The 57,671-nt window shown below is 66.4% G+C and carries 51 protein-coding genes and 4 pseudogenes (2 of these 55 only partly in view); 16 read left to right on the top strand and 39 right to left on the bottom strand.

Going from position 1 to position 57,671, the window contains the following annotated elements; genetic code table 11:
• A protein-coding gene (gene dapA / locus ACW2Q0_RS14020; protein WP_457189992.1) for a 4-hydroxy-tetrahydrodipicolinate synthase crosses the window boundary here: on the bottom strand, nt 1–14 show its start. 895 nt of this gene lie to the left of the window's left edge; 14 of the gene's 909 nt are visible here — the first part of the coding sequence; its start codon is at nt 12–14; its stop codon lies off the left edge, out of view.
• Between the two features lie 147 nt (nt 15–161).
• Between dapA and ACW2Q0_RS14015 the strand changes: the two genes are divergently transcribed.
• Nucleotides 162–611 (top strand): toxin-antitoxin system HicB family antitoxin, encoded by a 450-nt coding sequence (locus ACW2Q0_RS14015; protein WP_457189990.1) that lies wholly within the window; start codon nt 162–164, stop codon nt 609–611.
• 53 nt (nt 612–664) lie between these two features.
• Here the strand turns inward: ACW2Q0_RS14015 and ACW2Q0_RS14010 are convergent, their stop codons facing one another.
• From ACW2Q0_RS14010 to ACW2Q0_RS13990, 5 genes are all read right to left on the bottom strand, one after another.
• Nucleotides 665–1,864, bottom strand: a complete 1,200-nt coding sequence (locus tag ACW2Q0_RS14010; protein ID WP_457190087.1) for a winged helix-turn-helix domain-containing protein — start codon at nt 1,862–1,864, stop codon at nt 665–667.
• Between the two features lie 72 nt (nt 1,865–1,936).
• Nucleotides 1,937–2,416 carry a flavodoxin family protein gene (locus tag ACW2Q0_RS14005; protein ID WP_457189988.1) on the bottom strand — a complete coding sequence of 160 codons (480 nt, stop codon included), beginning with the start codon at nt 2,414–2,416 and terminating at the stop codon, nt 1,937–1,939.
• A gap of 405 nt (nt 2,417–2,821) precedes the next feature.
• Nucleotides 2,822–3,265, bottom strand: a complete 444-nt coding sequence (locus tag ACW2Q0_RS14000) for a hypothetical protein (RefSeq protein ID WP_457190085.1) — start codon at nt 3,263–3,265, stop codon at nt 2,822–2,824.
• Nucleotides 3,266–3,360: 95 nt separating this feature from the next.
• Nucleotides 3,361–4,107, bottom strand: coding sequence for a 4-hydroxy-tetrahydrodipicolinate reductase (dapB, locus tag ACW2Q0_RS13995; protein ID WP_457189986.1), 747 nt, complete (start codon nt 4,105–4,107; stop codon nt 3,361–3,363).
• Nucleotides 4,108–4,231: 124 nt separating this feature from the next.
• Nucleotides 4,232–5,338, bottom strand: a complete 1,107-nt coding sequence (locus ACW2Q0_RS13990) for a zinc-binding dehydrogenase (RefSeq protein WP_457189984.1) — start codon at nt 5,336–5,338, stop codon at nt 4,232–4,234.
• Between the two features lie 216 nt (nt 5,339–5,554).
• On the opposite strand from ACW2Q0_RS13990, the gene ACW2Q0_RS13985 reads away from it, so the two are divergent.
• Nucleotides 5,555–5,953 (top strand): VOC family protein, encoded by a 399-nt coding sequence (locus ACW2Q0_RS13985; protein WP_457189982.1) that lies wholly within the window; start codon nt 5,555–5,557, stop codon nt 5,951–5,953.
• Nucleotides 5,954–6,033: 80 nt separating this feature from the next.
• Here the strand turns inward: ACW2Q0_RS13985 and ACW2Q0_RS13980 are convergent, their stop codons facing one another.
• Both ACW2Q0_RS13980 and ACW2Q0_RS13975 read right to left on the bottom strand, forming a co-directional pair.
• A complete protein-coding gene (locus ACW2Q0_RS13980; RefSeq protein ID WP_457189980.1) occupies nt 6,034–7,434 on the bottom strand; it encodes a pentapeptide repeat-containing protein in 1,401 nt (466 codons plus the stop codon).
• Between the two features lie 256 nt (nt 7,435–7,690).
• Nucleotides 7,691–7,861, bottom strand: a pseudogene (locus ACW2Q0_RS13975) (MFS transporter); the annotation flags it as partial.
• A gap of 107 nt (nt 7,862–7,968) precedes the next feature.
• On the opposite strand from ACW2Q0_RS13975, the gene ACW2Q0_RS13970 reads away from it, so the two are divergent.
• Nucleotides 7,969–8,298, top strand: coding sequence for an ArsR/SmtB family transcription factor (locus tag ACW2Q0_RS13970; RefSeq protein ID WP_457189978.1), 330 nt, complete (start codon nt 7,969–7,971; stop codon nt 8,296–8,298).
• Nucleotides 8,299–8,384: 86 nt separating this feature from the next.
• Here the strand turns inward: ACW2Q0_RS13970 and ACW2Q0_RS13965 are convergent, their stop codons facing one another.
• From ACW2Q0_RS13965 to ACW2Q0_RS13950, 4 genes are all read right to left on the bottom strand, one after another.
• Entirely contained in the window at nt 8,385–9,695 is a 1,311-nt protein-coding gene (locus ACW2Q0_RS13965) for a M16 family metallopeptidase (RefSeq protein ID WP_457189976.1), read from the bottom strand.
• Nucleotides 9,696–9,775: 80 nt separating this feature from the next.
• Entirely contained in the window at nt 9,776–12,049 is a 2,274-nt protein-coding gene (locus tag ACW2Q0_RS13960) for a polyribonucleotide nucleotidyltransferase (protein WP_457189974.1), read from the bottom strand.
• 512 nt (nt 12,050–12,561) lie between these two features.
• Nucleotides 12,562–12,831 carry a 30S ribosomal protein S15 gene (gene rpsO / locus ACW2Q0_RS13955; protein ID WP_062991119.1) on the bottom strand — a complete coding sequence of 90 codons (270 nt, stop codon included), beginning with the start codon at nt 12,829–12,831 and terminating at the stop codon, nt 12,562–12,564.
• A gap of 127 nt (nt 12,832–12,958) precedes the next feature.
• The gene (locus ACW2Q0_RS13950) at nt 12,959–13,927 is read right to left on the bottom strand and encodes a bifunctional riboflavin kinase/FAD synthetase (protein WP_457189972.1); all 969 of its coding nucleotides are present in this window, start codon (nt 13,925–13,927) and stop codon (nt 12,959–12,961) included.
• Between the two features lie 312 nt (nt 13,928–14,239).
• Here ACW2Q0_RS13950 and ACW2Q0_RS13945 point away from each other — a divergent pair, with 312 nt between their 5' ends.
• Nucleotides 14,240–18,445 carry an amino acid adenylation domain-containing protein gene (locus tag ACW2Q0_RS13945; RefSeq protein WP_457189970.1) on the top strand — a complete coding sequence of 1,402 codons (4,206 nt, stop codon included), beginning with the start codon at nt 14,240–14,242 and terminating at the stop codon, nt 18,443–18,445.
• Nucleotides 18,446–18,550: 105 nt separating this feature from the next.
• Nucleotides 18,551–19,327, top strand: coding sequence for a metal-dependent transcriptional regulator (locus ACW2Q0_RS13940; protein ID WP_457189968.1), 777 nt, complete (start codon nt 18,551–18,553; stop codon nt 19,325–19,327).
• Nucleotides 19,328–19,429: 102 nt separating this feature from the next.
• Here ACW2Q0_RS13940 and truB read toward each other — a convergent pair whose 3' ends face one another.
• The 11 genes from truB to rimP all read right to left on the bottom strand — a co-directional run bounded on the left by truB (nt 19,430) and on the right by rimP (nt 31,060).
• A complete protein-coding gene (gene truB, locus ACW2Q0_RS13935; RefSeq protein WP_457189965.1) occupies nt 19,430–20,344 on the bottom strand; it encodes a tRNA pseudouridine(55) synthase TruB in 915 nt (304 codons plus the stop codon).
• On the bottom strand, nt 20,344–21,015 hold the full coding sequence (gene npt, locus ACW2Q0_RS13930; protein WP_457189963.1) for a 4'-phosphopantetheinyl transferase Npt: 672 nt from the start codon (nt 21,013–21,015) through the stop codon (nt 20,344–20,346). The genes truB and npt overlap by 1 nt, the downstream gene beginning before the upstream one ends.
• Before the next feature lie 164 nt (nt 21,016–21,179).
• Complete coding sequence (locus ACW2Q0_RS13925; RefSeq protein ID WP_457190083.1) at nt 21,180–22,121, bottom strand: metallophosphoesterase family protein; 942 nt, start codon at nt 22,119–22,121, stop codon at nt 21,180–21,182.
• A gap of 117 nt (nt 22,122–22,238) precedes the next feature.
• The gene (locus tag ACW2Q0_RS13920) at nt 22,239–23,615 is read right to left on the bottom strand and encodes an MATE family efflux transporter (protein WP_457190081.1); all 1,377 of its coding nucleotides are present in this window, start codon (nt 23,613–23,615) and stop codon (nt 22,239–22,241) included.
• Nucleotides 23,616–23,723: 108 nt separating this feature from the next.
• The gene (locus ACW2Q0_RS13915) at nt 23,724–24,743 is read right to left on the bottom strand and encodes a DHH family phosphoesterase (RefSeq protein WP_457190079.1); all 1,020 of its coding nucleotides are present in this window, start codon (nt 24,741–24,743) and stop codon (nt 23,724–23,726) included.
• Between the two features lie 22 nt (nt 24,744–24,765).
• The gene (gene rbfA / locus ACW2Q0_RS13910; protein ID WP_040693060.1) at nt 24,766–25,209 is read right to left on the bottom strand and encodes a 30S ribosome-binding factor RbfA; all 444 of its coding nucleotides are present in this window, start codon (nt 25,207–25,209) and stop codon (nt 24,766–24,768) included.
• Between the two features lie 137 nt (nt 25,210–25,346).
• Entirely contained in the window at nt 25,347–25,637 is a 291-nt protein-coding gene (locus ACW2Q0_RS13905) for a DUF503 domain-containing protein (protein ID WP_364392408.1), read from the bottom strand.
• Nucleotides 25,638–25,719: 82 nt separating this feature from the next.
• Complete coding sequence (gene infB / locus ACW2Q0_RS13900; protein WP_457189960.1) at nt 25,720–28,782, bottom strand: translation initiation factor IF-2; 3,063 nt, start codon at nt 28,780–28,782, stop codon at nt 25,720–25,722.
• Nucleotides 28,783–28,890: 108 nt separating this feature from the next.
• Nucleotides 28,891–29,223 (bottom strand): YlxR family protein, encoded by a 333-nt coding sequence (locus ACW2Q0_RS13895; protein WP_457189959.1) that lies wholly within the window; start codon nt 29,221–29,223, stop codon nt 28,891–28,893.
• 122 nt (nt 29,224–29,345) lie between these two features.
• On the bottom strand, nt 29,346–30,377 hold the full coding sequence (nusA, locus tag ACW2Q0_RS13890; protein WP_364392403.1) for a transcription termination factor NusA: 1,032 nt from the start codon (nt 30,375–30,377) through the stop codon (nt 29,346–29,348).
• On the bottom strand, nt 30,374–31,060 hold the full coding sequence (gene rimP, locus ACW2Q0_RS13885) for a ribosome maturation factor RimP (protein WP_457189956.1): 687 nt from the start codon (nt 31,058–31,060) through the stop codon (nt 30,374–30,376). The genes nusA and rimP overlap by 4 nt, the downstream gene beginning before the upstream one ends.
• Before the next feature lie 241 nt (nt 31,061–31,301).
• On the opposite strand from rimP, the gene ACW2Q0_RS13880 reads away from it, so the two are divergent.
• Together ACW2Q0_RS13880 and ACW2Q0_RS13875 are read left to right on the top strand one after the other, a co-directional pair.
• Entirely contained in the window at nt 31,302–31,931 is a 630-nt protein-coding gene (locus tag ACW2Q0_RS13880) for a hypothetical protein (RefSeq protein WP_457189954.1), read from the top strand.
• Nucleotides 31,932–32,013: 82 nt separating this feature from the next.
• On the top strand, nt 32,014–32,448 hold the full coding sequence (locus tag ACW2Q0_RS13875) for a ferritin-like domain-containing protein (RefSeq protein ID WP_457189952.1): 435 nt from the start codon (nt 32,014–32,016) through the stop codon (nt 32,446–32,448).
• A 118-nt stretch (nt 32,449–32,566) separates the two neighbouring features.
• Here the strand turns inward: ACW2Q0_RS13875 and ACW2Q0_RS13870 are convergent, their stop codons facing one another.
• Nucleotides 32,567–34,318 carry an acyl-CoA dehydrogenase family protein gene (locus ACW2Q0_RS13870; RefSeq protein ID WP_457189950.1) on the bottom strand — a complete coding sequence of 584 codons (1,752 nt, stop codon included), beginning with the start codon at nt 34,316–34,318 and terminating at the stop codon, nt 32,567–32,569.
• Between the two features lie 163 nt (nt 34,319–34,481).
• A complete protein-coding gene (locus ACW2Q0_RS13865) occupies nt 34,482–36,236 on the bottom strand; it encodes a proline--tRNA ligase (RefSeq protein WP_457189948.1) in 1,755 nt (584 codons plus the stop codon).
• A gap of 204 nt (nt 36,237–36,440) precedes the next feature.
• Between ACW2Q0_RS13865 and yaaA the strand changes: the two genes are divergently transcribed.
• Nucleotides 36,441–37,184, top strand: a complete 744-nt coding sequence (yaaA, locus tag ACW2Q0_RS13860; protein ID WP_457189946.1) for a peroxide stress protein YaaA — start codon at nt 36,441–36,443, stop codon at nt 37,182–37,184.
• A gap of 404 nt (nt 37,185–37,588) precedes the next feature.
• Here yaaA and ACW2Q0_RS13855 read toward each other — a convergent pair whose 3' ends face one another.
• From ACW2Q0_RS13855 to cobA, 3 genes are all read right to left on the bottom strand, one after another.
• On the bottom strand, nt 37,589–39,070 hold the full coding sequence (locus ACW2Q0_RS13855; RefSeq protein WP_457189944.1) for an MFS transporter: 1,482 nt from the start codon (nt 39,068–39,070) through the stop codon (nt 37,589–37,591).
• Between the two features lie 2 nt (nt 39,071–39,072).
• Nucleotides 39,073–40,623 carry an MFS transporter gene (locus tag ACW2Q0_RS13850; RefSeq protein WP_457189942.1) on the bottom strand — a complete coding sequence of 517 codons (1,551 nt, stop codon included), beginning with the start codon at nt 40,621–40,623 and terminating at the stop codon, nt 39,073–39,075.
• 148 nt (nt 40,624–40,771) lie between these two features.
• Nucleotides 40,772–42,031, bottom strand: a complete 1,260-nt coding sequence (cobA, locus tag ACW2Q0_RS13845) for a uroporphyrinogen-III C-methyltransferase (protein WP_457190077.1) — start codon at nt 42,029–42,031, stop codon at nt 40,772–40,774.
• Between the two features lie 352 nt (nt 42,032–42,383).
• Here cobA and ACW2Q0_RS13840 point away from each other — a divergent pair, with 352 nt between their 5' ends.
• Nucleotides 42,384–42,848: a nucleoside deaminase gene (locus ACW2Q0_RS13840; RefSeq protein WP_457189940.1), complete on the top strand. Its 465-nt coding sequence runs from the start codon at nt 42,384–42,386 to the stop codon at nt 42,846–42,848.
• Between the two features lie 259 nt (nt 42,849–43,107).
• Here the strand turns inward: ACW2Q0_RS13840 and ACW2Q0_RS13835 are convergent, their stop codons facing one another.
• The 6 genes from ACW2Q0_RS13835 to mqo form a co-directional block, all read right to left on the bottom strand.
• Nucleotides 43,108–43,503: a cobalamin biosynthesis protein gene (locus ACW2Q0_RS13835; RefSeq protein ID WP_457189938.1), complete on the bottom strand. Its 396-nt coding sequence runs from the start codon at nt 43,501–43,503 to the stop codon at nt 43,108–43,110.
• Complete coding sequence (locus ACW2Q0_RS13830; protein WP_457189936.1) at nt 43,490–45,076, bottom strand: cobyrinate a,c-diamide synthase; 1,587 nt, start codon at nt 45,074–45,076, stop codon at nt 43,490–43,492. Before ACW2Q0_RS13830 ends, ACW2Q0_RS13835 begins: the two co-directional genes overlap by 14 nt.
• 28 nt (nt 45,077–45,104) lie before the next feature.
• Nucleotides 45,105–45,719, bottom strand: a complete 615-nt coding sequence (gene cobO / locus ACW2Q0_RS13825) for a cob(I)yrinic acid a,c-diamide adenosyltransferase (protein ID WP_457189934.1) — start codon at nt 45,717–45,719, stop codon at nt 45,105–45,107.
• Nucleotides 45,720–45,908: 189 nt separating this feature from the next.
• The gene (locus tag ACW2Q0_RS13820) at nt 45,909–48,002 is read right to left on the bottom strand and encodes a magnesium chelatase subunit D family protein (protein ID WP_457190075.1); all 2,094 of its coding nucleotides are present in this window, start codon (nt 48,000–48,002) and stop codon (nt 45,909–45,911) included.
• Between the two features lie 210 nt (nt 48,003–48,212).
• Entirely contained in the window at nt 48,213–48,662 is a 450-nt protein-coding gene (locus tag ACW2Q0_RS13815) for a GNAT family N-acetyltransferase (protein WP_457189932.1), read from the bottom strand.
• 18 nt (nt 48,663–48,680) lie between these two features.
• The gene (mqo, locus tag ACW2Q0_RS13810) at nt 48,681–50,195 is read right to left on the bottom strand and encodes a malate dehydrogenase (quinone) (protein WP_457189930.1); all 1,515 of its coding nucleotides are present in this window, start codon (nt 50,193–50,195) and stop codon (nt 48,681–48,683) included.
• 261 nt (nt 50,196–50,456) lie between these two features.
• On the opposite strand from mqo, the gene ACW2Q0_RS13805 reads away from it, so the two are divergent.
• Nucleotides 50,457–51,560, top strand: a complete 1,104-nt coding sequence (locus tag ACW2Q0_RS13805) for an alpha/beta hydrolase (protein WP_457189928.1) — start codon at nt 50,457–50,459, stop codon at nt 51,558–51,560.
• Here the strand turns inward: ACW2Q0_RS13805 and ACW2Q0_RS13800 are convergent.
• The 3 genes from ACW2Q0_RS13800 to map form a co-directional block, all read right to left on the bottom strand.
• Nucleotides 51,540–52,103, bottom strand: a complete 564-nt coding sequence (locus tag ACW2Q0_RS13800; protein ID WP_457189926.1) for an alpha/beta hydrolase — start codon at nt 52,101–52,103, stop codon at nt 51,540–51,542. The genes ACW2Q0_RS13805 and ACW2Q0_RS13800 overlap by 21 nt on opposite strands.
• Nucleotides 52,104–52,196: 93 nt before the next feature.
• A complete protein-coding gene (locus tag ACW2Q0_RS13795; protein ID WP_457189924.1) occupies nt 52,197–53,744 on the bottom strand; it encodes a cobyric acid synthase in 1,548 nt (515 codons plus the stop codon).
• An 8-nt stretch (nt 53,745–53,752) separates the two neighbouring features.
• Complete coding sequence (gene map, locus ACW2Q0_RS13790; protein ID WP_457189922.1) at nt 53,753–54,616, bottom strand: type I methionyl aminopeptidase; 864 nt, start codon at nt 54,614–54,616, stop codon at nt 53,753–53,755.
• A gap of 39 nt (nt 54,617–54,655) precedes the next feature.
• Here map and ACW2Q0_RS13785 point away from each other — a divergent pair, with 39 nt between their 5' ends.
• From ACW2Q0_RS13785 to ACW2Q0_RS13775, 3 genes are read left to right on the top strand one after another with little or no spacing between them, the layout of a single operon-like run.
• On the top strand, nt 54,656–54,793 hold the full coding sequence (locus tag ACW2Q0_RS13785) for a hypothetical protein (RefSeq protein ID WP_457189920.1): 138 nt from the start codon (nt 54,656–54,658) through the stop codon (nt 54,791–54,793).
• A 53-nt stretch (nt 54,794–54,846) separates the two neighbouring features.
• Entirely contained in the window at nt 54,847–55,041 is a 195-nt protein-coding gene (locus ACW2Q0_RS13780) for a CopG family transcriptional regulator (protein WP_457189918.1), read from the top strand.
• Complete coding sequence (locus tag ACW2Q0_RS13775) at nt 55,038–55,406, top strand: type II toxin-antitoxin system death-on-curing family toxin (protein ID WP_457189916.1); 369 nt, start codon at nt 55,038–55,040, stop codon at nt 55,404–55,406. The genes ACW2Q0_RS13780 and ACW2Q0_RS13775 overlap by 4 nt, the downstream gene beginning before the upstream one ends.
• A 19-nt stretch (nt 55,407–55,425) precedes the next feature.
• Here ACW2Q0_RS13775 and ACW2Q0_RS13770 read toward each other — a convergent pair.
• Nucleotides 55,426–55,632 (bottom strand): annotated as a pseudogene (locus ACW2Q0_RS13770) (UTRA domain-containing protein); the annotation flags it as partial.
• 1 nt (nt 55,633) lies between these two features.
• Between ACW2Q0_RS13770 and ACW2Q0_RS13765 the strand changes: the two are divergent.
• From ACW2Q0_RS13765 to ACW2Q0_RS13755, 3 genes and pseudogenes are all read left to right on the top strand, one after another.
• Nucleotides 55,634–56,287, top strand: a pseudogene (locus ACW2Q0_RS13765) (FAD-dependent oxidoreductase); the annotation flags it as partial.
• An 11-nt stretch (nt 56,288–56,298) separates the two neighbouring features.
• Nucleotides 56,299–56,451, top strand: a pseudogene (locus ACW2Q0_RS13760) (haloacid dehalogenase); the annotation flags it as partial.
• A gap of 144 nt (nt 56,452–56,595) precedes the next feature.
• A complete protein-coding gene (locus tag ACW2Q0_RS13755; RefSeq protein WP_457189914.1) occupies nt 56,596–57,192 on the top strand; it encodes a DUF4126 domain-containing protein in 597 nt (198 codons plus the stop codon).
• 6 nt (nt 57,193–57,198) lie between these two features.
• Here ACW2Q0_RS13755 and ACW2Q0_RS13750 read toward each other — a convergent pair whose 3' ends face one another.
• Nucleotides 57,199–57,671: the 3' portion of a class I SAM-dependent methyltransferase gene (locus tag ACW2Q0_RS13750; RefSeq protein WP_457189912.1), read on the bottom strand. It continues 163 nt past the right edge of the window; 473 of the gene's 636 nt are visible here — the last part of the coding sequence; the start codon falls outside the window, past its right edge; its stop codon occupies nt 57,199–57,201.

Below are 57,671 nucleotides of genomic sequence, written 5' to 3'. Positions count from 1 at the left end.
TCACCGTTCGTCATGGTCAGAAAGGCTACCCGCTCCCGGGAACAGCCTCGACACCGTCGTCGCCGAACGGCCTGCCACGGCGAGTGATTCACCTCCCAGTACCCGATCATGATGTCGAATACGCCCTTGAATGACGCCATAAATGGCGTCACAATGCTGTCATGGATTTGAACAAATACACCGCCCGGCTACGCGAGGACCTGATCGCGGCCGCCGCGCTCGGTGATGAAAAGACCCAGGCCACGGCCGCCGCCCTCGCCGCGGCGACGGAAAGCTCGGCACGATTGGCGCTGCTCGCGGCATTATCGGACCTCGCCGCAGAGGTCAGCACCGCGCTCGGCGACCGGACAGTTCACGTGTCGGTGGCGGGCACCGATGCGACCGTGGACGTCCGCAAGAATCCGACGACAGACCACGAACATCCGACGATCGAGGAGATGACCGGCGATATCAGCCGGGTCACTCTGCGGATGGTCGAGCAGCTGAAGGCCAAGGCCGAGGAGGCCGCCGCCGCCAGCGGAGTCTCCTTGAACTCCTGGCTCTCGAGTGCCGTCAGCGGCGCACTGCGCGACCAGATGCGCGGCTACGGCGGCCCCAAGCACGACGTTTGAAGAAGTGCGACCCGGCGCCACGCCGAGGACGCCTCCAGAAGTTAGCGAGAAGTTCACAGTAGCGGTGCGAGATCACCGCGCGCACCGATGACCACCTCGTCCAGCTCCAGCCAGTCCGCCATCTCGCGGAGGGCATCCGTCAGTGCCGCGGCGGTTTCGGCTGTGCGCTGGCCCGGCTCGGCGAACGCACCGGGCACCAGCAGCCTGCCCGATGCGCGCTCGGCACGCAGGTCGACGCGTCCCACCAACGCTCCGTTCAGGAGGAACGGAAATACGTAATACCCGTGCACCCGTTTGAGTTCCGGCGTGTAGATCTCGATCCGGTAGTGGAAGTCGAAGATCCGCTCGGTGCGGGTCCGGAAGAAGATGAGCGGATCGAAGGGGCACAGCAAGGCCGCACCCTCGATCCGGCGCGGCGTCGAGGCTCCGGCCCGTAGATAGGCCGGTTTACCCCAGCCCGCCACCTCGACCGGTTCGAGTTCCCCGGCATCGACCAGCTCCGCGATGGCCGGTTCGGTTTGGGAGCGGTGCAGGCGGTAGTAGTCGCGCAGATCGGTCTCGGTCGCGACGCCGAGTGCGGTCGCTGCGCGCAGCACCAATTCCCGGACCGCCTCGGCCTCGGATACGTTGCGCGCCAAGATCTCCGGCGGAAGGACTCGCTCGGCCAGGTCGTAGTGGCGGGTGAACCCGATCCGCTTGTCGACCGAGAGCGCACCGGCGGCGAAGAGCGCCTCGCAGACCATTTTGGTATCGCTGAGATTCCACCAGGACCCCTTGGGGCGCGGCTTGTCCAGTTCGAGGTGACGCTCGATCTCACCGGCGGTGGCGGCGCCGACCTCGGTGATGACGTCGAGAATGTCCTTGCCGAGAGTGGGGTTGCGTTCGGTCACCCGGCGCATGCCGTGCCACCGGCCGTGTTCGTATTTCCGCATCCGCCAGCGCATGAGCGGCCAGTCTTCGACCGGGATCAGGGCCGCCTCGTGCGCCCAGTATTCGACCAGCCGCCGCGGGCGTCGCACACCGTTGCTCCAAACAGCTTCATCCAGCACCGTCCGGTCGTATGCGCCGATCCGGCTGAAGACCGGCGCATAGTGCGCGCGCACCACCGCCGATACCGAATCCAGTTGCAGCAGTTGAGTTCTGCCGAGCACGTCGAGGACCGTCCGCCGGGTCGGCGCGGCCGGTTTACGCCGCCCGAAACCCTGCGCGGCCAGCGCCGTCCGACGCGCCGCTGCCGCACTCATCGTCCGCATGATCACGACAATGCCACGGGGGTACGACAGATTACGTCGAGACCGAGACCGCACCCGCGGTATCGACGCGCATTACCCCATGAGCTGCGCGGCAACGGTCGCACCGAGTTCCCAGCACTGCTGGATCTGGTCTCTACCTGGCGCTCCCATCACGATGACCGGATCCGCGACCTGCTCCCAGCCGAGTCCGGTGGTCACGCTGCGCACGCCACGCTCGGCCCCTTCGGTGCCCTCATTACCGTGCAGATAGAAGCCGAACGGCCGCCCGCGCGTCGAGTCCAGGCACGGGTAATAGAACGTGTCGAAAGCGTGCTTGAGCGCGCCGGACATATAGCCGAGATTCGCCGGGCTACCGAGCAGATAACCATCGGCGGCCAACACATCGCTAGCGGTGACGGCGAGGGCAGCCCTGCGCTCGACCTCCACTCCTTCGATCTCCGGATCGGTCGCCCCCGAGACAACCGCCTCGAACATCGCCTGCATATGCGGTGACGGAGTGTGATGAATGATCAGCAGCCGAGGCACACCCAGCAGCGTACTGCGGCCCCGCATTCGATTTGAATTTGCTGACCACCAGGCATTGAACTATCCGCAAAAAAGGAGGAAACTAATAAGAACACCAGAACACCGGGAAGTACCGAATTGCCGGAGGAGACGTCCAAAGACGTAGGAGATACTTTCAAGGATCTGGCCAGGCCCCCGGCAAGCCAGTCGAATATCGGAGTTGTCAGCGACGACTGAGACTCATCGATTCGATGGAGACTACCGGGGACTGTTCTGTATGGGGGCCTTTCCCTTTGGCGTTGTCGCCTCCGTCGGGAGTTGATCCCGATTGTGGCGCCGCCCGATCTGTCCAGCTGGCGCACCGCTTCCAGCCCACGAGAATGCATTTGTCGGCAGGCGTCTCGGGGGTTTCCTGCTCCGATGCAGGCTGATCCGCTGACCAGGTGCCGGGGGCTACGGGTTGCGGGGGGTGCGGTCCAGTTTTTCCAGGGCTACTGCGCGGCGCATGGTTTCGCGGGCGCGGGCGCGGTCGCCGGCGTAGTCGTAGGCGCGGGCCAGGCGGTAGGAGATGCGCCAGTTGTCAGGGTCGGCTTCCCATTCCTGTTCGACCTTGTCGAAGAGGTCGTCGGCGGCCGCGCGCTCGATGCGGCCGGAGGGGCGGCGAGGCAGGTTCGAGGTGTCGAGTTCGAGGCCCTCGTCGTGGATGCGGCGAGCGAGGTGCTGGTGGGCGAGGGCGGCGCGGACGGTGGCGACGACGATCCATACGCCGAGCAGCGGCAGGATCAGGACGCCGATGCCGATGCCGACGGCGGCGAGGTCGCCGGACCCGATGAGGCTGAACGCGATGCGGCCGAGCAGCACGAAGTAGAAGCCGAGCACGACGACGAGGGCCGCGATGAATGCGACGACCTTGCGGACGTCACTGCCGCCGGCGGCGGTGTCCGCGCCCTTGTCTGCCGGGCCCTTGTCCTCCGGCTGGACCGGTTCCTGTGTCACAGATCCAGGAACGGGTCGAGCCCGACGGTCAGGCCGGGGCGATTCGCGATCTCACGGACGCCGAGCAGTACGCCGGGGGCGAAGGAGGAGCGGTCGATGGAATCGTGCCGGATGGTGAGGGTTTCGCCTTGCGTGCCGAAGAGCACCTCTTGATGCGCGACGAGTCCGGCCAGGCGCACCGAATGCACCCGCACACCGTCGACATCGGCACCGCGGGCGCCTTCGAGTTCCTGAGTGGTGGCATCGGGGCTGCGGCCGACTCCGGCCTTGTCCCGCGCTGCGGCGATCAGACCCGCGGTGCGATACGCGGTGCCCGAGGGCGCGTCGACCTTGTTCGGGTGATGCAGTTCGATGACCTCGACCGAATCGAAGAACCGCGCCGCCTGCTCGGCGAATCGCATGGACAGCACCGCGCCGATGGCGAAGTTCGGGGCGATGAGCACACCCGTCTCCGGTCGCCCGGCCAACCAGCCGCGCACCTCGTCCAAGCGGGCTTCATCGAATCCGGTGGTCCCGACGACCGCGTGAATTCCGCGCTCCACCAGGAACTTCAGATTCCCCATCACCACATCGGGATTGGTGAAGTCGACGACCACCTGGGTACCCGACTCGGTGAACGACTCCAGTGAGTCGTCCTTGTCGACGGTCGCGACCAGCTCCAGATCGTCGGCCGCCTGCACCGCCGCACAGATCGCCTGACCGACTTTCCCCCGCGCACCGAGCACTCCGACCCGAATGGTCACCGCACCTCCTAATTCCACCGCTGACCCCGCCAGCCTATCGACCCCGCCGCCCGCTCGGTCCGCTGACCTACGGTGATCGGCGACACAGCTCAGGCGTCGGCCATATTCTCGGCCATCGAGGATGTCAATCGAACACAATCACCTGCCGCAGCGCATGCCCGGCGGCAAGCTCATCCATAGCGCGGTTGATTTCATCCAACCCGACATGCGAGGACACCAGCTTCTCGACGGGCAGCCGCCCCTCGCGCCACATGCGGACATACTCCGGAATATCCTGAGAAGGCACCGCCGAGCCGAGGTAACTGCCGATGATCGTGCGCCCCTGAGCGACCAACGCGAGGGGCGAAATGCTCGCACGTGCGTCGGACGCGGGCAATCCGACCGTGACGGTCGTACCACCGGGTGCCGTTGCGGCGACGGCGGTTTCGAAGGCGCGAACATTGCCCGCGGCCTCGACCACCACATCGGCCGAAATGCCCTGCGCTACCAGTTCGGCCGGTGTGTAGGTGGCGCGGGCACCGAGTTCCTTTGCGAGAGCCAGCTTTTCCGGCAGGGTATCGACAGCGATTACCTCGTGATCGCCGAGTGACACCGCGACGAGCACCGCCGCCATGCCGACGCCGCCCAGCCCCACCACCATGATCCGGTCGGCCACACCGGGTTTCGCGGAATTGAGCAACGCTCCACCACCAGTGAGCACCGCGCAGCCCAGTACCGCGGCAACCTCCGGCGGCACATCGGCATCGACCGGAACCACCGATCGGCGATCGACGACGGCATGCGTCGCGAAGGCGGACACGCCTAGGTGGTGGTGCACCTGCGCGCCCTCGCGGTGCAGCCGCCGCCCGCCGTTCAATAGCTCGCCCGCATTATTGGCGAGGCTGCCGGGACCACACGGCGCGCGGCCGTCACCGGCACAGCCCGCGCACTCCCCGCAGCGCGGCAGGAAGGTCATCACCACGCGCTGCCCCGACGCGAGATCACTGCCACCGGGCCCGATCGCTTCGACAATGCCCGCCGCCTCGTGTCCGAGCAGCATCGGCACCGGTCGAACCCGATTTCCGTCCACCACCGACAGGTCGGAATGACACAGCCCGGCGGCCTCGATCCGCACCAGCAGCTCGCCCGGACCCGGCTCCCCCAGGTCCAGCTCACAGACGGTGATCGGCGCCGACTCGGCGAACGGTGTGGGCGCTGCGATCCGCTCCAGGACCGCCCCTCGAATCTTCACCCCCCGACGCTACCGCGCGGCGTCACAGGCAGACCACCATGGCCCACATCACTCGGGAGTGGCACCGTGGAGTGTGGTTGGCTAAGCTCGACGCCCGTGACGGTGCTCCCGTAGGCCGCCTTGTACCGAGCCCGGGGTCGGGACCGTCACCACACAAGGAGATGTCCCCTGGCCCACCAGTCGCCCGACCACCATCCCTCGAGGAATCGCTCCGCGATGCCCTCTGTCCAGTTCAATCACACCATTGTCGGTTGCCGCGACAATCGGGTGTCCGCCGAATTCTGGTCGGACATCCTGGGTTTGGAATTGGGAAAGGAATGGGGTCCGTTCATCCCGTTGCCGACGGGTAATGGAGTCACCTTCGACTTCGCGAACGTGCCACCGCATATCACCGAAATCCAGCCCCAGCACTACGCATTCCTGATCTCCGAGGCCGAGTTCGACGTGGCCTACGCCAAGATCCGGCGCTACAAACTGGAACATTGGGCCGACCCCCGCCGACAGGGTGTCAACGAGATCAACCACAACGATGGCGGTCGCGGCGTCTATTTCCTCGACCCCAGTGGACACTTCATGGAACTGATCACCGTTCCCTACGGTGGCTGGCCGAAGTAGCGCACTCGTTCGGGGCAGCAGCCACCCGGATGCTGCCCCTCCTGGCCGGTCTGGAAGTCCCACGCCCGAGCGGCTGAGGATTACCCGGTGGCGGTCGGCGGCCACGGGTTCGGTTTGACGCTTGTCGGTTTGCGGGTCGGCGCGTCGTCCCAGTCGAAGTGGATGCCCACCCATGCCTTCGGACGATCGAAGTGAATCTCGTGGGCGGCGAAGCGGATGCCGAGGAATGAGATATCGCCGAAGAAGTCGACCTCGCTGAAATCGACAGTGCGGCCGCCGAGCACGGTGCGCGGGAAGCGGACGCTACCGTGCAGTTCAGCGCGCGAGAAGTCCGTTTCACGCGTGCCTTTGTTCCGCAAGCGACTCGTCGCACCGAGGCGGGACTCGTCGAATGCGGTTATGGTGGCATTGAACTGGGCGCCCGTGAATGCGATGCGGGTGCTTGTGAATTCGGCGCGATCGAAGGCGATGTGCTCACCATCTAGGACCGCACCCTCGAAAGAGGTCAAGTCCGCACGGAACTCGGTGTCCTGGAACGAGGTTCGCGGACCCAGGAAACGAGCACCGCTGAAGTTGGTGCGTGGGCCATGGAATGCGGCGCCTTCGAACGACACCGAATCCTCAAAGGTGATATCCGCGAAAGTGGTTCCATTGCCTGCCTTTTCATGCACGTCGGTTCGGTCCATATCGAACTTCACATGGTCGAACAGTGCCGGGCCATCTCGAAAGGTCGCGCCACGGAAGGTGACATGGTGGCCGTCGAACCTCGCGCGCTCGAATGTGGACTGCCCGATGAATGTCGCCCCGGCGAACGCCGTGTGCCGCCCCGAGAATACGGCGTCCCGGAAATCAACCGTTTCCAGCACCGCACCCCGGAAGGTCACGTTGTACGCCGACCACGAGATATCCGCGGATGGTCTCAGGTGTTGGGCGATCACTCGGACGATCGCGCGGCGCACGTCCCGATCATTCTGCCGGAATTGGTACACCCGCTCGACCTTGGTCCCGGCTTGCTCCGCCGACTCGGCGCGTGAGACAAGATGATTCGAGCCCTCGGCCGGGTCGTACGGCAGTTGCAGGTACCCGCAAAGCACATCTATGCACTGCTGTCGTCGACTCGGCGCCGAGAACTCGTCGGCAACCCCGGCCATCGCATACACCCCGGCGATCCGCACCGCCGCATCCGTATCCCCCAACTGCCGCGCCGCCGCGCCGAACAACTCCGCGAAACGCCCCCGCTCCAAATCCCGCTGCCGCCGGTATGCCACCACCAGCGCGACTGCGCCGCCCACCCCCGCAGCCACCGACAGTGCGATCTTGGTGAGGTCCAACTGATTCGGCGTCTCAGCCTTCGCACCCAAGGTCCACCACAAAAACCACCAGGTGAGCCCGGCGATTACCAATCCACCCACAACCGCAGACAACACCGCGAGCAACAATGCCGCGCGATGTAGTCGCTCGCCCAACCGCCCCCATCGCATGAGCGCATGGTAGCCGGATCGACGCTCGCCGACTACCGGGCCGAACGGCTACCTTTCGGGTGACCTTCAGCGGTCGCTACGGCTACGCCTGCGCTCCTTGCGTTTTCGATTGCTTATTCCGACGCAGGCCCAGTCCTGGCCCCACCAAGCATGCGAATGCGACCGCACCGACGAACCACGGGAAAACCTGGCTCAGCCCCCATTCGTGGCCGCCCAGCCGGCGAGGATGGTCGGCAGCGCCATAGCCGAGTAGGCCAGCGTAGACCGCGAAGACGAAGGTTGTCGTCAGCGGCGTGAAATGCCATTGATTCTGGTACATGCCGTAGAGCGGCGCGGGTACCCCCGAGACACCGAGCGCCACCCCGTTCGCCGCCAGAATCAGCGCGTAGGCCCAGCGCTGTGATGTTTGCTGGTCGGCCGTCACCATCATCGTCGCTGCCATCGGAAACCCCGATCAGGTAAGTTTGATGATGATCGAACTTAGCTAGACGATACAGCCGGTACGATGGTCATCAAACCACTGTGAGGTAGATCATGACCGAAACCAAGGAATCGGCCACCGAGGCGCCACCGGTTGCCGCGTTACCCGCTGTGCTCGGCGCGCTGCAGGACCCGGTGCGGCTGGAGATGGTGCGACGGCTCAGCAATGCGGGTACGGCCGTGCGCTGCGGTGCGCTCTACGAGGTGATCAACAAGTCGACTGCCACCCATCACTTCAAGATTTTGCGCGAAGCCGGTGTCATCGAGCGACTGATTATCGACGGTCAGACCTGCCAGCGCCTGCGCTCCGAGGATCTCGACAATGCCCTTCCCGGACTGCTGCCCTCGATCGTGGAGGCGGCCAACCGCGCCTGCGGCGACTGAGCCAACCCGCGGGTGGCTCGCGTCATATCCACCCCGATCGGATCGGTGGCCGGCGCGAATCACACCGGCCACCATGGTGATCTACCTCAGCCGGCGACCAATCGCCGCACCGCGGCGGGCAAATCCCGCGCGCGCCGATACGGTCCGGCCACCGAGGCCGCGAACGGTCGCGCCAGCAGAGTGCGGGCGATCGCCGAAACCTGGTCGGTGGTCACCGCATCGATGCGCGTCAGCGTCTCCGAAACGCTGCGGTGATTGCCGTAACTCAGTTCGCTGCGACCGATCCGGTTCATCCGCGATGCCGAATCCTCCAGGCCGAGCACCAGTCCGCCACGCAACGAGCCCTTGGCCCGCGCGCACTCGGCGTCGGTAATGCCGTTGGCCGCAATCTCTTCCAGCACGCCGCGCGCCAGTGTCGCCACCTTGCCGAGGTTTTCCGGCTGGCAGCCGATGTAAACCGAGAACGCGCCGGTATCGGCGAAGGTGTCGACGCTGGAGTACACCGAGTACGCGAGCCCGCGTTCCTCCCGAATGCATTGGAACAGCCGCGAACTCAGGCCACCGCCGACCACGGTATTGAGCACCGACAGCGGCCAGCGCCGATCCCCCTCGTGCCGTCCGAAGGCCCGCACGCCGAAGGCCAGATGCGCCTGTTCGCTGTCGCGATGGCTCCAATGCAGTTCAGGTGTGCTGTGCGGCCGGAAACGGCCCTCGCGACGGCGGGCCGGCTCGGCGGCCACGTCGAGCCGCGACGCGAACGCGCGGTGCACCAATTCCACGGTGTGGTCGTGCTCCACATTTCCCGCGACCGCCACGACCATCCGGTCCGGCCGGTAGCGCCGTAGGTGGAACCCGCGCAGCCGCGTGGCATTCATCGCCTCGATGGTTTCGATGGAGCCGATCACCGGACGCCCGATCGGATGATCACCGAAAAGCGCGGACAGGAAGGCATCGCCGACCAGATCCTCCGGATCGTCATCGCGCATGGCGATCTCCTCGAGCACCACCTGCCGCTCGACATCCACATCCTCGGCCCGGCACAGGCCGTTGAGTACGACATCGGAGACCATATCGACGGCCAGCGGTAGATCCTCGTCGAGGACGTGGGCGTAGTAGCAGGTCTGCTCCTTCGCGGTGAACGCGTTGAGTTCGCCGCCGACCGCGTCCATCGCCTGCGCGATATCCAAAGCCGAACGCGTCGGAGTCGCCTTGAACAGCAGGTGCTCCAGGAAATGCGCGGCACCCGCGACGGTCGGTCCTTCGTCGCGCGAGCCGACGCCGACCCAGATGCCGATCGATGCCGAACGCACGCCGGGCACATGTTCGGTGACCACGCGCAGCCCGCCGGGTAATACGGTGCGCCGCACCCCCGCGTCGGTGCCTCGCACCTGGTCCATCCGCAGCTCCAGAGACGAACCCCCCTGCTCGCCGCGGAGCAGAGGGGTTGCCGTCTTCTTCTTCGTCACAGAGACAAGTACTACTCGGTCTCCGCCGTGCCCGCATCAGCGGTTTCGGCGGCCGCGGGCTCGTCGGCGCTCTCGTCGACCGGCACCAGCGAGATCTTGCCACGGTTGTCGATATCGGCGATCTCCACGCGCAGCTTGTCGCCGACGTTCACCACATCCTCGACCTTGGCCACGCGCTTGCCGTTGCCCAGCTTGGAGATGTGCACCAGGCCGTCGCGGCCGGGCAGCAGCGAGACGAACGCGCCGAAGGCGGTGGTCTTGACGACCGTGCCCAGGAAGCGCTCGCCGACCTTCGGCAGCTGCGGGTTCGCGATGGCGTTGATCTGGTCGATCGCCGCCTGCGCCGCTGGACCGTTGGTCGCACCGACGTAGACCGTGCCATCGTCCTCGATGGAGATATTGGCGCCGGTCTCCTCGGTGATCTGGTTGATCACCTTGCCCTTCGGGCCGATGACCTCGCCGATCTTGTCGACCGGGATCTTGATCGCGGTGACGCGCGGTGCGTACGGGCTCATCTCGTCCGGGGTGGCGATGGCCTCGGCCATGACCTCCAGGATGGTGGTGCGGGCATCGTGTGCCTGGCTCAGCGCACCGGCCAACACCTGCGAGGGAATGCCGTCCAGCTTGGTGTCCAGCTGCAGCGCGGTGACGAAGTCCGGGGTTCCGGCGACCTTGAAGTCCATATCGCCGAAGGCATCCTCGGCGCCGAGGATATCGGTCAGCGCGACGTAGCGGACCTCTTCCTCGCCCTTGTCGTTCGTGATGGTGTCCGACACCAGGCCCATGGCGATACCGGCGACCGGCGCCTTCAGCGGCACACCGGCGTTCAGCAGCGACAGGGTCGAGGCGCAGACCGAACCCATCGAGGTGGAACCGTTGGAGCCCAACGCTTCCGAGACCTGACGGATGGCGTAGGGGAACTCCTCCTGGCTCGGCAGCACCGGGATGAGCGCCCGCTCGGCGAGCGCGCCGTGGCCGATCTCGCGACGCTTCGGCGAACCGACGCGACCGGTCTCACCGGTGGAGAACGGCGGGAAGTTGTAGTGGTGCATGTACCGCTTGGAGGTCTCCGGGCCGAGCGAGTCGACCTGCTGGGCCATCTTCACCATATCGAGGGTGGTGACGCCCATGATCTGGGTCTCGCCCCGCTCGAACAGCGCCGAACCGTGGGCCCGCGGAATCACCGCGACCTCGGCCGAGAGCGCACGGATATCAGCCAGACCGCGACCGTCGATGCGGAAGCCGTCGGACAGAATGCGCTGGCGCACCAGCTTCTTGGTGACCGAGCGGAAGGCCGCGCCCAGCGCCTTCTCCCGACCGGCGAAATCGTCGGCCAGGCGGGTCAGCACATCCAGCTTGATCTCGTCGATCTTCGCCTCGCGCTCCTGCTTGTCCGCGATGCTCAGCGCCTCGCCCAGCTCGCGCTTGGCGGTGCCCTCGACGGCTTCGTAGACATCGGTCTCGTAGGGCGGGAAGAGCGGGAACTCCTCGGTCGGCTTGGACGCCAGCGAGGCCAGATCCTGCTGTGCCTTGCACAGGCGGGCGATGAACGGCTTGGCGGCCTCGAGGCCCTGCGCGACCACGGCCTCGGTCGGTGCCTGCGCACCGTCGGCGACCAGGGCGATGACCTTCTCGGTGGCCTCGGCCTCGACCATCATGATGGCCACGTCGCCGGATTCGACGACCCGGCCCGCGACGACCATGTCGAAGACCGCGCCCTCGAGCTGCTCGACGGTCGGGAAGGCGACCCACTGGCCATCGATCAGCGCGATCCGCACGCCACCAACCGGCCCCGAGAACGGCAGGCCCGCGATCTGGGTGGACGCGGAGGCCGCGTTGATGGCCACCACGTCGTACAGATCGTTCGGGTCCAGGCTCAGCACGGTGACCACGACCTGGATCTCGTTGCGCAGGCCGTCGACGAAAGAGGGTCGCAGCGGACGGTCGATCAGGCGGCAGGTCAGGATCGCATCGGTGGAGGGGCGGCCCTCCCGGCGGAAGAACGAACCCGGGATGCGGCCCGCGGCGTACATGCGCTCTTCGACATCGACGGTCAGCGGGAAGAAGTCGAACTGATCCTTGGGGTGCTTGCCCGCGGTGGTCGCGGACAGCAGCATGGTCTCGTCGTCCAGGTAGGCGACGACCGAACCGGCGGCCTGGCGGGCCAGACGGCCGGTCTCGAAGCGGACGGTGCGGGTTCCGAAGGTACCGTTATCGATCAACGCGACGGATTCGAACACACCGGGCTCGACCTCGATGGCCGAGGTTGTAGTTGTTTCGGACATTTCTCTGCTCTCAACCTCTCGTCTTCGCTGGATCGAGCGCCTGGTGGGCGCGATCCAGCTGTCGTCAGCCGTACCGGATACGGACGCGCGACAACCCTCCTGGCTGCGACGCGCACACCCGGCCGGATCCCCTTGGAAACGGCGACGCGGAGGCGGTCATCGATCGAAGCCCGCCGGCGACTGCGCGCCTGCCGGGAGGCCACTACCGAAGACCGACGCCACGCGGGCGGGTGCATACGGCTGTGCAATGTTGTCGTGCAAACAGGGTGCGAATACCCCTCATACACATATAGCCAACGGGGAGATTGTACTTCTCCCCGTTGGCTACCTGATCGACCGCCTCGGGTAAGCAGCGTGTCGGGACCATTCATTCCGAACCCCGCCACCGCGGAGCGGGTCGTACGAGCGACGTTCATGGCCGAGTGGGCCCAAGCGCATGCGCCGAAGTCACGAGTCTCGGCCGCTCGGCGTCGAGACACCAGAGGGCCGCGAACACGCAGCGCCGAAAAATATTACCGACGCAGACCCAGGCGCTCGATCAGCGAACGGTAGCGCTGGATGTCCTTGTCGGCGAGGTACTTCGACAGACGCTTACGACGACCGATCAGCGCCATCAGGCCGTGGCGGGTGTGGTGGTCGTGCTTGTGCTTCTTCAGGTGCTCGGTGATGTCGGCGATCCGCTTGGACAGCAGCGCGATCTGCGCCTCCGGGGAACCGGTGTCCTTCTCGTGCAGGCCGTACTCGGCGAGAATGGCCGACTTCTGCTCGGTGGTCAGCGCCATGGGGGCATCCACTCCTATTTCTCAGTTCCGCGCTCGAGGTTTCCGGTGACCCGGCCGGGTGCCGCCGCGGACCGCAGCAAACCCGAGGATCCACCCTACCCGAGACCTCCGCAGACACCGAATCCGGTCAGGAGTCAGCGGCGGTGAGCACCGTGCGGGCGTTCCCGACGTCGCGGGACATGGCCGCGAGCAGTTCGTCGATGGAATTGAATCTGCGCATGCCGCGCAGGTGCTCGACGAAATCCACTGCGACGTGCTGGCCGTACAGATCGGCCTCACCGTCGAGCACGTAGGCCTCGACGGTGCGGGCCCGCCCGGAGAAGGTGGGGTTGGTGCCGATCGAGATCGCGGCCATCGCGCGCTCCCCAGGCGTCACGGTGCCGATGGTCGGGCCGGGGCCGAGCACGGTGAACCAGCCCGCGTAGACGCCGTCGGCCGGAATCGCGGCGTACATGGGTGGTGCGATATTCGCGGTCGGGAAGCCGAGCTCTCGGCCGCGGCCGTCGCCGTGCACGACCACGCCCTCGACCCGATGCGGACGGCCCAGCGCCTCCGCGGCAGCGGCCATATCGCCCGCATCGACGCAGGCCCGGATATAGGTGGAGGAGAAGGTGACCGCGTGCTCGCCGAGCAGTTTCACACCGTCCACCTCGAAGCCGAAGCGCTCACCCAGCTCGTGCATGGTCTCGACGGTGCCCGCGGCCTTCTTACCGAAGGTGAAGTTGTCACCGACCACAACCTCGGTCACATGTAGGCGCTCGACCAACAGGTCGTGCACGTAGCGCGCTGGGGTCAGCTTCATGAATTCTTGGGTGAAGGGCATGACGCAGAACACGTCGACGCCGAGCTCCTCGGCCAATTCCGCACGCCGGGTCAGCGTGGTCAACTGCGCCGGATGCGAACCGGGCCGGACCACTTCCATCGGGTGCGGATCGAAGGTCATCAATACCGCCGGAACACCCCGAGCGGCCGCGGACTTCACCGCCCTGCTGATCAGCTGCGCGTGGCCGCGATGCACACCGTCGAATACGCCGATCGTGAGCACACACCGCCCCCAGTCCGCGGGCACCTCGTCGAGACTTCGCCATCTCTGCACAGTGCGCAGCCTACGCAAAACAGAGAGCGAACAGTATTCGGAGGTGGACATCCGCACGCCGACCCCGAGCCCGTTGTGTACATCGGGTGAATTGCAGGTTCAGCTGGGTGACGACAGTTGCGAGGTAATCACGATCCGCATTTTCACCTGTTCGCGGGGCCGCGAATCGGGATCCTGGGATTTTGAGGCTAATCGCCCGTCCGGTCCACGGCCATGAGCTCCGATGTTCGACCGTTTTGCCTGTAGAGCCGATTCGAGATCTCCCGCAGTGCGTACCTGCACATGAGCACCTCTCGACCGAAGGGGAAATGGATGAACGCACCGGCAACTCCGACTGGCAACGGCCCTATTCGTTCCCGCGGCACTGATCCGTTTCCGTCGTCCTCCGGGCAGGCCGAAATCTGGACCGCACAACGTCGCCCTCCCGAGGTGCCATCGGCGCCCAGTTGCGCGGTCGGCGATCTGCCGGTACTCGACCCGGTCGAACGGGCCGAGCTGTGCCCGATCGTTTCCGATCCGGCCGAACCACCCGCGACATTGGCCGCGTTGTTGACCACGGCGGTCGAGCGTAACCGCACCGCGACAGCCGTGCGGTTCTTGGGGCTCGAAGTGTCCTACGGCGAACTCGACAAGTGCGCCAACCGGCTGGCCCGGGTGCTGATCGCCGAAGGTATCGGTGCCGAGCAGGTGGTTGCGGTGGCGCTGCCGCGGTCCATCGACGCCATCGCCGCGATCTGGGCCATCGCGAAAACCGGCGCGGCCTATCTGCCCATCGACCACAAGTACCCGCCTGCTCGCATCGAGGCGATGAGCATCGACGCCGGGGTTCGGATCGGTCTGACCACCACCAACCTTGCGAATGCGCTGCCGTGCGATCTGCACTGGCTGCCGATCGACTCGGCCTACCTCGAAAAACGGTGTGCCGCAACGTCTGCCGCGGCCGTCCGCGCCGAGGAGTTGACGGCTAGGCCGCGGCTGGACCACCCGGCGTATCTGAGCTACACGTCGGGACCGACGGGACGGCCGAAGGCCGTGGTGGTCACCCATCGCGGATTGTCCTGCCTCGGATCCGAACTCGTGCAGCGGTTCGGGCTCGGGGCCGCTACCCGATCGCTGCACTTCGCCTCGCCCAGGTCCGATACCTCGATCTTCGAGTTATTGCCTGCCTTCATGTCGGGCGCGACGGTCATCGTCGTGCCCGAGGACGTGTACTGCGGCGTAGAACTCGCCCGACTGCTGCGCGCGGAGCGGGTGGATTGCGCCTTCATCACCCCGGCCACACTGGCGACCCTCGATCCGACCGAACTCGACGACCTCAGTGTGATCGCGGTCGGCGACGACGAGCGCGGGCCCGAACTCATTGCCGCGTGGGCAGATTCGAGCCGTGCCGTATTCAAAGCCTACGGACCGACCGAAGTCACCGTCGCGACCGCGATCAGCGCCCCGATGCGGACCGGGGAGCCGGTGCATATCGGCAGCGCGGTGCGCGGCATGCGGATGCTGGTGCTCGACAGCCGGCTACACCCGGTTCCGGTTGGCGTACCCGGCGAGCTGTATCTCGCGGGGCCCGGCGTGGCCCGCGGATACTACGGCCGTCCGGGGCTGAGTGCGAGCCGGTTCGTCGCCGATCCATACGCTGTACCAGGTGCCGAGGGCCAGCGGATGTATCGCACCGGCGACCTGGTGTGCCTGGATGCGGACCGGACCCTGCGGTTCCTCGGCCGGGACGAGGATCGGGTGGTCCCGGACGCGGCGGTTGCCCCCGACGGCCGTTCGGCGCGGGATGCCGATGCGGGACAACACCATCCACGCTTTGTCGCCGAACCGCGCCCCGACCCGCTGCCGCTCGCCGCAGCACAGCAGCGAATCTGGTTCCGCAACCAATACGACACCATTTCAGGGGCATACAGCGCGCCCATCGCGATCCGGCTGCGCGGCGAATTGGACATCACAGCCTTGCGATCGGCCATGGTCGATGTGCTGTGCAGGCACGAATCTCTACGAACCCGATACCCTGAACTCGACGGGATGCCGATCCAGCTGATCGAACCCATCGACGAGGTGGACCTCGATCTCACGCCGACGCCGGTTCCGCGAAGCCGGTTGGTCACGACGGTGCTGGAGCTGGCTGATCGAGGGTTCGATGTGAGCGCTAAGGTGCCGGTACGTATTCGCTTGTTCCGCATCGACACCGGCGAGGCACCCGAGTACGTGCTCGTCGTCGTGGTGCATCACATTGCCGCAGACGGCTTTTCGATGACACCAGTCGTCCGCGACATCACTACCGCCTACACCGCGCGCATACAGGGCCGGTCCCCCTCATGGACACCACCGCCGGTCCGATACGCGCACTATGCACTATGGCAACACGCCACCCTCGGCTCGCCAGACGATCCGGAATCGCTTTTCGCCGAGCAGCTTCGATACTGGGCCCAGACTTTGGAGGGCGTCACTGAGGAGCTCTGCCTGCCGACCGACCGGCCGCGGCCCGCGGTCGCGTCCCGTCGAGGGGCCACCGTCGATCACACGCTGGACGACGAATTGATCCAGATGTTGGCGCGGTTCGCGCGGGAGCGCGGTACATCGCTGTTCACGGTCGTTCACAGCACCCTGGCGGTGCTATGTGCTCGGCTCAGTGGCATCGGCGATATCGCGATCGGCACACCCGTCACCGGACGCGGACCTGCCGCACTCGACGACGTGGTCGGCGTGTTCGTCAACACCCTGGTGCTGCGAACCGAGATCGACCTCGGCGAGTCGTTCACCGACCTGTTGAGCCGCGTCGCACGCATCGACCTGGATGCCTTCGACCATGCCGATATTCCCTTCGAGCAACTGGTGGACGAACTGGGTTCCGAGCGCTCCCAGTCCCGCCACCCGCTGTTCCAGGTAATGTTGGCATGCCAAAACCGCGAACAGGCGAAGCTCGAACTGCCGGGACTCGACGTATCCATGGTCGACCTCCCCGACGAGATATCTCATTTCGATCTCCGGATCGTGCTGTCGGACGATAACGAAAACACCGGTATGACAGCAGCTTTCACCTATGCCACGGATTTGTTCGACGCCGCGACGATCGAATCGTTCATTCGGCGATGGATCCGGATACTCGAATCCGTCGCCACCGACCCGACAACGCCGGTCGGAGCCATCGAGATACTGGAACCAGCCGAACGAGCCGACCTCCTGTCCCACGCAGGCGCACCCGCACTACCGCCTGTCGTACTGGCCGATCTGCTGACCACGGCGGTCACGCAGAACCCCGATGCCACCGCGATCGCGTTCGACAACCGACAGCTGACCTACCGTGAGCTCGACGAGCGATCCAACCGGCTGGCCCGGGTCCTGATCGCCCTCGGGGCGGGGCCGGAAAATGTTGTCGCGGTTGGTATTCCACGGTCGCTCGAATTCGTGCTCGCGATATGGGCGACGGCCAAATCCGGGGCCGCCCTGCTCGCCCTCGACCCGAACCAGCCCGCCGAACGCATCACATACATGCTCGCCGATTCCGGTGCCAGCATCGGACTCACCGCGACATCCGTGCGCGCGAAACTGCCCGATGGCCTCGACTGGTCGACGTTGGATGATCTCGAGGACATCACCCGCGACCCCCAACCGATCACCGATGCCGAACGCACCACCCCACTGCGACCACAGCACCCGGCCTATATGCGCTACACCTCCGGCTGCACCGGAGCCCCCAAGGGCGTCGTCGTCACCCACACCGGGGTAGCCGACCTGGTCGCCGAGACCCGAGCACGATTCCGCCTCGGCCCGACGTCTCGGTTGCTGGCCGCGGCCGCCGCGACTTTCGAGATCTCGATTCTCGAATGGCTCAGCACCGCCGCCGCCGGAGCCACACTGGTCCTCGCGCCCGCGTCGATAGTCGCCGGCACCGAACTGACGGAACTGATCACCACCGAGGACATCACCCACATCGCCCTCACCCCCGCCGTGCTCACGTCGATCCACTTCGACGGACTCGACGCCCTCGACACCATCATCCTGGGCGGTGGGATATGCCCACCCGATCTGGCAGCGCAATGGCTACCGGGTTGCGCGGTGGTGCACACCTACGGTGCTCCGGAAACCACGATCATGGCCTGCGCCGAAGCCTTGTGCACACCCGCCGGACAGGTAACCACGATCGGCAGCCCGATTCGGGGATTGCGCGCCGTCGTGCTCGACCGCCGATTGCGCCCGGTTCCTCGCGGCGTGATCGGAGAACTCTACCTGTCCGGACCTGGCCTCGCCCGTGGCTACCATCAGCGGCCCGCAACCACCGCCATCCGATTCGTCCCCGACCTGTACGGCCCGGCCGGGACTCGGATGTACCGCACCGGCGACCTGGTCACCTGGACCGCTGACCGAACACTGCAATACAAAGGTCGCGTCGACTTACAGGTCGAGACCCGAGGACCGCGCGTCGAGCCTGATATCGAATCCGCACTGCGCAGCCACCCCGATGGGTTCACCGTCGACACCCGAGCCAACGGCGCCGACCAACTCGTCGGATAGGTCGTCCCAATGTCGCGGCCCGACCGGCCGAAACCGATGGATCGACGCTGCCGGACAATGGCATCGCCGCTGCTCGAGTGTCTGAATGTGTGAATCGGGAGTCCAATGCATAAGCTCGAACATGTGCCCGGTAAACGAGACATCGCAACCCGACGCGAGCTGGCCGACACCGCAGCGCAGCCGACCGAGACCACAGGGCCGCACGGCAGTAGCGCGACTGTTGCGCCGGAGCTCACCTCGGTCGCCCAGGACTATTTGAAAGTGATCTGGACCGCTCAGGAGTGGTCGCAGGAAAAGGTATCGACGAAACTGCTCGCCGAACGGATCGGCGTCTCGGCCTCCACCGTCTCCGAGGCGGTACGCAAGCTCGCCGATCAAGGCTTTGTCGAACACGCTCGGTACGGGTCCATCACCCTCACCGAACACGGGCGCCGCGCGGCGGTCGCCATGGTGCGTCGGCATCGGCTGCTCGAGACATTCCTCGTCAACGAACTCGGCTACGGCTGGGATGAGGTGCACGATGAGGCCGAAGTGCTCGAGCATGCGGTCTCGGAACTGCTGATGGCGCGCATCGACGCGAAACTCGGTTATCCGGACCGGGATCCGCACGGCGATCCCATTCCCTCGGTCGACGGCGCGGTGCCGACGCCGCCCGCCCGCCCGCTCAGCGATTTCCACGCGGGCGAATCCGGCCACGTAGCACGGATTTCCGATGCCGATCCGGATATGCTGCGCTATTTCGGTTCGGTCGGCATCGCGCTGGATACGGCGATCGTCGTGCTGGAACGCCGAGACTTCGCGGGCACCATAGCGATTCGCATCGAGGACCGAACCATCGATCTCGGCAGCCCTGCGGCCGAGGCCATTTGGCTCAGCGACTGATCCGCGCACGCCGCTGCGGCCACGGCAGCCTGCGGCAAGAACACATTCCGGTACCCATATCGGCTCGCCGGGCCCTGGAGTCAGCTCGGGTCAAGCCCGTAGTCAGAGGTTCGACGGGCGGACGACCATGACCGAAGCCGCACGCTTGCCGCTCTCCTGCACTAGTGCGATCGCGCGTCCGGACGGGTCGAGGGCAGCGTAGACGCCGGATATGCCGACCGGCTCGAGCCAGCGGCCATTGCGCAGATCGTCGGCCTGCTTGTCATCGATATCGCGGTGCGGGAATGCGGTTCGGATGGCGTCGTCGATATCCAGACTCAACAGCGCATCCTCGGATTCGGCGGCTGCGGCCACTTCGTCGAGGGTTCTGGCGTGTTCGAGGGTGAACGGGCCAACCCGGGTGCGACGCAATGCGGTCAGATGACCACCGACGCCGAGGGCGGTACCCAGATCGCGCGCCAATGCGCGAATGTAGGTGCCGGACGAACATTCGACGATTACGTCCAGGTCGACGAACTCCGAAATATCCCGGCGGGCAAGGATATCGAAGCGCGACACGGTGACCGGGCGAGCCGCGAGCCGCACATCTTCACCGGCCCGATGCCGGGCATAGGCGCGTTCACCGTTGACCTTGATGGCGCTGACCGTCGCGGGCACCTGCTCGATGGCACCGATCGATTTCGCTGTGTGCGTGGCGATTTCGGCATCGGTGAGATGGGTCGCCGCCGCCGTCGAGAGCACTTCGCCCTCGGCATCGTCAGTGGTGGTGGCCTGTCCGAGCCGAATGGTCGCGGTGTAGGCCTTGGTGGTCAGGGTGAGCAGGCCGAGCAGTTTGGTGGCCCGTTCAACGCCGAGCACCAGTACGCCGGTGGCCATCGGATCGAGCGTTCCGGCGTGACCGATCTTCTTGGTGCGCAGTACTTTTCGACATTTCGCGACGACGTCGTGGCTGGTCCAGCCGCCGTCCTTGTCGACGATCAGCAGACCGCCGAGGGCATCGATCCGAGCATCGGCCATCAGTCGTGCACGATCGCGGTCAGGATGAGACCGTCGCCGATCATCCACCGGCCGTCGAAGGAAATCAGCGGCGCACCACCGTCGGTGACCTGTCCGGACACCAGGATCTGGCTGTGGAAGGTGCCCGAACCGGCGCCGTCGGAGCTCTCATCGATGGTGAAAGTGATGTGGGCGTCCTCGAAACCGAGCCAGCGTGCGGTCAATGGCCACCACGCCTTGTAGGTGGCTTCCTTCGCGCAGAACAGCAAGCGGTCCAGGTGCAGACCCGAGCCGTCGACCCGGGCCAACCAGTCCCGCTCGGGCGGCAGGCTCACCGAATCCAACACGCCCTCGGGCAATGTGCCGTGCGGTTCGGCGTCGATGCCGATCGAGCGGAACCGCAGCTTGTGGCCCAAAGCCGCGGCCCGGTAGCCGTCACAGTGCGTCAGGCTGCCGACGATGCCGCGCGGCCACACCGGCGCACCTCGCTCGCCCTTGCCGATCGCGACCGGAGCCTCACCCAATTGCGCCAGCGCGAGCCGGGCGCAGTGCCGAGCACCGATGAAGTCCCGGCGGCGCTTGTCTACCGACCTCTCGATGAGGTGCGCCTCAGCCGGATGCGGCTGCAAATCCTCGGGATACTCCAGAAGCTCGGCCGAAGCCACACCAGCGGGAAGAATTTTCTCGATCAACTCGTCCGCCTCCCCGCACCTTCAGGCCGGACTCGGGTGCCACGCGAGCGGCGTCCGGCGGTCAGGGGGCAGGTGATCTTGCCCCTACCCGACGAGTTACCCATGTACACACCAAATCAGTAGTTGCGCTGCGAATCAAATTACCGCTGCGATGCCGGACCGGATCAGATGCCGCGGCGACGGTCGGCTTTGGCGCGCATCTCGTCGGCCACGGCCTCCATCTCGGGGGTCACCGTGAAGTGGCCGCCCCATTTGTTCAGCGAACCCGGCGGGTATTCGGGGGTCGGGAGGATTTGTCGCAGCAACTGGTCGGGCAGTCCGCGACGCTGCCATTCGCGGGGGTAGCCGAGGGAGACTTCTTCGAAGCGCACGCCGTCGTAGTAGGAGGTGCGCGGAATGTGCAGGTGGCCATAGACCGAGCAGACCACGTTGTAGCTGGTGTGCCAGTCGGCGGTCAGATCGGTGCCGCACCAGAGCGCGAATTCCGGGTACCACAGCACCTCGGTGGGCTGGCGGACCAGCGGAAAGTGGTTGATCATGACGATCGGCGTTTCGGGTGGCAGCGCGTCCAGCTTCCGCTTGGTGACCTGCACGCGGGCATGACACCAGGCGTCCCGGGTCAGATACGGATCCGGTGAGAGCAGGAATTCGTCGGTGGCGACCACATTGCGTTCCCGGGCCAGGGCAAGCCCCTCGGCCTTCGTCTTGGTGCCATCGGGCAGAAACGAGTAGTCGTAGAGCAGGAACATCGGAACCAGGGTCACCTGACCGCCGTGCTGTTCGGACCCGGCGCCGGTCCACACCGGAAACGGATCCTCCGGTGTGATGACATCGAGATCCCGACAGATCGAGACCAGGTAGTCGTAGCGCGCGACACCGTGCATCTGCACCGGATCCTTCGCCGTGGTCCACAATTCGTGGTTGCCAGGCACCCAGATCACCTTGGCGAAGCGGCCGCGCAGCAGCTCCAGCGCCCAGCGAATATCGTCGGACTTCTCCCCGACGTCCCCGGCCACGATGAGCCAGTCCTCGGGCGAATCCGCCCGAATCTGCTCGACGACCGGACGATTCCCCTGGTGCCCGACATGAACGTCGCTCACCGCCATCAACTTGGGTATCACCACACCTACATTGGCATATCTGTAGAGGTGCTCGCCGTTCGGCTCGATGAACATGAGCGATAGCGGCTCGAATCCGCTGCTGGCGGCCGCGTACGCACGGTCTTATGCACTGACGCGGGGGACCTCGGTGCCGATTCGGGCCCAGCGGCCGGATTCGGCGCGTCGGACCACGGCGACCAGGCGCAGGAGCATGAAGGTTGCGAGGCCGGTCCAGATGCCTGCTATGCCCCAGTGGCAGATGAGGGACAGCCAGATGGCGGGGAGGAAGCCGAGGAGGGCGGCGCCGAGGGTGGTGTTGCGCAGGTAGGCGGCGTCGCCCGCGCCCAAGAGGACGCCGTCGAGGGCGAAGACGATGCCTGCGATCGGGATGATGGCTACGAAGAACCACCACGCGATGTGGGTGCGGTCGAGGACGGCCGGATCGTCGGTGAAGAGTTCGGGGACGACGGTGGCGCCCGCCGCGAAGGCCGCCGCCAGGACCACCGCGAATCCGCCCGACCAGCGGGTGATGCGGCGCGCGAGTCCGCGCGCGCCGGTGGCCTGGCCCGCGCCGAGTGCCGCGCCGACCAGGGTTTGGGCGGCGATCGCGAGCGAATCCAGGGTCAGCGCAAGAAAATTCCAGAGCTGCAGGACCAGTTGATGGGCGGCCACCGATGCCGCACCGAATCGGGCGGCGACGGCCGCCGCCGAGACGAAGCTGGCTTGAAAGGCGAGGCTGCGGGCGATCAGATCACGCCCCAGCACCAGTTGCGCTCGCATGACCGACCAGTGTGGCGTCAGCGAAACACGCGCGCGCACCAGCGCGCTCAGGAACAGCCCGGCCGTCACGGCCTGGCCCGCCGTATTCGCGACCGCCGAGCCCGCCAACTCCAGTCGCGGCGCACCCAGCAACCCGTGCACCAGCGTCGGGCACAGCAACCCCGAAACCAGGAGTCCCGCAACAACGAACAGCAGCGGCCGGCGCGTCTCCTGTACCCCGCGCAACCACCCGTTACCCGCCATGGCGATCAAAATCAGCGGCACCCCGAACAACGCGATGCGCACCCAGACCAACGCCTCCCCCGCAATATCCCCACCACCGGCGATCACATTCGTCAATGGCACCGCAATCGCCTGCCCCACAATAAGAACCAGGGACCCGAGGATCGCGGCGACCCACGTCGCCTGCACCCCCTCCCCGATCGCACCGCGCGCATCCCCCGCCCCATGCCGCCGCGCCGCCCGCGCCGTCGTCCCATACGACAGGAACGTCAGCTGCGAGCTGACCTGTGCCAGAATCAATCCGCCGACCGCGAGCCCGGCCAATGCCAATGCTCCCAGCCGCCCGACCACGGCCAGGTCGAAAAGCAGATAGATGGGTTCCGCCACCAGCACACCCAGGGTCGGCAAGGCGAGTCCGAGGATCCGCCGAGGTCCGACTACGCCGATCGGATCCGACCCGACCCCGTTGACCGCCGAGGCGGTCGCGCAGTCGCGCATCGGATTCGCCAGGCGGCCATCCCCTGTCGCCGCAGGCGACGAATCCGGCTGTGTCTCACCCATTTCGGAACAGTAGCCGCCCGACCACCCCACCCGCGACCGCCATATTCACCCGAGTTCCGCCAACAGCGCCGCGACGACCGATTCGGATGTGCCGTGCGCGGTATATCCGGCCGCGAACCGATGCCCTCCACCACCCAATGACGTTGCGACAGTGGCCACATCGACACCATCCCTTGCCCCGGGCGCACTATCACGCGAGCGCAGTGACACCGTCCACCGATCCGGAATCGTGCGAGATTCCTTGAATACCGCGGCAACTCCGGCCTCGGCGGTGGTGCGGACGATATCGACCACACTCTCCACCTCTTCCGAACGCACACCGTCGACATCCTCGCGCCGCACAATGGCGTACACCAGCCCGGTCCCACCACCAGCGTGCGGCTCCAACCGGGCCGAGCCGAGCACCCGCGACAGCATCGGCAACCAGCCGAACGGATGCGTATCCATCAGTGAGCGCGTGATTTCGGCACCATCGATGCCGGTGGCAAGCAGCCGTTCGGCCAGCTGATGGGTGCCACGTCGCACCCAGCGAAACGAGCCGGTGTCGGTGACCAATCCGGCGTAAAGGCAATGTGCCACTTCGGCATCGATCGGCACCTGCCAGGCGTCGAGCAATCGCGCGATCAGACTCGTCGTCGACTCCGCACCCGGATCGATCACATTGATCGTCCCGAACCGGGTATTGGAGCGGTGATGATCGAACACCAAAGTCGTTCGGGCCCCAGCCAATCGATCGGCGAGTGCACCCAGCCGACCCGCACTGCCGCAGTCCACGGATACCAGCAGATCCACCTCGGCGGGCACCTTCGCAGGCGCCACCAGATGCTGCACACCGGGCAGCGTCCGCATCGTCGCGGGCAGTTCGGCGGGTTCGGCGAACGATACCCACACCGGGACACCCCGCCGATGCAACACCAAGGCCAAGGCGAGCCCGCTGCCGACGGTGTCGGCATCGGGCTGCACATGACACAGGATGGTGACCGAACGCGCCGCACTCAACGCCGCAACAGCCGGTCCGAAATCGACAGCATCGACAGCGACCCCCCTACCCGGGTCGACGGGCATCGTCGTCATGATCTACCGCACGTCACTCGTCGGATTCGCGTTCGACCTTGTACGGGTCGGCATCGCCGGCATGGGTGGCGGTCGCCGCCACCTTCGCGACCGCGTCGTCGGCGGCCCGCGCCCTGGCCAATAGCTCTTCCATATCCCGTGCCGCGTCGGGCACCTTGTCGAGCACGAACGCCAGCGTCGGGGTGAATTTCACGCCGGTGCCCGCGCCCACCTTCGAGCGCAATACACCTTTGGCCTTCTCCAGACCGGCGGCCGCAGCCGCGTAATCCGGTTCCACGTCGAGGGTTTCGCCCATCACCGTGTAGTACACCGTCGCCTCGCGCAGATCGCCGGTGACCTTCGCATCGGTCACGGTCACGAAATTCAGACGCGGATCCTTCACCTCGTATTCGATCGCGGTCGCCACGATCGCGGAAATCCGCTTGGCGAGTCGGCGTGCCCTGGCTTGATCCACCATGGCTGAACCCTCCTCACTACTGCTGTGTTCAATTTGTGGCGGGCCTGGGGCCCTTCGTGCTCACGCAAGCTAGCGCCTCCGTGTCCGTCGCCAGCGACTGCTTGCAGGTCGCTCGAACGGTCAGCACCCACCACGGGTCAGTCTTCGGGTCCGAAGATTCTGCGGCGCACTGCCAGCAACTCTAACTCCGGACGAGCCGCGACGTGTCGCTCGCATTTGTCGAGCACCTCGGTCAGATGATCCATACCGGAACTGACCATGGCGACTCCGAGCAGCGAGCGACGGTGGCGGTCTTGTTCCCCACCCTCGGCGGCACTCACGCCGAAGCGCTGTAATTCGGCCAGCACGGGCCGGATCACCGAACGCTTCTGCTTCAGCGAGCGCACATCTCCGAGCAGGACATCGAACTCCAGTGCACCCAAGTACACCCAAGCCTCCTGTATCGGCGCCTACGAAAAGATTGTTCGGTGGTCCAGCCCGACGTTCACGGGCCGGACCACCGGCACACAATCAGTCGCGCGGCTTCTCCCGCAGCTCGTAGGCCTCGATCACATCGCCTTCCTTGATGTCGTTGTAGGTCAACGTCATACCGCATTCGAAGCCCTCGCGGACCTCGGTGACGTCATCCTTTTCCCGACGCAAGGTAGAGATCGTAACCGTCTCGGCGACCACCACATTGTCGCGGAGCAAGCGCGCCTTGGCGTTGCGCTTGACCGAACCCGAGGTGACCATGCAGCCGGCGATATTGCCGACCTTCGACGAACGGAAGATCGCGCGGATTTCCGCCCGGCCCAGCTCGACCTCTTCGTAGATCGGCTTGAGCATGCCCTTGAGGGCCTTCTCGATTTCGTCGATGGCCTGGTAGATCACCGAGTAGTACCGGATGTCCACGCCTTCGCGGTTGGCCAGCTCGGTCGCCTTGCCCTCGGCCCGCACGTTGAACCCGATGATGATCGCGTTCGACGCCGACGCCAGGTTGACGTTGGTCTCGGTGACGCCACCGACACCGCGGTCGATGACCCGCAGGCGCACCTCGTCGTCGATCTCGATACCGAGCAGCGCCTCCTCGAGGGCCTCGACGGTACCGGAGTTGTCGCCCTTGAGGATCAGGTTGAGCTCCGAAGTCTCCTTCAGCGCGGCATCCAGATCTTCCAGGCTGATCCGCTTGCGGCTGCGCGCGGCCAATGCGTTGCGCTTGCGCGCATTGCGGCGGTCGGCGATCTGGCGAGCGATCCGGTCCTCGTCGACGACGAGCAGGTTGTCACCGGCGCCGGGCACCGACGTGAAGCCGATGACCTGGACCGGCCGCGACGGCAGCGCCGCGGCGACATCGTCGCCGTGCTCATCGACCATACGGCGGACGCGACCATAGGCGTCGCCCGCCACAATCGAGTCGCCGACGCGCAGCGTGCCGCGCTGGATGAGTACGGTCGCCACCGGGCCACGGCCGCGGTCGAGGTGCGCCTCGATCGCGACACCCTGGGCGTCCATATCCGGGTTGGCCCGCAGGTCCAGCGCCGCGTCCGCGGTCAGCAGGACCGCCTCGAGCAGCTGGTCGATATTGGTGCCCTGCTTGGCGGAGATGTCGACGAACATGGTGTCGCCACCATATTCCTCGGCAACCAGGTTGTACTCGGTCAGCTGCTGCCGGATCTTGTCCGGGTTCGCGCCTTCCTTATCGATCTTGTTGACCGCCACCACGATCGGCACATCGGCTGCCTGCGCGTGGTTGATCGCCTCCACTGTCTGCGGCATGACGCCGTCGTCGGCGGCGACCACCAGGATCGCGATGTCGGTGGCCTTCGCACCACGGGCACGCATGGCGGTGAACGCCTCGTGACCCGGAGTGTCGATGAAGGTGATGAGCCGGTCGCTATCACCCAGATGAGTGAGCACCTGGTAGGCGCCGATGTGCTGGGTGATGCCACCGGCCTCGCCCTCACGGACGTTGGCCTTACGGATCGTGTCGAGCAGTCGAGTTTTACCGTGGTCGACGTGACCCATGACGGTCACCACCGGCGGACGCTGTTCGAGGTCTTCCTCGCCGCCCGCGTCCTCACCGTAGGTCAGATCGAACGATTCCAGCAGCTCGCGGTCCTCGTCCTCGGGGCTGACCACGTGCACGACGTAGTTCATCTCGCTGCCGAGCAGCTCGAGGGTCTCATCGTTCACCGACTGGGTCGCGGTGACCATCTCACCGAGGTTGAACAGGGCCTGCACCAGAGCGGCCGGGTTCGCATCGATCTTCTCCGCGAAGTCCGACAGCGACGCACCGCGGGCGAGACGGATGATCTCGCCGTTACCGCGCGGCAGCCGCACGCCACCGACGGCGGGCGCTTGCATGCTTTCGTACTCGGCGCGCTTCGCCCGCTTCGACTTACGGCCACGACGAGGGGCGCCACCGGGACGACCGAACGCACCGGCCGCACCGCCACGGCCACCGGGACCCCCCGGACGACCGCCGCCACCGCCACCGGGACGACCACGGAAACCACCGGCTGCGGGAGCACCCGCACCGGCACCGGCGGGGGCACCGGTGCCGCCGCCGCCCTGGCCACCGCCGCGATAGCCACCGCCACCGCCACTGGGACGACCACCGCCACCACCCGGACCGCCACCGGGACGACCCGGACGGCCCGTACCTGCGCCGCCGCCCGGACCCGGACGGGCCGAACGCGCGGGCATGGCACCCGGATTCGGGCGCGGCGGCATCGAGCCGGGGCTCGGCCGCGGACCACCGGGACGCGGACCACCTTGGCCGGGAGCCGGACGCCGCTCGCCCTGAGCGCCACCCGGACGGGGACCGGGACCGCCCTGGGCCGGACCCGGACGCGGTCCCTGGCCGGGACCTGGACGCGGTCCCTGGCCGGGCCCCGGCCGGGGTCCACCCTGACTGGGGGCCGGACGCGGCGTGGGACGCTCACGATCGGGCGCGGAGGAGAAGGGATTGTTGCCGACGCGCGGGGCCTTCGGACCCGGCTTCGGTCCAGCCGCGGCCGGACCACCGGGACGCGGACCCCCCTGCGAGGGTGCACCGGGACGGTGCTGACCCGGACGTGCGCCACCCGGCGTCGGGCGGGGTCCGCCCTGAGCCGGAGTGCTCGGCACCGGAGCAGCCTTCGCGGCCGGAGCCGCCGGGGTCTCCCGGACCGGGGCGGTGTCCCGCGGGGCGGGCTTGGCCGCCGGACCGGGACGCGCGGCCGGACCGGGCCGGGCCATATCGGAGGGACGGGCGGCCGGAGCCGCCGTCTCACGCGCGGCCGGAGCCGCCGGGGTCGCCGCCTGCGCGGGCGTGGGGGTGCGTGGCCCCGGACGCGGACCGCCACCTGCGGCGGGCTTCGCAGCCGGGGTGCTCGACGGTGCGGAACCGGGGCGCGTCCCCGACTTCGCGGCGCCGTTCGCCGGGGCGGACTTGCCTGCCACCGACTCGCGCAGCCGACGTGCGACGGGTGCTTCCACCGTCGAGGACGCCGACTTCACGAACTCGCCCTGCTCCTTGAGCGTTGCGAGTAGTTCCTTGCTCGTGACACCGAGTTCTTTGGCCAACTCGTGCACGCGGGCCTTGCCTGCCACTGCTCTCCTCACTGAGAGGTCGAGCAGTACCTCCGCCTAGGGTGGGCGGGCCCGCACGACCTCGGGTTATCTCCGATGGACGTTCATCGTTGGTGCTTCACGGTGTGCTCATGAGTGCTCGTGCCTGTTCTCGAGGTACTTCTCCAGGGCCGAGATATCCAGATTTCCGGACACTCGTAGTGCTCTGCCGAACGCTCGGCGTCGTTCTGCAGTGCGCAAACAAACCGAAACGGGGTGCAGCCAGGCACCCCGTCCGGGAAGTCTGCGCCGCGGATCGGGAACTATCGCAACAACCTTGGAACCGTCACCGGTCGCACGGTCCTGCGCCACGATCCGCAACAGATCGACGGCCAACTCGCGCTTCCGGCATCCGATGCACGTCCGGACCGGAGCTGCTCGACGTCGGTACGTCGGGACTTGCTCGGTGGTGCGGTCGAACAAAGGAACCGAAGGCTCGGGCTGAACCTGACACCACTGTACCGCTGTCCCGCTCCGAACACCGAACCCCGCCCCCGTCGAAGTTACGAACCTGTCATCCGGCGAACTCGATTGGCGGGAATCGGTCAACTCCGATGCGCCTCCGTCCGCACACTGCCACTACCCGCATCGGGGGTGGCATCGCTGCGGATATCGATCCGCCAACCGGTCAGCCGGGCCGCCAACCTGGCGTTCTGCCCTTCCTTGCCGATCGCGAGCGAGAGCTGGAAGTCGGGGACGACTACGCGCGCGGCGCGGGCTTCGGGATCCACGATCGTGACAGATACGACTTTCGACGGCGACAGCGCATTCCCGACGAAGGTCGCCGGATCATCCGCGTAATCGATGATGTCGATCTTCTCGCCCGCCAGTTCGCTCATCACATTGCGCACGCGCTGCCCCATCGGGCCGATGCACGCGCCCTTGGCATTGACGCCGGGCACGGTGGTGCGCACCGCGATCTTGGAGCGGTGTCCGGCCTCGCGGGCGACCGCGACGATCTCCACCGAGCCGTCGGCGATCTCGGGCACCTCGAGTGCGAACAGTCGGCGCACCAGATTCGGATGAGTGCGCGAGAGAGTGATCTGCGGGCCGCGCGGGCCGCGGGAGACGCCGACGACGTAGCACTTGATCCGGTCGCCGTGCTCGTAGCTCTCGCCCGGGACCTGCTCGGCGGGCGGGATCAGGCCCTCGGTGCCGTGCAGTTCGCTGCCGATGCGCACCACCACGGTGCCGCGGGCATTGGCGCGGGCATCGCGCTGCACCACACCGCCGACGATGTCACCCTCGTGCGTGGAGAACTCGCCGAAGGACTTCTCGTTCTCGGCATCACGCAGCCGCTGCAGCACCACCTGACGCGCCGTGGTCGCCGCGATGCGGCCGAAACCCTCCGGGGTGTCATCCCATTCGGAGATCACATTGCCGTCGACGTCGAGCTCGCGGGCCATCACCCGGACCACGCCGGTCTTCTGATTGATATCGATGCGCGCGTTGGGCTGGTGCCCCTCGGTATGGCGGTAGGCCGTGAGCAGTGCCGACTCGATCGCGGAGATCACGGTCTCGATCGAGATCCCCTTATCGGCGACAATCGCGCGCAGGGCTTCGATTTCGATGTTCATTCCACGATCCCTTCGGTCGGCGCATCGGACGCTGCTATTGATTCGGTTGGTACATCGGATTCGGTTGGTACATCGGTAGTTCCCCGGACATCGGCGGTGGGGTCCACCGCTTCCTCCTGCCCCGGCCGCGGACGACCAGGCGCGACTCCGCCCGCGAGTTCCAGTTCCCGCGCACCGGGCGGGTTGAATTCCACCTGGACGACGGCCTCGGCGATATCGGCCAGCGCAACGATCACCCGGTGCGGCTCGGTCTTCCCGCCGAGCACCAGCGCGACCGTGTCATCGGTGAGGACACCGACCCTGGCCTCGAACTTGTCCGATGACTTCGGATCCGGCGATGCCGCGCCGGTGCGCAGTGTGATCCGCACCTTACGGCCCTGGGCGCGGCGCCAGTGGCGGGCGGCGGTGAGCGGGCGGTCGATGCCGGGGCTGGTCACCTCGAGCAGATAGGGCGTCTCACCGAAATCACCCGCAGTGTCGAGGGCCTCGGATAGCTCCCCGCTCAGTTCGGCAATGGTATCGAGATCGGAAGCGGAATCGCTGTCGACGATTACCTGCACCCGAGTCTGGGCATCCACATGCTTGCTCGCCGTCGAGATCTCGACACCCTCGAGGTCGAATCCTCGGCGCTCGACGAGCCCAGCAACGAGCTGGCTCACCCTTTCCTCGGTCGGCATGGGCATGTGGGGCGGCTCCTGGTTCAGTTGTCAGACGGCTGTTCTTTCGAGCGACATGCAAGCGGTCACTACGGAAAAATTTCTCTACCGAAGATCTAGCGTAACGCGCTCCGAGAGTGTAATGGACCAGCGGCCTCGAGCAAGTTTCCTGGCCACGCGCCCGCGACACGGCGCGCCGGGTATCGCATCTACCGCGCGCGGTAGATGCCCAGTCGGAGGTGTCGCGCGAATCTGGCACGATGGTGCCGTGCCCATCCGCCTTCCCGCCCCGCCGCGCGCCGGGTGCACTTCCGGCATCCCCATCGACCGGCACCAATCCCAGCACGGCAGCGCCGGCGTCGGTCGCACCAGCATCGTCGACCGCCGCACCGCACTGCGGCTCGCCGGCGGTACGACCGTGGGTGCGCTGGCCATCGGCGCGGTAACCGGATGCACGGACAAGACCGTGTATCAGCCCGATCCGCTTGCCGCACAGGAAATCTTGGCACGCGCCGATGCCGCGGCCGCGACGGCGGCGATCGCGGTCACGCCGCAGCGACATGCCGAATTGACCGTGATCGCGGACGAACGCACCGCACACGCGGATGCGTTGCGTGCCGAAATCAACCGGGTGATCGGCGTTTACGGCGACGGCACCACCCCGGCGCACCGCACCCGCGAACTCACCCCCGCGCCCGCTTCGGGCACCTCCTCCGCGGCATCGGGCGCGTCCGCATCACCAACCACACCGCCGAGCATCGACGAGTTGCGCACGCGGCTGGCCAAGTCGCAGCAGACCGCGGGTGATCTCGCCCGCACCCAATCCGGTTATCGCGCAGGGCTATTGGCCTCGATCAGCGCATCGTGCGCGGCACAGGCGGGGGTGTTGCTGGCATGAGCCGTGCCGCCGCGACCGACCTCGCCCGCCGACCTGCGCCTATCATGCGCGCGGTGAGACTCACCCAGACCGGGGTGCGCGCATGACCGAAACCGAACGCCAGGCCCTGCTCGACGCCTTGCGCGCCGAATACGCGGCCGTGTACGCCTACGGCGTGATCGCGGCCTATGCATCCGCCGAGCGAGCCCGTGTGGTCGCGCAGGACACCGCATCGCACCGGGCCCGCCGCGATGCCACCATAGATGCGTTGAAGGCATCCGGAATCGCGGTGCCGCCACCGGATGCGGCTTACACGACCCCGGTGCCGGTGAACGATCCGATCCGGTCGGCGAACCTGGCCGTCACGGTGGAAACCGATACCGCCGTCGCCTGGCGCGCGGTCGTCGAGAACGGCAACTCCGAAACCCTGCGCCGGATAGGCATCGACGCCCTCACCGAATGCGCCGTGCGCCTGGCCACCTGGCAAGCCATTCTCGGCGCCAACCCGCCGACCGTCGCGTTCCCAGGCAAGGCATAACCGCACCCCACGCATGCTCGGTGCGCCCCGCACCTTTCAGCGCACCAAGCACTCTTTCATCAGCGAATTCGTGCGCGGCGCGCCGATTCGCGCGCAGCGGTGGTGGATGCGAGCGTGGCTACGGGCGCATTTGGTAGGCGCCGTCGTAGGCGGCGACTTCGGACCAGACGCGGTCGAAGCGGGGGCGGTCGGCAACCGGCGGACGCAAGGCGGAGGCGGCCCAGGCCTGCTGGTCGGGGGTGGCGGAGGGCTTGCCGTAGAGGGTGGTGGCGTGGCCGTTGAAGTCGCGGATCTGGAAGTCGAAGATCTGCTCGATGATGTCGCGGTCCAGCCCGGTGATCGCGGCCTGCTCCAGAATCAGCTGGCCGTAGACCACCAGTGCGAACAGATGGCCGATAGTCAGCATGAAGTCCAGGTCCCGCTGCTGGTCGGCATCGGGTGCGGCCGTGGTCAGCAGGGTGCGCAGGGCCTGGGCCTGTTCGTAGAAGCGCGCGACATTCGGTAGGTCGACGTGCTTTTCGTACACCGGGGTCCACTCGGCGAACTGCACCTTGCCCGCGCCTCGGGCCGGACCCTGCCGGAAGAAGAACTCGTCGTCGGCCGCATCGAGGCGGGTGCCGGTCTCCGGGTAGTCCTTCGGATTGAACAGATAGTTCGGCATGAACTTCAGGATCTGGCCGACATTGACGTGCACGGTGCCCTCGAGCCGCGGCAGCGTGCCGATGTAGCGGGCGGCCTGCGCGAAGTAGGTGTTCTTCTCGAATCCCTTGGCGGCCAGCACATCCAGCAGCAGGGTCATGACGGTCTCGCCCTCGGAGGTCACCTTGGACTTGGTCATCGGGTTGAACAGCAGATAGCGGCGGTCCTGCAGGCTCGCACTGCGGAAGTAGTCGACGGCGCGGTCGCTGAACAGCTTCATCGCGACGATGCGCGCGTAGGCGTCCACGAAATTCGTACGCACATGCGGGAATTCGGTAACGGCCTGACCGTAGAGTATGCGGTTGTCGGAGTGCGTGATCGCCTCGTAGAACGAGTGCTCGACCATGCCGATGCTGCCGTGGCACAGGTTGAACTTGCCGACATTGACGGTGTTCAGCGCGGCGGAGAAGGCCTCGGGACCGGTGGACAGGATGTCGGCGGCGGTCACCGGGTAGTCGTGCAGCGCGAAGGTGCTCACGTACAGCTGACCGTGGATGACATTGTCGATGAGCTCGTAGTTGTCGTGGCGGCTGTCGGCGGCGAACCACACGTAGCCGTCCGCGCCGCCGATATCGGCGCGGCGGGAGAAGATCGACACCATCGATGCGACATTGCCATTGCCGATGTAGTACTTGCCACCATTGGCGCGGAACAGGATCCCGGCATCGGCATCCGCACTGCCCGGCTCGGTCGGCGTCAGGATCAGGTCGGTGTTGTAGATATCGGCACCGTGGTCGCGCTCGGACAGACCGAACGCCATCACCTGACCGTCCGCGAGATCGGCGGCGGCGCGCTTCTTGGCGTCCTCGTTATCGCTCTGCCAGATCGGGCCGAGTCCCAGGATGGTGACCTGCTCGGCGTACCAGTAGGCGAGACCGTAGAAGCCGAAGATCTCCGACAGCGCCGCATTGCGGGCACCGTCCCACCGACGGTTGGCGTCACCGTCGGCATAGGCGGCCGGGGTCAGGAAGGTCGCGAACAGCCGCTCCCGCTTGACGAATTCGAGGAAGTCCGACACCCACACCGCCGCCGCATCATCGGCCAGCAGCTGCCGTTTGCCCCGCGACTCGAACCACTCGATGGTGGCCCGCAGCAGCCGCCGCGTCTCGGCGTCGAACTGCCGCGGGTCGTACGTGTTGGGGTTGAACAACAACGCGTCGCTGTTCGTCATGCCGCTAACTTACCAGCCGGTAACAGTAGCCAGGAGCGGGTCCGCGATAACCGCCGGCCACGAATCGTGCCTACCGGACCGTAGGTCCGGCCGAACCCACGATGCCCGGCCGACTCGGCTGCAGTGCCGGAGTCGCCCGGGCTTCGCTCTCGGGTATACGGGCCTAATGCCCGGCGCGGACCTGCGCAAGCACCGATTCGACCACCGAGTCGGCCGGGACCTCGGTGGACTCACCGGTGAAACGATCGCGGATTTCGACCTTGCCCTCGGCCCAGCCGCGGCCGACGACCACGACCAGCGGGACACCGATCAGCTCGGAATCCTTGAACTTCACTCCGGGCGAGGCCTTGCGGTCGTCGAGGACCACATCGAGCCCCGCCGAATCCAGCAGCGCCGCCACCTGCTCGCCGCCCGCACGCGAGGAGTCGTCCTTGTTCGCGATCACCACGTGCACGTCGAACGGCGCGACTTCGCGCGGCCAGCGCAGGCCCTTCTCGTCATGCTGCTGTTCGGCGATTACCGCGACCATGCGGGAGACGCCGATGCCGTAGGAGCCCATGGTGAGCCGCACCGGCTTGCCGTTCTCGCCGAGCACATCGACCTCGAACGCGTCGGTGTACTTATTGCCGAGCTGGAAGATATGGCCGATCTCGATGCCGCGCGCGGACACCAGGACGCCACGCCCGTCGGGTGAAGGATCACCGTCACGCACCTCGGCGGCCTCGATGGTGCCGTCAGGGGTGAAATCGCGGCCCACAGCCAGGCCGACGACATGCTTGCCAGGCTCGTCGGCACCGGTGATCCAGCTGGTTCCGGTGCCGATGCGCGGATCGACCAGGTAACGAACACCATTGGCCTGCAATGCCTTCGGACCGATGTAGCCCTTGACCAGGAACGGGTTGGCGGCGAAATCGGCCTCGGTGAGCAGTTCCACCTCGGCGGGCTCGACGGCGGCGCCGAGGCGCTTGTCGTCGACCTCGCGGTCGCCCGGAATGCCGATACCGAGCAATTCGGTCTTGCCGTCCGGGTGACGCAGCTTGACCATGATGTTCTTCAGGGTGTCGGCCGCGGTGACGGGGCGATCGTAGATGCCCGCGCTGTTCGCCCAATCCACCAGCGTCGCGATGGTCGGCGTGTTCGGGGTGTCGTGCATGACGGCCGCGGGCAGGCCCTCGATGGGCTGCGGTTCGGCAGCGGGCGTGACCACCGCTTCCACATTCGCGGCATAGCCGGACTCCCGGCACACCACATACGTGTCCTCACCGACCGGGCTGTCCGCGAGGAATTCCTCCGACGCGCTACCGCCCATCGCACCCGAGGTGGCCGCGACGATGACGTATTCGACCCTGAGCCGGTCGAAGATGCGCTGGTAGGCCTCGCGGTGCGCGTTGTAGCTGGCCTCGAGGCCGTCCTCGTCGAGATCGAAGGAGTAGGAGTCCTTCATGATGAATTCGCGCCCACGCAGGATGCCCGCGCGGGGACGCTCCTCATCGCGGTATTTGGTCTGGATCTGGTACAGCGTGACCGGGAGATCCTTGTACGAGCTGTATTCACCCTTCACGGTGAGCGCGAAAAGCTCCTCGTGCGTTGGCCCGAGCAGATAGTCCGCGCCCTTGCGGTCCTGCAGCCGGAACAGGCCGTCGCCGTATTCGGTCCACCGGTTGGTGGTCTCGTACGGCTCGCGCGGCAGCAGCGCGGGCAGCGAGATCTCCTGCGCGCCGATGGCGTTCATCTCTTCCCGCACGATCCGCTCGACCCGCCGCAGCACCCGCAGGCCGAGCGGCAGCCACGAGTACACGCCAGGGGCGATGCGCCGCACATATCCGGCGCGCACGAGGAGTTTGTGACTGGGCACCTCGGCGTCGGCGGGATCGTCGCGCAGGGTACGCAGGAACAGGTGGGAGAGGCGGGTGATCACGGAACCACAGGGTAGTCGCTGGCCGGGCGATCTCCGCAAGGCATTAGCCCCTTTCGGCGTGAGCGGGGTCTGTCCGTGGTCGCGCGACCTATCCGCCTCCGAGCCCGCACCGCGCCTCGTGGGCGCTCGGCTCTGTCGTGCGCGATTGCGCGCGGTGTCGATGGTTCACCGGCCGAGTTCGCTCACGCGGTACCGTATCCGCTCGTGCTGGTGCTGCTGCCCCCTTCCGAAACCAAGTCCGATGGCGGAACCGAAGTGCCGCTGGAGCTGGAGTCACTGGCGATGCCGCAGCTCACGGCAGTGCGCGACCGGCTCGTGAGCGAGGTCGTCGCACTGGCCGCCGATCCGGAGGCCGCCCGTGCGGTGCTCGGCCTCGGCAAGGGGGCCGACAGCGAGATCGCGCGCAATGCGAACGTGCGCACGTCAGCTACCCGGCCCGCGCTGGAACGCTATACCGGCGTGCTCTACGACGCCCTGGATGCCCGTTCCTTCACCAAGGTCCAGCGTGCCAAGGCCTATGCCCGTCTCGGCATCGGCTCCGCCCTGTTCGGCGCCGTCCGCGCCGATGATCACATCCCCGCCTACCGGCTCTCCGGCGGTACCAAACTCCCGGGCCTCCCGACGCTTTCCGCCATCTGGCGCGATGTCCTGCCCGACGCCCTGGTCGCCGAGGCCGGCGGTGAACTCGTCATCGACCTGCGCTCGGGCACCTACCAGCAGCTCGGCCGCATCCCCGGCGCCATTACCGCCAACGTCCTCACCGAACATCCCGACGGCTCCCGAACCGTGGTGAGCCACTTCAACAAACACCACAAGGGCCTCCTCGCCCGCGCCCTCGTCCTCACCCGCGCCGACCCCACCGACATCCGCGCCGTAGCCCGCATCGCCACCAAATCCGGCCTGCGCACCGAAATAGCCTCCCCCACCGAACTCCTCATCATCACCTGAGCTGTCGCATAGCCACTGGCAACCTCACACAACCCATCGAGCCTGTTGCCGAATTGTCGCGGATTTTGGCCGTCACTCCTCGGCGACAGTCATAGTTTTCTTACATGGGGTGATCTGCTGTTCTCCACCACGGTGGATCGCCAGCAGGGCAAAACCTCGCCCGTGATCCGCGCATCACGGTGATGATCAATCCGCCGGACAATCCGTACGTGTACGCGGAGATTCGCGGCACCGAAACGATCACCCCCGATCCCGACAAGACGCTGCCGGACAAGCTGTCGCAGCACTACACCGGGCTGCCGTACGTCGAATTCAACCCCGCCTCGGTCAATGACGGACCCCGCGTGATCGTCCGCCCCGCGCAAGGTCGCCGGTCGCTTGTGAGTTCGCGGCGGGGCCGGGATTCAGCCCTGCTCGGCCTCTTCCCGCGCATGCTGCGCCTGCCCGACCTCGGCCGCCGTATAGCGCAATGTCAGTGCCACCATTCCCACCACGAGTGCACCGATGGCGGTGATGAAAAGCACCAGCGTGTAACCACTTCCGAGCGCATCCAACTCCGCGGGCGTCAGATCGGTGGGCTTACCCGTGCGGCCGCCGAGGGCGAGCGTGCGGGATGCGGCGACCGGCGCGAGCAGACCGATCGCGAAGGGGGTGCCCAGGTTCATGAACATCTGGCCGACCGCGGTGAGCGGTCCGATATTCGTCGGAGCCACACCGACCAATACGCACAGCGGGATGATCACCGCGGCGACACCGATGCCGAAACCGATCATGATGAACAGCCCCACCAGGGTCGGCCAATACGGCACGCCCCGTTGGAGCGTCGAGCCGAACAGCAGCCCGACGACGAGAATTGCCGCGGCGCCGCTCAACAGCCAGCGCGGCGCGACCGTCATCACTAGGTGCGAAGCCGTGGCTGTGCCCATACCGGCGCCGATGGTGAACGGGATGAATGCGACCCCGGCGACCAGCGGGCTGTAGCCGACGACATTCTGCACGAACAGTCCCGCGAAATAGGTGGTCGCGGCCAGCACGCCACTGGCCAGGAAGATGGCGCCGAAGGTGGCGACCCGATCGCGCTTGTCGAAAAGCGACCACGGCAGCAGCGGGTTGTGCACCCATCGTTCGGCGACGACGAAGAGGATCAACAACACCAGACCGGCGACGATAGACCCGATGATGACCGGACTGTCCCAGCCGAATGCGGGCCCTTCGGTGGCCGCGAACACCAGAGCCGCGCAAGCGAGGGTGCCGAGTACGGCCCCGCGCACATCCAGGGATAGCCGGTGGTGGGTGGTGTCGCGCAGCCGCAGCACCGCACCCGACAGGATCAACGCACCGATCGGCACATTGATCAGGAAGATCCACCGCCAGCTCACCTCGGTGAGCGCGCCGCCGATAACCAGTCCGCCGACCGAGCCGACCGCCATCATGGAGCCGAAGATCGCGATCGCCTGATTGCGCACCCGCCCAGGTGCGAAAGTGGTCGCTACCAGGGCAAGCGCGGTCGGGGCCGCGAGCGCGGCGCCGGTGCCCTGGATGGCGCGGGCCGCGATCAGCATGCCCTCGTTCTGGGCGAGTCCACACAGCAGCGAGGCCAGCGTGAACAGTGCGACGCCCACGATGAACATACGTTTGCGGCCGAAAGCGTCGCCGATCCGGCCGCCGAGCAACATCAAACCCGCGAACGGCAGACCGTATGCGGTGACCATCCACGCGCTACCGGAACTCGATAACGCCAGTTCCTCCTGTAGCCGGGGCAGCGCGAGAATCACCACAGTGCCATCGAGCACGACCATCAACTGCAGGCCGCTCAGCACCAGGATCGCGAGGCCGAAGGCCCGCCGCGTCACCGGATACGGCTTCGTAGCGGGATTGTCTGGCACAGTTAGCCACTGTAGTCAGAGCGACGGATGATGGGCAGCGGCCCCGTCCGTGGCACCACGGGCATGGAGCCGGTCCGCTGCGATTCCTCCTGGGCGTGCTGTGCCTCCGCGAGTTGTCTCGGCGTATAACGCAATGTCAACGCGACGAAGCCCGCCAAGACCGCGACCAGCGAGCAGACCGCGAGCACCAGCGTGTACCCACTGCCGAGCGCGAAGATCTCGGCCTCGTTCATATCCGCCGCCTTACCGGTGCGCCCGCCCATCGACATGGTGCGCGATGCTGCGATGGGAGTGAGCAGACCGATGAATACCGGTGTCGCGAGGTTCATGAACATTTGCCCGACCGCGGACAGCGGGCCGATATCGGATGGCGGCACGCCGACGAGCACGCACAGCGGTGCGAGCACCATGGCCACGCCGACACCGAAGCCGATCACGACCAACAGCGGCAGCAGGGTGGTCAGGTAGTTCACGTGGCCGTCGAGCTGCGAGCCGACCAGCAGTCCGGCCGCCAGCTCGAATGCCGCACCGCACAGCAGCCAGCGCGGCGCGACGATCAGCGCCGCCTTGGAGGCCAGCGCGCCGCCGATGCCGATGCCGATGGTGAACGGAATCGATGCGATTCCCGCGACCAACGGTCCGTAGCCGAGCACATTCTGCAGGAATTGGGCGACGAAGAAGGTCATCGCGCCGAGCACGCCACCGGCCAGGAAGATCAGCAGGAAGGTGGTGACCCGATCACGGCTGTCGAACAGCGACAACGGCAGCAGCGGACCGTCGACGGTCCGCTCGACGGCCACGAAGACGAGCAGCAGCACTGCCCCCGCGACCAGCGCACCGATTACGGCCGGATTGCCCCAACCCAGCTCCGGTCCCTCGGTCGCACCGAACACGATCGATGCGCAGGCCAGAGTGCCGAGCACCGCGCCGCGGATATCGAGTGCGGATCGGTGGTGTTCGGTATCCGCGAGCTGGGACAGCGCACCGAGGATGATCAGAACTCCGATGGGCACATTGATCAGGAAGATCCACCGCCAGGACAGCTGGGTCAGCGCACCACCGACCACCAGACCGCCCACGGAGCCGATACCGACCATCGAGCCGACGATCGCGATCGCCTGGTTGCGCGCCTTTCCGGGCGCGAAAGTCGTTGCCACCAGCGCGAATGCCGTGGGCGCCGCGACTGCCGCACCCGCGCCCTGCACGGCGCGGGCCGCGATAAGCATGGCCTGACTCTGCGCCAACCCACACATCAGCGAGGCGAGTGTGAACATCGCGACGCCGAGCATCAGCATCGGTTTGCGACCGAACACATCACCGAGTCGGCCGCCGAGCAGCATCAAGCCCGCGAAGGTCAGGCCGTAGGAAGTGACGGTCCACGCGCCGCCCGCGCTTGTCATGCCCATTTCCGCTTGCAGCCTGGGCAGCGCGAAGATGACCACGGTGCCATCGAGCACAACCATCAGCTGCAGTCCGCTCAATACGAGAATCGCGAGCCCGAAGGCCCGCTGCGTCACCGGGTACTGCACCTTCGCGGGGGGATTATCGAGCACGGTGAGCCACTGTAATTGATCCGGAACCCCGGTCTCCGATCCCGCGGGTACGATTCACGCACTCATAGCGAAAATCACTGAGCGGTTGTGACACCGTCGAGTTGCGGGAGCCGCGTGGCTGCGCAGGCTCACCCACCGTGCGGAGGCGTTATCCAGCGGATGACTCGGCTTGCGGTTCGGCGGCTTCAACGGAGAAGCCCGCAGTGGGACCGATCACCACGATCGCGGGCGGCCGGATGCCTTCCTCGCGCACACGCGCGGCGACGGTGCCGAGGTCGGCGCGCAGCACGCGTTGGGTACGCAGGGTGCCCTCCTGGATCACCGTCGCGGGCGTGTCGGCGGGACGGCCACCCTCGATGAGAGCGGTGGCGAATTGTTCGATGCGCTCGACCGCCATCATGAGCACTATCGTGCCGCGCAGGCGCGCCAGGGCGGGCCAGTCGACGAGGGAATCCGGGTGATCGGGTGCGACGTGGCCGCTGACCACCACGAATTCATGGGTGACGCCGCGATGGGTCACCGGAATGCCGGCGGCGGCGGGGACGGAGATGGGGCTGGTGATGCCGGGCACCACGGTCACCGCAATGCCCGCATCGACGCAGGCCTCGAGCTCCTCGAAGCCGCGCCCGAATACGTAGGGGTCGCCGCCTTTGAGCCGCACCACGAATTTGCCTGCCTTGGCGCCCTCGATCAGCGCGGAATTGATCGCCTCCTGCGCCATCGCCCGGCCGTACGGGATCTTGGCCGCATCGATCACCTCGACGTCCGGGCCGAGTTCGGCCAGCAGCTCCGGTGGTGCGAGCCGGTCAGCGACAACGAGATTCGCGCGGGCCAGCAGACGACGGCCGCGCACCGTGATCAGATCCGGATCGCCGGGACCGCCACCGACCAGCGCGACCCCCGGGGTGATCGGTGTCGAATCATCGGTCACCACACCCGATTGCAGCGCCTCGAGAAGTGCGTTGCGCACGGCCGCGGACCGCCGATGCTGACCGCCGGCCAGTACGCCGAGTGTGAGGCCGTCGTGCCGAGCGGTCGCCGGAGTTACCGCAGTGCCCAGCCGAGCCACATCGGCGCGCACACAGAAGATCCGGCGCCGCGTGGCCTCCTCGACAACGGCCGCATTGGTCTCGGGTTCGTCGGTGCACGCGATCGCATACCAGGCACCGTCCAGATCACCGTCGACGTAGGCGCGCAAGGCCAGCGTGAGTTGCCCAGACGTGGCCATTCCCTCCACTGCCGGCGTGACTTCGCGACTGACGACATGCACATCCGCCCCGGCGGCGATCAATAGCCCGAGCCTGCGCTGCGCCACCGTCCCGCCGCCGATCACGACCACACGCCGTCGGTGCAGATCGAGCCCGACCAGATAGTTCGGATCATTCGCGGGATAGCCGGAAGGGTCGATTCCCGGCTGGTCATCGGTGGGTACAGACGTGTTCGGCACAGTGTTCGAGACTACGTCCTGGGTGCGCCTCCCCAGCAATCACCCGCCACGCGGGCGCGATGACGGACGCTGTGCCGGTCGTCGATCCGGGCGGACGGCCTCCCCCTAGGTCGGCCCGTCGATCGCGGAGGTCGGGCGCCGGTATCGGTAGTGCTGATCGAGTGGTCCAGGACCGGCGAACTACGCGGCGACCCCGACGCGCGCAGCGCATCATTCGTCCACGGGCATCGGCGCATCTCTCGACCAGCGCCGTCGATCGACGCTGCGGGCAACCTAGGTTGCGGTGGTCGCCGGTTGGCGGCAGGTTGGAGCCATGACGCGTGCGATATCGGCGGGGCAACTGCTAGAGGTGGCTTACGACGAGGCGCTGTTGGGCCGGGCCGAAGGCGGGATTCCGATCGGCGCGGCCCTGTTCACAGCCGATGGGACCCTGCTCGGACGCGGGCACAACCGACGAGTCCAGTCCGGGGATCCCAGCATGCACGCCGAAACCGATGCGTTCCGCAATGCGGGCCGCCGCCGCGACTACGGCTCGACCATCATGGTGACCACCTTGTCACCGTGCTGGTACTGCAGCGGGCTGGTGCGCCAGTTCGGGATCGGCGCGGTGATCATCGGGGAAGCGCAGACCTTCTACGGCGGGCACGACTGGCTGGCCGAGCACGGGGTCGCGGTGACCGTGCTCGACGACCGGCGCTGCACCGACCTGATGACCGAATTCATCGCCGACCAACCGTCGCTCTGGCACGAAGATATCGGGGTCGCGGAGGAAAGTTGATCATGCTGTCGGACAACGGATTTCAGCGGAAGTACGGATAGTCCCGCACCCAGTCGAACCCACGGCCCACGACTGTTCGGATCGACCTGCGGCAAGGTGAGGGTCACCGGCCGACCGTTCAACCATCCGTTCGGCGTAAGCGGCTGCCGGATCTGCGGCCGGTCATCGATCCGGTCGATATTCCCTACTCGCCGTCGCTTCTTCACCGTCGACCCGCTGTCCCTGCCGATCGACCTGGGAACGGTTTCGCAGACTCTTGTTACGTCAGTGGTGATTTCGCGAGCGCGGCCGCGATCACTATGCCGTCGACAGTCCGCTTGGGAATTACGAGCGGACCGTCGGCGGCCAGCAGCGCGGCCGCCTCGGCGACACTGGCGGTGCCGAGGGCGTCCGCGGTGCGGGCAGCGGGATTCGGTACGTCGACTTGCCCGAGTTCGGCCGCGGTGAAGCTGCGGACCGAGACGCCCAAACCAGCGGCGGCACTACGAAGACCGAGTTCCCCGGCGCGCCGATCGATGGTCGCGAGGCCGGCAATAGACCTGTCGTCCAGCACTTCTCGCAGCGCGGCCAGGATCCGTTCGCTCGATGTGCCCGGTCGAAACCCGAGGCCGACGATGCACATCGGCACGTCGGTCGAGGTGTCAGATGGCGGCACGGGAGCGGGCGTATTCGGTGGCAGCGGCGACGAAACAGCTTGTGGCTCTGGGGTTTCCGGCGGGATGGGTGTGGAGGTAGGAGGCGTGGACGCGGTGCGGGAGAGCGCCCTCGAGGATGCGCTCGCCTGCGATATGCCAGCCCCAGGCGGGGGTGTCGGCGCCCGTGGCGACAAGGCGGGTGCGGTGGAATTCGTGGCCGCGCACCCGTTCGCCCATGCGCCACAACGCGGAATCGGCCAGCGCCACCGCATCTCGATAGCCGAGGGTCAGCCGGGGACCGAATTCGGCCGTCGCATCGACCACACCCGCCATCGGGTGGCCATCCAGCGAGCGGCTGAGATACAGCAATCCAGCACATTCGGCGTGCACCGGTAGACCCGAGCGGGCCTGCTCTGCGACCTGCGCCAACAGCCGATCATTGGCGGCCAGCGCCGATGCGTGCTCCTCCGGAAAACCACCTGGCAACACCAAACCGGCTGTCCCCGTGGGAAGTTCATCACGCATCGGATCGAAGACCACGACCCGCGCCCCGGCAGCCTCCAACAGCTCCCGATGCTCCGCGTACCCGAACGTGAACGCCGGCCCGCCGGCTATGGCAATTACGGGACCGAGCCCGGCCTCCGTAGCCTCACCCAGCACCACGGGGCCTCGTGCGGTCGTCGAGGTCGACATCCTCGCACGCTCCGAGGCCACATCGGTTGCACGCGCTGCTCCGCCAATGCCCACAGCAACTACACCGGCGGCACCGCCACTGGCGTGGGCATTCGAATGATTCGCGCTGTCCACGCTTGCCGAGCTGTCCACCGACGCCGAGTCCGCGGTTTCGCGGATCGCGGTTGCCGGATCCCAGGCCGGGGCCGTGCCGGTCGATCGGGCGAGGCGGGCAACGGCGGAAAGGTCGACGTGGGCGGCCACCAGGTCGGTCATCGCTTCGACGGCGGTGGTGGCGGCGGTGCCGTGTTCGACGGCGGGGATGAGGCCGAGGTGGCGGGAGGGAACCTCGAGTTCGGCCAGGCGTGGCAGTGATCCGAGCACCGGGAGCCCGACTCGATCGCAGGCGGCGCGCAGCACTTGGTCGTGGCGTTCGCTGCCGACGCGGTTGAGGATGACACCACCCAGGCGGATCGCGGTATCGAAGGTGGCGAAGCCGTGCAGCAATGCGGCCAGACTCTGGCTGTGTCCGCGCGCATCGACCACCAAAATCACTGGGGCGCCGAGCAATCCGGCCACCTGCGCGGTCGACCCCTCGGCGATCGGCGCGGTGTGGTTCTCGTCGATGCGGCCGTCGAACAAGCCCATGACGCCCTCGACCACCGCCAGATCACACCCCTGGGCACCGTGGCGGTACAGCGGAACAACACGCTCCGCGCCGACCAGCACCGGATCGAGATTGCGACCGGGCCGCCCAGCCGCCAAGCCGTGATATCCGGGATCGATATAGTCCGGCCCTACCTTGAACGGCGCCACCCGATGCCCGGCCCGCCGCAGCGCCCCGATCAAACCGGTCGCCAGCGTCGTTTTACCACTTCCCGAAGCGGGCGCGGCGATCACCACCGCCGCAACACCACTCACGACTGCGCCTCGCTGACACTCGGTACGATCACCATTCGATGCCTCGCTGGCCTTTGCGGCCTGCGTCCATGGGATGTTTGACCTTGGTCATTTCGGTGACTAGGTCGGCAACGTCCAATAGGGCCCCGGGGGCATCACGGCCGGTGATGACCACATGCTGATTGCCGGGGCGGTTGCGGAGAGTTGCGACGACCTCGTCGACGTCGACCCAGCCCCATTTGAGGGGGTAGGTGAATTCGTCGAGGACGTAGAAGCGGTGTTGTTCGGCCTGGAGCCTGCGCGCGATCTCGCGCCAACCGGCCAGTGCGGCGGCGGCATGGTCTTCATCGGTGCTCTGTTTGCGGGTCCAGGACCAACCCTCGCCCATCTTGTGCCATTCGACCGGCCCGCCGATACCGGATTCGTCGTGCAGGCGGCCGAGACCGCGAAAAGCCGCCTCCTCCCCCACCTTCCACTTGGCGCTCTTGACGAACTGGAATACCGCGATATCGAATCCCTGATTCCACGCCCGCAACGCCATCCCGAACGCGGCCGTCGACTTCCCCTTGCCCGGCCCGGTATGCACGGCGAGCACCGGCAGATTCCGCCGCTGCCGCGTGGTCAGCCCATCATCCGGAACCGTCTCCGGCACACCCTTAGGCATCGAAACTCCTTGGTAGCACGTCTATCTGAAATTCCACGTCGACCATACCGACAACCGCGCGGGTACGACGGAGCACCGTCGCGTCACTGTGATGATGCGATCGGACGCCGATGCCGATGCCGCGGCGACCATGCGCCGAAAGGCCGAACACCGTTGTCCGGCCGCGGGGTCGATCGGGGTCCGCCACGATCAGGCAGCTCGGGTCGCGCCGGGGCGACGGGATCCGGCGCGGACGACATCGGCGACCGAATCGCCGGTCAGCTCGGCGAGTCGGAGGTAGCCCGCGCGGAGGGTGCGAGCCAGCTCAGCGGCGAGGCCGAGGCGGACCATGCCGCGTTCGCAGTCCACGACGATCGAGGTGATCGCCTCGGCGGCAAGCAGATTCGCGGCAGCGTGGGTGCGCGGCACCGGATCGACACCGCCGGTGGCACGACCGTCGGTGAGCAGGACCAGCATCGGACGGCGGCGTGGATCGCGGACCCGTTCCCGATACACGACCTCGCGGGCCTTCAAAAGCCCTGCGGCGAGCGGGGTTTTACCACCGGTGCGGATGCCCGACAGGCGTCGCACCGCGATATCCACCGAGGACGTCGGCGGCAGGACGAGTTCAGCTTCCTGGCCGCGCACGGTGATCACCGCGACCTTGTCCCGCCGCTGGTAGGCGTCGCGCAGCAAGGCGACGATCGCGCCGGTAACCGCCGAGAGCCGGTCGCGCGCCGCCATGGAACCGGACGCATCGACCACGAAGACCACCAGATTGCCTTCGCGCCCTTCGCGATACGCGCCGCGCAGATCATCGGCGATCAGCTTCAACGGCCCCTCGGCTCTGCCGCGGGAGTGCTGGTGCGGTGCGGCGGCGAATACGGTGCCGAGCAGATGCAGGCCACCGGAGGTATCGGTACTGGACCGCACCGTACGTCCCTGCCTGGTCTGCGCGCGCGAACGGCGGCCCGCCGCACCCTCGCCGACACCGGCTACTTCCCAACGCGGCGGTATCACAGCGGATGTCGCGGGTGTGCCGGTGCGCCCCTCGCGCGCGGACGGCGATTGCCCACCGCCCGGCGAATCCGAACCGCCGGGACCGGCAGCGCCCGGACCTCCGTCCGGATCATCGTCCGGGCCTTGACCATCCGGGCCACCATCGCCGAGAACATCCGGATCGCTGGCATTGTTCGATGCGCTGTCCGAACCCGCGTCATCGGCATCGCCGCCGCGGCTTGCCATACCTGCATTGGAACTGACGTCGTTCGCGGGGCCGTCGTCGAGCTCATTTTCCGTGAGATCCGCAGCCCCGCCCTGCACACCGGGCTTTTCGGCCTCCTCCCCCGCCACCCGCATCGCTTCATCCAACTGCTCTTCGCTGATCCCCGGCTCATCGAACGGATCCCGCCGCCGTCGATGCGGCAGGGCCAGCTCGGCCGCAACCCGCACATCCGCCTCGGTCACCGCCTCCGCCCCACGCCAGGCCGCATGTGCCGTGGCGGTCCTGGCCACCACCAGATCGGCCCGCATTCCGTCCACATCGAATGACGCGCACAGCGCGGCGATCCGCCGCAGCTCCACATCGTCGAGCGCGACGGAGGCGACTCGCGCGCGGGCGGTGAGAATTCGCTCGGCCACCTCCCGGTCGGCCGAGGCATAGCGCGCGGCGAAACCGGCTGGGTCCGCCTCGTAGTCCAGCCGCCGCCGCACTACGGCCATCCGCACATCCACATCGCGCGAGGCCGCGACATCGACGGTGAGCCCGAACCGGTCCAGCAGTTGCGGCCGCAGCTCCCCCTCCTCCGGATTCATCGTGCCGACCAGCACAAACCGTGCCGGATGTGAATGCGAGACCCCATCGCGCTCGATATGTACCCGGCCCATCGCGGCGGCGTCGAGCAGTACATCCACCAAGTGGTCGTGCAGCAGATTCACTTCGTCGACGTAGAGCACGCCGTGATGCGCGGCCGCCAACAGCCCGGGCCGGAAGGCCTGCTCGCCGTCGCGCAGCACCCGCTCCAGATCCAAAGAACCGACCACTCGGTCTTCAGTGGCCCCTACCGGCAGCTCGACCAGCCGAGCGGGCCGCGCACCCGTGTCATCGACAACAGGCGGCAGCAATTGCGCGAGCGCCCGCACCACAGTGGATTTCGCGGTCCCCTTCTCCCCCCGCACCAGTACGCCGCCGATCCCAGGATGTACCGCGCACAGGATCAACCCCAGCTGCAACCGCTCCTGCCCGACCACCGCCGAGAACGGAAACCCCACATCACCATCAGCACCGGGACCCGCCCCGGTCAGCGAAGAGGCATGCGGCGCGGTTTCCGTACGGAACAATGACACGCCCCAACTCTATTCACATCACCACACCCACCCACCAGCACCCTCCGACGCGCGACACCGCCGGGGGCGCATTGAGGAAAGAGCGGGCCTCCCACTCGATCAACCACCACGGAGCGAGTCTTACGAGCGACCGCGAACACGGCGCGCCCGCGCGGCCGACGACACAGCTCAGCCCTTCCGCATGGGCAGGTGCATGACGCCGTCCTCTTCGAATTCGTCGCCATCGGGCTTGAAGCCGAATTTGGCGTACAGGTCGACGAGGTAGGTCTGGGCACTGAGGCGCACGGTTGCCGAACCGGCCTCGGCGAGCGCGGCCTGCACCAGCCGGGTGGTGTACCCGTGCCCGCGGGCCGACACCGCGGTGCACACCCGTCCGATGCGGAACGACTTCACACCGTTGTCGTGCTCCTCGAGCAGCCGCAGCGTCGAGATGATCTCACCCTCGTCATCGAGCCAGAAATGGCGCGTCTCCGGCAGCAGGTCGAGACCATCCAGTTCCGGGTACGCGCATTTCTGCTCGACGACGAAGACTTCGACACGAAGTTTCAACAGCTGATACAGGGTGGCAGTGTCGAGATCGAGTGCCCAGGACCGTTTGAGTGCAACCGTTGACATCATCGCGTCTTGCTATCACAACTACGCGATCGGCGCGACCCCTGCGCGCTTGGGCGTGTTGTCCGACCCACCGTTCAGGTTCAGGGTTTTGGTCGACCAATCCCAGACTTCCTGGAACAGCGCGGGGTTCTCGGAAAGCTTCACACCCAGCGAGGGAACCATTTCCTTCAGCTTCGGGGTCCAGTCGGCGTACTCCCGCGGGAAGCACCGCTGCAGCACGTCGACCATGGCGCTGACACCGGTCGACGCGCCGGGCGACGCGCCGAGCAGACCCGCAATCGTGCCATCTTCGGCGGCGACAACCGCCGTACCGAACTCGAGCACACCACCCGCACCCTTGCGTCGGATGACCTGCACGCGCTGCCCCGCGGTGATCAGCTCCCAGTCGTGGCCGTTCGCGCGCGGCATGAACTCCTCCAGCGTGGCCACCTTGCCCGCCTCGGACTTGAGCAGCTCGCTGATCAGATACTTGGTCAAGCTGAGTTCGGTGACGCCGACACCGAGCAGCGAGAAAATATTGTTCGGCTTGACCGACTTGAACAGGTCGGTGTTCTTACCGTCCTTGAGGAATTTCGGCGTCCACCCGGCGTACGGGCCGAACAGCAGGCCAGGGCGGCCCTTGATGATGCGAGTGTCCAAGTGCGGCACCGACATCGGCGGCGCACCCACGGCGGCCTTGCCGTAGACCTTGGCGTGGTGCTGGTGGATCAGATCCGGGTTGGTGCAGCGGATGAATTGACCGCTGATCGGGAAGCCGCCGAAACCCTTGGCCTCTTTGATACCCGACTTCTGCAGCAGCGGCAGCGCACCGCCACCGGCGCCCACGAAGACGAATTTGCTGATGAGCGTGCGGGTTTGGCCGGTGCGCAGGTTGCGCACCTTGACCAGCCACGAGCCATCGGACTGCTTGGTGAGGTCGCGTACCTCGTGGCCGAAGGCCAGATCGACGCCGGTGCGGCCGAGGTAGGCCAGCAGTTCACCGGTGAGCGAACCGAAGTCGATATCGGTGCCCTCATCGGTCCAGTTGAGCGCGATCGGCTCGGCGAAGTCGCGGCCCTTGGCCATCAGCGGCAGCCGCTTGGCGAATTCGTCGGGGCTGTCGATGTATTCCATCGTGGCGAACAGCGGATGCCGCGACAGCGCCTCGTACCGCTTGCGTAAATAGTCCACATTGTTCGCGCCGTGGACGAAGCTGACGTGCGGGATGGGGTTGATATATGCGGAGGGATCGCCGAGGATGCCGTTCTCTACGCCGTAGGACCAGAACTGGCGCGAGACCTGGAAGCGCTCGTTGATGTCGATGGCCTTGCTGATATCGACCGAGCCGTCCGGATTCTGCGGGCTGTAGTTCAGCTCGCACAGTGCGGAGTGTCCGGTGCCCGCGTTGTTCCACGGATCGCTGCTCTCGGCGGCGGCCGCGTCCAGCCGTTCGAACAGGGAGATCGACCATTCCGGCTGCAGCTGCCGAAGCAGTGCGCCGAGAGTGGCACTCATGATGCCGGCACCGATGAGTACTACGTCGGTCTTTTCAGTCATGGCAGCGTTCGGCACGGGTAGATCGACTTCCTTGTCCTTCTGTGCACGCCCACCCCCACGGTGGGCCTGCTGGGCACGGGCGCTATGTGATTGTCGCGAGTCCTGCGTGACTCGGCGGGGTGTAGGTTACCCGCCGTTCACCTAGCCCAATTGTGCACCTCACCTGTTCGAAGCCCGGCAACGAACCTACCGAATGTGACGTAGATTCCTTCCGGCACTCGATCTTCGAATCGGCCCTGATCGTCGCCTACATTGATCGTTGTGACGAACGAAGCCTCGCTCAGCGTGTCCGACATCACGGCCCCAGCCGCCGAGCGATGGAAGCCAGATGTCCTCGGTGTGGGCTACGAGCAGCGCCCCCTGCCGCTCGGTCCGGACCCCGATGGTGAGGGTGAGGCCGTCGCGACCATCGTTCGCTACATCCCCGATACCGATGCCGCCGCTGGCGATCGCCTGCGGGGCGCTCCGAACAATACCGCCACCGAACCCGCGGTGCTCTACGTACACGGTTTCACCGATTACTTCTTCCAACAGCATCTCGCCGAGCACTTCGCCGGGCGCGGACATCGCTTCTACGCACTGGATCTGCGCAAGTGCGGCCGCTCGCTGCGCGACGGCCAGACACCGCACTACGTCACCGATCTGGCGCTCTACGACGCCGAACTGAACGAGTCGCTGCGGATCATCCAGGAAGAAACGGGCGATAATGTGCTGCTCGTCGCGCATTCGACCGGCGGACTCATCGTGTCGCTCTGGCTGGACCGGCTCAACAAGGCGAAAGGCACAGCCGAGTCGGGCATTGTCGGCCTGGTGCTCAACAGCCCCTGGTTCGACCTGCAGGGCCCCGCGTACTACCGGACCATCGGCACCCAGGTGATCAAGATGGTCGGCCGGTTCCGGTCGATGTTCGAACTACCCGGCAACAAAATCAGCTCCTACGGCGACAGCCTGCACCACAGCGTCGCGGGCGAGTGGGACTACAACCTGGATTGGAAACCGCTGGAGGGCTTCCCGGTCCGGCTCGGCTGGCTGCGCGCGATCCGCAACGGGCACGCCAGGCTGCAGGCGGGGCTGTCGGTCGGCGTGCCCGCGCTGATTCTGCGTTCGCGGATCACGAAATTCGCGCGCAAGTACGGTCCGGCCATCGATGTGGCGGATGCGGTCCTCGATGTCCGCCAGATTCAGCGCTGGTCGGGTTGCCTGGGCGATCGGACCAATATCGTCCCGATCGACGGCGCCCGCCACGATGTCTTCCTGTCCTCGGCCGAACCCCGGGCCAATGCCTTCGCCGAACTCGACAGCTGGCTGGACTGGCTGGTGGTCTTCCGCACGAAGACCGCCGGTTCACCAGAGGCTGGTGCGTAACACGATCTCGGTGGCCAATTCGTGGTCGGCCTCGGTCGCCACATTGTCGACGTCGATCTCCACAACCCGGAATTCGCCGTAGACGTAGCGACCGGAGGCATCCGCCACCGAACGCGGCAAATTCTTGGTGACCAGCACGGTGGTGGCGACCTCCACCGGCCGACACGTCGGGTCGGCGACAGTGCCGTCGGCGGCCGGTATGGCGGGATGGCCACGATCGGCGACGACAAGGCTGATGAACCGGCCGAAACCACCCGCACAGACCTGCCAGCCCAACTGCGCGCCCGCGCCGCGGCCGGCGACATTCACCCACGGAATGCCGAGTTCGTCGAGGATGGCGTGCACACCCACCGGATCCAGGTCCGCTATCGATTCCACCGCGACGGTGCGCAGGTCCGAGGTGTGCAAACGGGCACACACCTGGTCGTAGACGTCGACCGGATCACCGGCATCGGGCAGCAGCAGCACGCTGTGCCGAGACTCCGGGCCGTCGACCCGCACGGTCCATGCCCGGTCACCGACCGTGATCCGCCGAGATTTCATGCCGGAGTACGGTACACGCCCTAATTGAACGGGGCCGTGTGTCAGCTACCCACGACTCGGGAATATAAACATTTCGGTAGTTGTACAGGCAGGTCAGAGTGCCTTACTGCCGACTCCCAGTGCGGAGACGATGGTCGACCGATCAGTCTGTGCGCCATCGGTGAGCAGGTGTTCGATGTGGGCGATATCGAGGTGCTGTTCGATCAGGTCGGCGAGCAGATCGAGTTGGGACGAGCGGATCGCGGCTACCGATATGTTGTCCTCGACGAGGAAACCGTGCCGTCCGGCGTGGGCGGCGACCTCGCGGAGCCAGGCGCGACGGAACTCATCCGATTCCAGCAGGCCGTGCAGATGGGTGCCCCAGATCGCCCCGCGCGCGGTACCCTCCGCGCTCGTGGCGCTGTCCAGCTCGAGCCAGGCCGGATCACCGCTGCGCCCGACCCGGCCATGGTGAATCTCGTATCCGTGCACGGGAAGTCCATTACCGATCCCGTGGCCGGTGCTGCGTCGCAGCACCTTGGGATCGGCGAATTCGATCTCCAGATCCAGCAGACCCAGCCCCGCGACCGTCCCCGCATCGGATTCGACCCGATCGACGATGTGGCGCCCGAGCATCTGATATCCGCCGCAGATGCCGAGGATCGGCCGCCCCGCTGCCGCCCTGGCCCGTAGCGCGTCGGCAATTCCGGTGCGCCGTAACCACTCCAGATCCGAGACGGTCGCCTTACTGCCCGGCAGCACCACCAGATCGGCGTCGGCCAGCCGGGACGGCTCGCTGACCCAGCGCACCGCGACACCAGGCTCACAGGCCAGCGCCTCGACATCGGTGGAATTCGAGATGCGCGGTAGTCGGATGGCCGCGACCGTGAGCCATTCGGCGCCGATCGGCAGCTTCGGACGGCCTACCGGAGCATCGGCGACGGTGCCGAGAGAGTCCTCCGCATCGATCCACAGCTCGTCCGCGTAGGGAATGACACCGAGGGTCGGGCGTCCGGTCAGCTCGGTGAGCCGGTCGAGTCCGGGACGCAACAACTCGACATCACCGCGGAACTTATTGACGATGAAGCCGCAGATCAGTTGCTGGTCTTCGGGTTCCAGTACGGCCACGGTGCCGAAGAGATGCGCGAGCACGCCGCCGCGGTCGATATCGCCGACCACGAGCACCGGCAGTCGTGCCGCGCGCGCAAGCCCCATATTCGCCAGATCGGTGGCACGTAGATTGATTTCGGCGGGCGAACCGGCGCCCTCGCAGATCACCACGTCGAATTCGGCGCGCAGCGCATCCAGTTCGGCGGCGACGACTTCACGGAGATCCTGCCGGTGCTGGAAATAGTCGCGCGCGCCGACGGTTCCGATTGCCTTGCCGCGCACCACGAGTTGGGAGCGACGGTCGCTGCCGGGTTTGAGCAGGATCGGATTGAACCGCACACTCGGCTCCAGCCCACACGCCGCCGCCTGCAGCGCCTGCGCACGACCGATCTCGCCACCGTCGAGGGTGACCACCGAGTTATTGGACATATTCTGCGCCTTGAACGGCGCGACTCGGATGCCGCGCCGAGCGAGCATTCGGCACAGTCCGGCTACCACAACGCTTTTTCCGGCGTCGGAGGTCGTTCCCGCGATCAGCAGTGCGCCCTTCATGCCACCCCTCAGGGCAGGGTGAGGATTTCGGCGCCTGTTTCAGTTACGACCAGCGTATGTTCGAACTGCGCGGTCCAGTTGCGGTCCTTGGTGACGACGGTCCAGCCGTCGTCCCAGATCTCATAGTCGATGCCGCCGAGGTTGATCATCGGCTCGATGGTGAAGGTCATGCCGGGCTCGATGATCGATTCGATGGCGGGCTGGTCGTAGTGCAGGATGACCAGGCCGCTGTGGAAGGTGGGGCCGACGCCGTGCCCGGTGAAATCGCGCACCACGCCGTAGCCGAACCGGTTGGCGTAGGATTCGATGACGCGCCCGATCACGTTGAGCGCCCGGCCCGGCCGAACCGCCTTGATCGCCCGCACCGTCGCTTCTTCGGTCCGCTCGACCAGCAGGCGCACCTCCTCGTCGACATCACCGGCCAGGTAGGTCTTATTGGTATCGCCGTGCACGCCATCGATATAGGCGGTCACATCGATATTGACGATGTCGCCGTCCTGGATCACCGTCGAATCCGGAATGCCGTGGCAGATCACCTCGTTCAGCGAAGTGCAGCACGATTTCGGAAAACCCTTGTAGCCCAACGTCGATGGGTAAGCGCCATGATCGCACATGTACTCGTGCGCGATCCGGTCCAGCTCGTCGGTGGTGACACCGGGGGCCACCGCCCTGCCCGCCTCCGCGAGCGCCTGCGCCGCGATCTTGCCCGCGATCCGCATCTTCTCGATGGTCTCGTCCGTCTGCACCCAGGGTTCGCGGCCCTCGTTCACGGTCTTCTTCCACGCATACTCCGGACGCTCGATCGAGCGCGGAACCTCACGGGTGGGCGAGAGCGTGCCGGGAACAAGCGGCTGGCGGGTACGCACTGACATGGAACAAGACTATCCGCACCGGTCAATCGCACACCGTCGGTGCCCGCGCCCGACCTATCCGCGACACCCTCGGCCTGGACCACTTCGTGCCGCTCCGGCGTGAACACCCTGCCGCACCAAAAGGTGCTGCGCGATATCGAATTGATCGACGCCAAGGTCGCACCCCAGGTGCGCTGAGCCGGCACAACGACGCCTCGCCAAGAGTGATACCACGATGGTATCGTCCATCGGTGGCCATGACTCTGCGACTCAATGACGACGACGACAGGATGCTCACAGAACGAGCGAAGCTGGAAGGTCGGTCGAAGCAGGAGATCGCCCAGGAAGCGATCCACCTGCATTTGACAAGGCATCAAGAGGTTTTCACCGCACTTGTACAGGAGTCGATGAATAAGCATGCCGAGCTGATGAAACGGCTCGCATGATCTATCTGGACCTTGCCGAACTTCTGTTGATCGCCGAAACCGTGAACGGCAGCAAGCAGTGCGTCCGGGATTGGGGATTGCTGCAATCATCGGCGGAACGTCCGAAAACAACAGTGTTCGGCATGGACGCATATCCGACATTGCTCGATAAGCTAGCCGCTCTATTGCATGCGATCGCACGCAATAGAGCTCTGATCGACGGCAACAAACGGACGGCGTGGATCGCGGTGGACACCATGTTGTCGCTGAATACCGGCCACGGATTGCAGGTAGACGTGGATGCACAGGAGCAGTTCATGAACGATGTCGCCCAAGGCCTATTGGAGGTGCCGGACATCGCGATTCACTTGCAGAAATGGATGTGAAGTCGCTGCGATCAGGCGATTACCTGCCGAGTTGGGCCTCGAAGGCGATGCGGTCGCCGCGGTAGCGGGAGCGGACGCGTTCGACCGGCTCACCGTGCTGGTCGACGCTGCGCCGATGCAGCAGCAGTAGCGGTAGTGCCGTAGTCCATTCGAGTAGGGCGGCCTCGCGCGGCGACGCGAGCACCGTTTCGATTCGCTCGGTAGCGCTGCCGAACTCTACGCCGGACCGCTACAGCTTCCATGCCGGCGCCGAGGCCCGCCAGGTCACCGACACCGGCTCCGGCGCAACGGTTCTCGACGACCAAGGGCGCACCTTCGAAGCGGATCTGGTGTTGGTCTGTCCAGGTGCCGCGCACACCGGTCTGACCCGCGAACTCGTCGGCACCATCGCGGTGCGCCGGGTCCGGCTGCAGATGATGCAGACCGCGCCGCTCGGCGAACCGCTGACCACCGCGATCGCCGACGGCGACAGCTTCCGCTACTACCCCGGCTTCGCCGGTCCGCAGTTGGAGGTGCTGAACGCGGAGCAGTCGCAGACCGCGATCGCCGCCGAGCACCGGATGCAGTTGCTGTGCGTGCAACGCCTCAGTGGCAGTCTCACCATCGGCGATACCCACGAATACGAGGAGCCGTTCGCCTTCGATGTGGACGAGGCACCGTACGAACACCTCACCGCCGTCACCGAGGAGCTACTGGGACGCGAACTCCCGCAGGTGGTGCGGCGCTGGGCGGGCGTCTACAGCCAGAGCGTCGATCCGGCCACCATCGTGACCCGCGCCCAGGCCGATGCGCACATCTGGGTCGTCACCGGTCCGGGCGGCCGCGGTATGACCCTCGGCCCCGCGATCGGTGCGGAGACCGCCGACCTGTTGAATCTGTGAGGAGGAGCACCATGCCGGATCAGAACATCACCCTCGCCGTCCTCGATATGGCGGGCACCACGGTCGCCGACGGCGAATTGGTCCAGCGCGCCTTCGATGCCGCCGCGACCAGCGCCGGTATCGAAATCGAAGGGCCGCAACGTGATCGGGCCCGGCAGTATGTCGGTCAGTCTGCAGACCGCGCTGCTCTCCGGCGGGGTCGCGCGCGGCCGCGAGTACCTGCCTGCTGTTGGCGGTGACACTGGTCGCCTTGGTCGTACTCGGTCGGCTCCGTGGTCGCGCCGCGCTGCGCACCATACGATGGCCTCATGTCGGCACTGCCCCTGATCTTCGCCGCGGGCTGGGCGAGCGGGGTCAATGCCTATGCGGTGGTTCTGCTGCTCGGCATCTTCGGCGTGACCGGTCTGTCCGATGACGTGCCGGAGGCGCTGCAGCGCACCGATGTATTGATCGCTGCCGGGGTGTTGTTTCTCATCGAGGCCGTCGCCGATAAGGTCCCGTATCTCGACAGCTTCTGGGATGCGGTGCACACCATCGTGCGCCCGACATCGGGTGCGGTCGTCGCCGCCCTGCTCGCGGGCCAGGACGGTTCGCTTCCGCAACTGGCGGCCGGAGCGGTCGGCGGAACTACCGCCCTGGCAAGCCATCTCGTCAAGGCCGGAACACGGATGGCGATCAACACCTCGCCGGAGCCCGCGAGCAATATCGTCATGAGCCTGGTCGAGGATCTTGCCGTCGGCGGCATCGTCACCACCGCAATCTTCCATCCGGTCGTGGCGGCCGTCTGCGCGGGCACACTGCTGGTGGTCGGCGTGCTCCTGGTGTATCTGCTGGCGAGCCGGATCCGCCGCTACCGTATTCGCCGCAGACAACGCCGCGACGCCAAACGCGCCGCAGCCGTCTGAACCTGGCTACACCGGTTTGCGCCAGACCAGGCAATAGCGCCAGAAGACCAGCCGACGTACTCGCGCACCGGGCAGAATCGCCGCGACTTGCGCCCGTACCTGTCGCGTCGTCAGCGGCGGGTCGAGGACAACCGGCATGGCATCGTGAGTCGTCTCGACCGCATACCAACTCTGCCGTCCACGCGCCCGAAGCATCCGGAACACGATCCCGAGCATCCGATGCCCGATCGCCGCTGCCAACTCGACGGGCAATTCCCGAAGGAGATCGGACCGCGGCAATGCCACCGCCGCGATCACACCACCCGGCCGCACTGCCCGCGCCAATACCGGCAGCACCTCATCGAGGGGCATATGGTGCAGCGTGCTGATCGACACGATCGCGTCATAGGTTCCATCGGGGAGCGGCTGCTCCAGCACATCCCCCAGAATGCACCGGACATTCTCCGGCACCGCCTGCTTCGCCACGTCGATCATCACCG

This window comes from Nocardia citri (genome assembly GCF_054065835.1).
The sequence above is the reverse complement of the archived record's forward strand: the minus strand, read 5'-3'. Positions and strand labels throughout refer to the sequence as shown.

Bases quoted from the DNA above. Each gene is read 5' to 3' on its own strand.
- ACW2Q0_RS14015 (WP_457189990.1), top strand. From the start codon at position 162: ATGGATTTGAACAAATACACCGCCCGGCTACGCGAGGACCTGATCGCG.
- ACW2Q0_RS14010 (WP_457190087.1), bottom strand. From the start codon at position 1,864: ATGCGGACGATGAGTGCGGCAGCGGCGCGTCGGACGGCGCTGGCCGCG.
- ACW2Q0_RS14005 (WP_457189988.1), bottom strand. From the start codon at position 2,416: ATGCGGGGCCGCAGTACGCTGCTGGGTGTGCCTCGGCTGCTGATCATT.
- ACW2Q0_RS13985 (WP_457189982.1), top strand. From the start codon at position 5,555: ATGCCCTCTGTCCAGTTCAATCACACCATTGTCGGTTGCCGCGACAAT.
- ACW2Q0_RS13980 (WP_457189980.1), bottom strand. From the start codon at position 7,434: ATGCGATGGGGGCGGTTGGGCGAGCGACTACATCGCGCGGCATTGTTG.
- ACW2Q0_RS13970 (WP_457189978.1), top strand. From the start codon at position 7,969: ATGACCGAAACCAAGGAATCGGCCACCGAGGCGCCACCGGTTGCCGCG.
- ACW2Q0_RS13965 (WP_457189976.1), bottom strand. From the start codon at position 9,695: ATGGACCAGGTGCGAGGCACCGACGCGGGGGTGCGGCGCACCGTATTA.
- ACW2Q0_RS13960 (WP_457189974.1), bottom strand. From the start codon at position 12,049: ATGTCCGAAACAACTACAACCTCGGCCATCGAGGTCGAGCCCGGTGTG.
- rpsO (WP_062991119.1), bottom strand. From the start codon at position 12,831: ATGGCGCTGACCACCGAGCAGAAGTCGGCCATTCTCGCCGAGTACGGC.
- ACW2Q0_RS13945 (WP_457189970.1), top strand. From the start codon at position 14,240: ATGAACGCACCGGCAACTCCGACTGGCAACGGCCCTATTCGTTCCCGC.
- ACW2Q0_RS13940 (WP_457189968.1), top strand. From the start codon at position 18,551: ATGCATAAGCTCGAACATGTGCCCGGTAAACGAGACATCGCAACCCGA.
- truB (WP_457189965.1), bottom strand. From the start codon at position 20,344: ATGGCCGATGCTCGGATCGATGCCCTCGGCGGTCTGCTGATCGTCGAC.
- ACW2Q0_RS13925 (WP_457190083.1), bottom strand. From the start codon at position 22,121: ATGGCGGTGAGCGACGTTCATGTCGGGCACCAGGGGAATCGTCCGGTC.
- ACW2Q0_RS13920 (WP_457190081.1), bottom strand. From the start codon at position 23,615: ATGCGCGACTGCGCGACCGCCTCGGCGGTCAACGGGGTCGGGTCGGAT.
- ACW2Q0_RS13915 (WP_457190079.1), bottom strand. From the start codon at position 24,743: ATGCCCGTCGACCCGGGTAGGGGGGTCGCTGTCGATGCTGTCGATTTC.
- rbfA (WP_040693060.1), bottom strand. From the start codon at position 25,209: ATGGTGGATCAAGCCAGGGCACGCCGACTCGCCAAGCGGATTTCCGCG.
- nusA (WP_364392403.1), bottom strand. From the start codon at position 30,377: ATGAACATCGAAATCGAAGCCCTGCGCGCGATTGTCGCCGATAAGGGG.
- rimP (WP_457189956.1), bottom strand. From the start codon at position 31,060: ATGCCCATGCCGACCGAGGAAAGGGTGAGCCAGCTCGTTGCTGGGCTC.
- ACW2Q0_RS13875 (WP_457189952.1), top strand. From the start codon at position 32,014: ATGACCGAAACCGAACGCCAGGCCCTGCTCGACGCCTTGCGCGCCGAA.
- ACW2Q0_RS13870 (WP_457189950.1), bottom strand. From the start codon at position 34,318: ATGACGAACAGCGACGCGTTGTTGTTCAACCCCAACACGTACGACCCG.
- ACW2Q0_RS13840 (WP_457189940.1), top strand. From the start codon at position 42,384: ATGACGCGTGCGATATCGGCGGGGCAACTGCTAGAGGTGGCTTACGAC.
- cobO (WP_457189934.1), bottom strand. From the start codon at position 45,719: ATGCCTAAGGGTGTGCCGGAGACGGTTCCGGATGATGGGCTGACCACG.
- ACW2Q0_RS13815 (WP_457189932.1), bottom strand. From the start codon at position 48,662: ATGATGTCAACGGTTGCACTCAAACGGTCCTGGGCACTCGATCTCGAC.
- mqo (WP_457189930.1), bottom strand. From the start codon at position 50,195: ATGACTGAAAAGACCGACGTAGTACTCATCGGTGCCGGCATCATGAGT.
- ACW2Q0_RS13800 (WP_457189926.1), bottom strand. From the start codon at position 52,103: ATGAAATCTCGGCGGATCACGGTCGGTGACCGGGCATGGACCGTGCGG.
- ACW2Q0_RS13795 (WP_457189924.1), bottom strand. From the start codon at position 53,744: ATGAAGGGCGCACTGCTGATCGCGGGAACGACCTCCGACGCCGGAAAA.
- map (WP_457189922.1), bottom strand. From the start codon at position 54,616: ATGTCAGTGCGTACCCGCCAGCCGCTTGTTCCCGGCACGCTCTCGCCC.
- ACW2Q0_RS13775 (WP_457189916.1), top strand. From the start codon at position 55,038: ATGATCTATCTGGACCTTGCCGAACTTCTGTTGATCGCCGAAACCGTG.
- ACW2Q0_RS13755 (WP_457189914.1), top strand. From the start codon at position 56,596: ATGTCGGCACTGCCCCTGATCTTCGCCGCGGGCTGGGCGAGCGGGGTC.